The sequence below is a fragment of the Rhodophyticola sp. SM2404 genome (genome assembly GCF_053570515.1).
Genome location: NZ_JBSEDL010000001.1, coordinates 1 through 54946, shown reverse-complemented (window position 1 = coordinate 54946; position 54946 = coordinate 1). Strand labels below are relative to the sequence as shown.

The 54946-nt window shown below is 58.3% G+C and carries 58 protein-coding genes (1 of these 58 cut by a window edge); 22 read left to right on the top strand and 36 right to left on the bottom strand.

Annotated features, from left to right (window positions below):
* Positions 1-391: the 3' portion of a recombination mediator RecR gene (recR, locus tag ACTYEO_RS00290; protein ID WP_449321713.1), read on the top strand. It extends 209 nt beyond the left edge of the window; only the last 391 of its 600 coding nucleotides appear in the window; its start codon lies beyond the left edge, outside the window; it ends in the stop codon at positions 389-391.
* 332 nt (positions 392-723) lie between these two features.
* On the opposite strand, the gene ACTYEO_RS00285 is transcribed toward recR, so the two are convergent.
* Positions 724-1374: a ribonuclease T2 family protein gene (locus ACTYEO_RS00285; protein ID WP_449321712.1), complete on the bottom strand. Its 651-nt coding sequence runs from the start codon at positions 1372-1374 to the stop codon at positions 724-726.
* 129 nt (positions 1375-1503) lie between these two features.
* Between ACTYEO_RS00285 and ACTYEO_RS00280 the strand changes: the two genes are divergently transcribed.
* Positions 1504-2259, top strand: coding sequence for a DUF1013 domain-containing protein (locus ACTYEO_RS00280; protein WP_449321711.1), 756 nt, complete (start codon positions 1504-1506; stop codon positions 2257-2259).
* Positions 2260-2355: 96 nt separating this feature from the next.
* Here ACTYEO_RS00280 and ACTYEO_RS00275 read toward each other — a convergent pair whose 3' ends face one another.
* Genes ACTYEO_RS00275 through clpS form a run of 3 tightly spaced genes read right to left on the bottom strand, consistent with a single transcriptional unit; the run spans position 2356 to position 4590 of the window.
* Positions 2356-3168 carry an SDR family NAD(P)-dependent oxidoreductase gene (locus tag ACTYEO_RS00275; protein WP_449321710.1) on the bottom strand — a complete coding sequence of 271 codons (813 nt, stop codon included), beginning with the start codon at positions 3166-3168 and terminating at the stop codon, positions 2356-2358.
* A gap of 32 nt (positions 3169-3200) precedes the next feature.
* The gene (locus ACTYEO_RS00270) at positions 3201-4217 is read right to left on the bottom strand and encodes a class I SAM-dependent methyltransferase (RefSeq protein ID WP_449321709.1); all 1017 of its coding nucleotides are present in this window, start codon (positions 4215-4217) and stop codon (positions 3201-3203) included.
* Between the two features lie 28 nt (positions 4218-4245).
* On the bottom strand, positions 4246-4590 hold the full coding sequence (gene clpS / locus ACTYEO_RS00265; protein ID WP_449321708.1) for an ATP-dependent Clp protease adapter ClpS: 345 nt from the start codon (positions 4588-4590) through the stop codon (positions 4246-4248).
* 105 nt (positions 4591-4695) lie between these two features.
* Here clpS and ACTYEO_RS00260 point away from each other — a divergent pair, with 105 nt between their 5' ends.
* Together ACTYEO_RS00260 and ACTYEO_RS00255 are read left to right on the top strand one after the other, a co-directional pair.
* A complete protein-coding gene (locus tag ACTYEO_RS00260; protein WP_449321707.1) occupies positions 4696-5406 on the top strand; it encodes an HAD family hydrolase in 711 nt (236 codons plus the stop codon).
* A gap of 6 nt (positions 5407-5412) precedes the next feature.
* Complete coding sequence (locus ACTYEO_RS00255) at positions 5413-6027, top strand: CDP-alcohol phosphatidyltransferase family protein (RefSeq protein ID WP_449321706.1); 615 nt, start codon at positions 5413-5415, stop codon at positions 6025-6027.
* 69 nt (positions 6028-6096) lie between these two features.
* On the opposite strand, the gene ACTYEO_RS00250 is transcribed toward ACTYEO_RS00255, so the two are convergent.
* The 3 genes from ACTYEO_RS00250 to ACTYEO_RS00240 form a co-directional block, all read right to left on the bottom strand.
* Entirely contained in the window at positions 6097-8031 is a 1935-nt protein-coding gene (locus ACTYEO_RS00250) for a PhoX family protein (RefSeq protein ID WP_449321705.1), read from the bottom strand.
* A gap of 150 nt (positions 8032-8181) precedes the next feature.
* A complete protein-coding gene (locus ACTYEO_RS00245) occupies positions 8182-9174 on the bottom strand; it encodes an NAD(P)H-quinone oxidoreductase (protein ID WP_449321704.1) in 993 nt (330 codons plus the stop codon).
* Positions 9175-9198: 24 nt separating this feature from the next.
* On the bottom strand, positions 9199-9900 hold the full coding sequence (locus ACTYEO_RS00240) for a COQ9 family protein (protein WP_449321703.1): 702 nt from the start codon (positions 9898-9900) through the stop codon (positions 9199-9201).
* Positions 9901-10011: 111 nt separating this feature from the next.
* Between ACTYEO_RS00240 and rpsU the strand changes: the two genes are divergently transcribed.
* The gene (gene rpsU, locus ACTYEO_RS00235; RefSeq protein WP_449321702.1) at positions 10012-10218 is read left to right on the top strand and encodes a 30S ribosomal protein S21; all 207 of its coding nucleotides are present in this window, start codon (positions 10012-10014) and stop codon (positions 10216-10218) included.
* A gap of 110 nt (positions 10219-10328) precedes the next feature.
* Here rpsU and ACTYEO_RS00230 read toward each other — a convergent pair whose 3' ends face one another.
* From ACTYEO_RS00230 to ACTYEO_RS00215, 4 genes are all read right to left on the bottom strand, one after another.
* On the bottom strand, positions 10329-10967 hold the full coding sequence (locus ACTYEO_RS00230) for a hypothetical protein (protein WP_449321701.1): 639 nt from the start codon (positions 10965-10967) through the stop codon (positions 10329-10331).
* Positions 10967-11107 (bottom strand): aa3-type cytochrome c oxidase subunit IV, encoded by a 141-nt coding sequence (locus ACTYEO_RS00225; RefSeq protein WP_449321700.1) that lies wholly within the window; start codon positions 11105-11107, stop codon positions 10967-10969. The genes ACTYEO_RS00230 and ACTYEO_RS00225 overlap by 1 nt, the downstream gene beginning before the upstream one ends.
* Positions 11108-11206: 99 nt before the next feature.
* Entirely contained in the window at positions 11207-12244 is a 1038-nt protein-coding gene (locus tag ACTYEO_RS00220; protein ID WP_449321699.1) for an MBL fold metallo-hydrolase, read from the bottom strand.
* A complete protein-coding gene (locus ACTYEO_RS00215) occupies positions 12241-13938 on the bottom strand; it encodes an acyl-CoA dehydrogenase (protein ID WP_449321698.1) in 1698 nt (565 codons plus the stop codon). The genes ACTYEO_RS00220 and ACTYEO_RS00215 overlap by 4 nt, the downstream gene beginning before the upstream one ends.
* A gap of 132 nt (positions 13939-14070) precedes the next feature.
* Between ACTYEO_RS00215 and ACTYEO_RS00210 the strand changes: the two genes are divergently transcribed.
* Positions 14071-15036 carry an L-threonylcarbamoyladenylate synthase gene (locus ACTYEO_RS00210; protein WP_449321697.1) on the top strand — a complete coding sequence of 322 codons (966 nt, stop codon included), beginning with the start codon at positions 14071-14073 and terminating at the stop codon, positions 15034-15036.
* On the opposite strand, the gene ACTYEO_RS00205 is transcribed toward ACTYEO_RS00210, so the two are convergent.
* Positions 15033-15638, bottom strand: coding sequence for a YqgE/AlgH family protein (locus ACTYEO_RS00205; RefSeq protein ID WP_449321696.1), 606 nt, complete (start codon positions 15636-15638; stop codon positions 15033-15035). The genes ACTYEO_RS00210 and ACTYEO_RS00205 overlap by 4 nt on opposite strands.
* Positions 15639-15754: 116 nt before the next feature.
* Here ACTYEO_RS00205 and ACTYEO_RS00200 point away from each other — a divergent pair, with 116 nt between their 5' ends.
* Positions 15755-16567 carry a protein-disulfide reductase DsbD domain-containing protein gene (locus ACTYEO_RS00200; RefSeq protein WP_449321695.1) on the top strand — a complete coding sequence of 271 codons (813 nt, stop codon included), beginning with the start codon at positions 15755-15757 and terminating at the stop codon, positions 16565-16567.
* On the opposite strand, the gene ACTYEO_RS00195 is transcribed toward ACTYEO_RS00200, so the two are convergent.
* The 4 genes from ACTYEO_RS00195 to ACTYEO_RS00180 all read right to left on the bottom strand — a co-directional run bounded on the left by ACTYEO_RS00195 (position 16564) and on the right by ACTYEO_RS00180 (position 22843).
* The gene (locus ACTYEO_RS00195; RefSeq protein WP_449321694.1) at positions 16564-19953 is read right to left on the bottom strand and encodes an efflux RND transporter permease subunit; all 3390 of its coding nucleotides are present in this window, start codon (positions 19951-19953) and stop codon (positions 16564-16566) included. The genes ACTYEO_RS00200 and ACTYEO_RS00195 overlap by 4 nt on opposite strands.
* 3 nt (positions 19954-19956) lie before the next feature.
* Positions 19957-21423 carry an efflux RND transporter periplasmic adaptor subunit gene (locus ACTYEO_RS00190; RefSeq protein WP_449321693.1) on the bottom strand — a complete coding sequence of 489 codons (1467 nt, stop codon included), beginning with the start codon at positions 21421-21423 and terminating at the stop codon, positions 19957-19959.
* Between the two features lie 89 nt (positions 21424-21512).
* Positions 21513-22055 (bottom strand): molybdenum cofactor biosynthesis protein B, encoded by a 543-nt coding sequence (gene moaB, locus ACTYEO_RS00185; RefSeq protein WP_449321692.1) that lies wholly within the window; start codon positions 22053-22055, stop codon positions 21513-21515.
* Positions 22052-22843: a uracil-DNA glycosylase gene (locus tag ACTYEO_RS00180; RefSeq protein WP_449321691.1), complete on the bottom strand. Its 792-nt coding sequence runs from the start codon at positions 22841-22843 to the stop codon at positions 22052-22054. The genes moaB and ACTYEO_RS00180 overlap by 4 nt, the downstream gene beginning before the upstream one ends.
* A gap of 106 nt (positions 22844-22949) precedes the next feature.
* Between ACTYEO_RS00180 and ACTYEO_RS00175 the strand changes: the two genes are divergently transcribed.
* From ACTYEO_RS00175 to ACTYEO_RS00155, 5 genes are read left to right on the top strand one after another with little or no spacing between them, the layout of a single operon-like run.
* Positions 22950-23906 carry an aspartate carbamoyltransferase catalytic subunit gene (locus tag ACTYEO_RS00175; RefSeq protein WP_449321690.1) on the top strand — a complete coding sequence of 319 codons (957 nt, stop codon included), beginning with the start codon at positions 22950-22952 and terminating at the stop codon, positions 23904-23906.
* Entirely contained in the window at positions 23903-24418 is a 516-nt protein-coding gene (locus tag ACTYEO_RS00170; RefSeq protein WP_449321689.1) for a hypothetical protein, read from the top strand. The genes ACTYEO_RS00175 and ACTYEO_RS00170 overlap by 4 nt, the downstream gene beginning before the upstream one ends.
* Positions 24415-25689, top strand: a complete 1275-nt coding sequence (pyrC, locus tag ACTYEO_RS00165) for a dihydroorotase (protein WP_449321688.1) — start codon at positions 24415-24417, stop codon at positions 25687-25689. The genes ACTYEO_RS00170 and pyrC overlap by 4 nt, the downstream gene beginning before the upstream one ends.
* Positions 25689-26297 (top strand): glycerol-3-phosphate 1-O-acyltransferase PlsY, encoded by a 609-nt coding sequence (gene plsY, locus ACTYEO_RS00160; RefSeq protein ID WP_449321687.1) that lies wholly within the window; start codon positions 25689-25691, stop codon positions 26295-26297. The genes pyrC and plsY overlap by 1 nt, the downstream gene beginning before the upstream one ends.
* Before the next feature lie 43 nt (positions 26298-26340).
* Positions 26341-26718 carry a DUF805 domain-containing protein gene (locus tag ACTYEO_RS00155; RefSeq protein WP_449321686.1) on the top strand — a complete coding sequence of 126 codons (378 nt, stop codon included), beginning with the start codon at positions 26341-26343 and terminating at the stop codon, positions 26716-26718.
* Here the strand turns inward: ACTYEO_RS00155 and ACTYEO_RS00150 are convergent.
* Genes ACTYEO_RS00150 through ACTYEO_RS00140 form a run of 3 tightly spaced genes read right to left on the bottom strand, consistent with a single transcriptional unit; the run spans position 26715 to position 29377 of the window.
* The gene (locus tag ACTYEO_RS00150) at positions 26715-28085 is read right to left on the bottom strand and encodes a glutamate--cysteine ligase (protein WP_449321685.1); all 1371 of its coding nucleotides are present in this window, start codon (positions 28083-28085) and stop codon (positions 26715-26717) included. The genes ACTYEO_RS00155 and ACTYEO_RS00150 overlap by 4 nt on opposite strands.
* A 51-nt stretch (positions 28086-28136) precedes the next feature.
* Positions 28137-28658 (bottom strand): hypothetical protein, encoded by a 522-nt coding sequence (locus tag ACTYEO_RS00145; protein WP_449321684.1) that lies wholly within the window; start codon positions 28656-28658, stop codon positions 28137-28139.
* A complete protein-coding gene (locus tag ACTYEO_RS00140; RefSeq protein ID WP_449322203.1) occupies positions 28655-29377 on the bottom strand; it encodes a 16S rRNA (uracil(1498)-N(3))-methyltransferase in 723 nt (240 codons plus the stop codon). The genes ACTYEO_RS00145 and ACTYEO_RS00140 overlap by 4 nt, the downstream gene beginning before the upstream one ends.
* 18 nt (positions 29378-29395) lie before the next feature.
* Between ACTYEO_RS00140 and ubiA the strand changes: the two genes are divergently transcribed.
* The 3 genes from ubiA to ACTYEO_RS00125 all read left to right on the top strand — a co-directional run bounded on the left by ubiA (position 29396) and on the right by ACTYEO_RS00125 (position 32668).
* A complete protein-coding gene (gene ubiA / locus ACTYEO_RS00135) occupies positions 29396-30361 on the top strand; it encodes a 4-hydroxybenzoate octaprenyltransferase (RefSeq protein WP_449321683.1) in 966 nt (321 codons plus the stop codon).
* Positions 30362-30426: 65 nt separating this feature from the next.
* Complete coding sequence (locus ACTYEO_RS00130; protein ID WP_449321682.1) at positions 30427-32358, top strand: OmpA family protein; 1932 nt, start codon at positions 30427-30429, stop codon at positions 32356-32358.
* Positions 32345-32668 carry a hypothetical protein gene (locus ACTYEO_RS00125; protein WP_449321681.1) on the top strand — a complete coding sequence of 108 codons (324 nt, stop codon included), beginning with the start codon at positions 32345-32347 and terminating at the stop codon, positions 32666-32668. The genes ACTYEO_RS00130 and ACTYEO_RS00125 overlap by 14 nt, the downstream gene beginning before the upstream one ends.
* Positions 32669-32690: 22 nt before the next feature.
* On the opposite strand, the gene ACTYEO_RS00120 is transcribed toward ACTYEO_RS00125, so the two are convergent.
* The 8 genes from ACTYEO_RS00120 to ACTYEO_RS00085 form a co-directional block, all read right to left on the bottom strand.
* Positions 32691-33134, bottom strand: coding sequence for a molybdenum cofactor biosynthesis protein MoaE (locus ACTYEO_RS00120; protein WP_449321680.1), 444 nt, complete (start codon positions 33132-33134; stop codon positions 32691-32693).
* Entirely contained in the window at positions 33135-33383 is a 249-nt protein-coding gene (gene moaD / locus ACTYEO_RS00115; RefSeq protein WP_449321679.1) for a molybdopterin converting factor subunit 1, read from the bottom strand. It abuts the gene before it with no gap.
* Positions 33383-34048 carry a CDP-diacylglycerol--glycerol-3-phosphate 3-phosphatidyltransferase gene (pgsA, locus tag ACTYEO_RS00110; protein WP_449321678.1) on the bottom strand — a complete coding sequence of 222 codons (666 nt, stop codon included), beginning with the start codon at positions 34046-34048 and terminating at the stop codon, positions 33383-33385. The genes moaD and pgsA overlap by 1 nt, the downstream gene beginning before the upstream one ends.
* Positions 34049-34066: 18 nt before the next feature.
* A complete protein-coding gene (gene uvrC / locus ACTYEO_RS00105) occupies positions 34067-35935 on the bottom strand; it encodes an excinuclease ABC subunit UvrC (RefSeq protein ID WP_449321677.1) in 1869 nt (622 codons plus the stop codon).
* A gap of 301 nt (positions 35936-36236) precedes the next feature.
* Positions 36237-37016, bottom strand: a complete 780-nt coding sequence (locus tag ACTYEO_RS00100; protein WP_449321676.1) for an SDR family oxidoreductase — start codon at positions 37014-37016, stop codon at positions 36237-36239.
* 19 nt (positions 37017-37035) lie between these two features.
* The gene (locus tag ACTYEO_RS00095; RefSeq protein WP_449321675.1) at positions 37036-37983 is read right to left on the bottom strand and encodes a calcium/sodium antiporter; all 948 of its coding nucleotides are present in this window, start codon (positions 37981-37983) and stop codon (positions 37036-37038) included.
* Between the two features lie 3 nt (positions 37984-37986).
* Positions 37987-38184, bottom strand: a complete 198-nt coding sequence (locus ACTYEO_RS00090) for a hypothetical protein (RefSeq protein ID WP_449321674.1) — start codon at positions 38182-38184, stop codon at positions 37987-37989.
* 3 nt (positions 38185-38187) lie between these two features.
* Positions 38188-38988 (bottom strand): S49 family peptidase, encoded by an 801-nt coding sequence (locus ACTYEO_RS00085; protein ID WP_449321673.1) that lies wholly within the window; start codon positions 38986-38988, stop codon positions 38188-38190.
* A gap of 3 nt (positions 38989-38991) precedes the next feature.
* On the opposite strand from ACTYEO_RS00085, the gene modA reads away from it, so the two are divergent.
* Genes modA through modC form a run of 3 tightly spaced genes read left to right on the top strand, consistent with a single transcriptional unit; the run spans position 38992 to position 41707 of the window.
* On the top strand, positions 38992-39936 hold the full coding sequence (gene modA / locus ACTYEO_RS00080) for a molybdate ABC transporter substrate-binding protein (protein WP_449321672.1): 945 nt from the start codon (positions 38992-38994) through the stop codon (positions 39934-39936).
* Positions 39933-40625 carry a molybdate ABC transporter permease subunit gene (gene modB, locus ACTYEO_RS00075; RefSeq protein ID WP_449321671.1) on the top strand — a complete coding sequence of 231 codons (693 nt, stop codon included), beginning with the start codon at positions 39933-39935 and terminating at the stop codon, positions 40623-40625. The genes modA and modB overlap by 4 nt, the downstream gene beginning before the upstream one ends.
* Positions 40622-41707 carry a molybdenum ABC transporter ATP-binding protein gene (modC, locus tag ACTYEO_RS00070; RefSeq protein WP_449321670.1) on the top strand — a complete coding sequence of 362 codons (1086 nt, stop codon included), beginning with the start codon at positions 40622-40624 and terminating at the stop codon, positions 41705-41707. Before modB ends, modC begins: the two co-directional genes overlap by 4 nt.
* Here modC and ACTYEO_RS00065 read toward each other — a convergent pair.
* A complete protein-coding gene (locus ACTYEO_RS00065; protein WP_449321669.1) occupies positions 41704-42552 on the bottom strand; it encodes a fumarylacetoacetate hydrolase family protein in 849 nt (282 codons plus the stop codon). The two genes, modC and ACTYEO_RS00065, sit on opposite strands and share 4 nt — an antisense overlap.
* A 151-nt stretch (positions 42553-42703) precedes the next feature.
* Here ACTYEO_RS00065 and rbsK point away from each other — a divergent pair, with 151 nt between their 5' ends.
* Both rbsK and arfB read left to right on the top strand, forming a co-directional pair.
* Complete coding sequence (gene rbsK, locus ACTYEO_RS00060; RefSeq protein WP_449321668.1) at positions 42704-43630, top strand: ribokinase; 927 nt, start codon at positions 42704-42706, stop codon at positions 43628-43630.
* A gap of 5 nt (positions 43631-43635) precedes the next feature.
* Positions 43636-44058, top strand: coding sequence for an alternative ribosome rescue aminoacyl-tRNA hydrolase ArfB (gene arfB, locus ACTYEO_RS00055; RefSeq protein WP_449321667.1), 423 nt, complete (start codon positions 43636-43638; stop codon positions 44056-44058).
* 9 nt (positions 44059-44067) lie between these two features.
* Here arfB and pncB read toward each other — a convergent pair whose 3' ends face one another.
* Positions 44068-45360: a nicotinate phosphoribosyltransferase gene (gene pncB, locus ACTYEO_RS00050; RefSeq protein ID WP_449321666.1), complete on the bottom strand. Its 1293-nt coding sequence runs from the start codon at positions 45358-45360 to the stop codon at positions 44068-44070.
* Positions 45361-45428: 68 nt separating this feature from the next.
* On the opposite strand from pncB, the gene ACTYEO_RS00045 reads away from it, so the two are divergent.
* The gene (locus ACTYEO_RS00045; RefSeq protein WP_449321665.1) at positions 45429-46520 is read left to right on the top strand and encodes a THUMP domain-containing class I SAM-dependent RNA methyltransferase; all 1092 of its coding nucleotides are present in this window, start codon (positions 45429-45431) and stop codon (positions 46518-46520) included.
* 9 nt (positions 46521-46529) lie between these two features.
* On the opposite strand, the gene pncA is transcribed toward ACTYEO_RS00045, so the two are convergent.
* A complete protein-coding gene (gene pncA, locus ACTYEO_RS00040) occupies positions 46530-47135 on the bottom strand; it encodes a bifunctional nicotinamidase/pyrazinamidase (protein ID WP_449321664.1) in 606 nt (201 codons plus the stop codon).
* An 84-nt stretch (positions 47136-47219) separates the two neighbouring features.
* On the opposite strand from pncA, the gene trhO reads away from it, so the two are divergent.
* A complete protein-coding gene (gene trhO / locus ACTYEO_RS00035) occupies positions 47220-48125 on the top strand; it encodes an oxygen-dependent tRNA uridine(34) hydroxylase TrhO (protein WP_449321663.1) in 906 nt (301 codons plus the stop codon).
* Positions 48126-48201: 76 nt separating this feature from the next.
* Here the strand turns inward: trhO and ACTYEO_RS00030 are convergent, their stop codons facing one another.
* The 6 genes from ACTYEO_RS00030 to ACTYEO_RS00005 all read right to left on the bottom strand — a co-directional run bounded on the left by ACTYEO_RS00030 (position 48202) and on the right by ACTYEO_RS00005 (position 54649).
* The gene (locus ACTYEO_RS00030) at positions 48202-48981 is read right to left on the bottom strand and encodes an ATP-binding cassette domain-containing protein (RefSeq protein ID WP_449321662.1); all 780 of its coding nucleotides are present in this window, start codon (positions 48979-48981) and stop codon (positions 48202-48204) included.
* Between the two features lie 2 nt (positions 48982-48983).
* Positions 48984-50006, bottom strand: coding sequence for an ABC transporter permease (locus ACTYEO_RS00025; protein ID WP_449321661.1), 1023 nt, complete (start codon positions 50004-50006; stop codon positions 48984-48986).
* Between the two features lie 199 nt (positions 50007-50205).
* Complete coding sequence (locus tag ACTYEO_RS00020; protein WP_449321660.1) at positions 50206-51048, bottom strand: sugar ABC transporter substrate-binding protein; 843 nt, start codon at positions 51046-51048, stop codon at positions 50206-50208.
* 250 nt (positions 51049-51298) lie between these two features.
* Positions 51299-52324, bottom strand: coding sequence for a sterol desaturase family protein (locus tag ACTYEO_RS00015; protein ID WP_449321659.1), 1026 nt, complete (start codon positions 52322-52324; stop codon positions 51299-51301).
* Positions 52325-52607: 283 nt separating this feature from the next.
* On the bottom strand, positions 52608-53615 hold the full coding sequence (locus ACTYEO_RS00010) for a LacI family DNA-binding transcriptional regulator (protein WP_449321658.1): 1008 nt from the start codon (positions 53613-53615) through the stop codon (positions 52608-52610).
* A 59-nt stretch (positions 53616-53674) separates the two neighbouring features.
* Entirely contained in the window at positions 53675-54649 is a 975-nt protein-coding gene (locus ACTYEO_RS00005; protein ID WP_449321657.1) for a 2-dehydropantoate 2-reductase, read from the bottom strand.
* Between the last annotated feature and the right edge of the window lie 297 nt (positions 54650-54946).

Below are 54946 nucleotides of genomic sequence, written 5' to 3'. Positions count from 1 at the left end.
CGGTATCTGTAGCTCGGAAAAGCGAATGAACGGCCAGATCTGCGTGGTCGAGGATGTTGCCGATCTTTGGGCGATGGAGCGCGGGCAAGCCTTTCAGGGGCGCTATCATGTGCTTGGTGGCACGCTTTCTGCCCTTGATGCCATCGGGCCTGATGATCTGCGCATCCCGAAACTGATTGATCGCATCACCTCCGAGACGATCTCGGAAGTTATCCTTGCACTCAACGCCACTGTCGATGGCCAAACCACCGCGCATTATATCGCGGGCGAGTTGGAAACGATGGGAGTTGCGGTCTCGTCGCTGGCGCAAGGCGTGCCCATCGGGGGCGAGCTGGATTACCTTGATGACGGGACCATTTCCGCAGCCCTACGCGCGCGAAAATCCTTCTGATCTTAAGAGGTCAAAGGCCACTCTTTCGACAGGCCTCAAACCGCTAAGACGCACCCCCCTACCACCGTTGCCTTTCATAGGAGAGGCGCGGTTCATTTTCCATTTCCCATCGCCGCTACTCGCCCGATCTACCAAAGCCGAGCTCGGACAAGGTGGATGCTATCAGAGGGTCGAGGCCGCAGGCCAAAACCCTCTAACGCTGTTTGGGACCCACCCAGAACTGGTCCCCCTCAGTGCAAAAGTCCTCGGTCCTGCCCCCAAATTGGACCGAGGACGAACACTGCCCCCAGTATCAATCCAAATTCGGATAGCCGCCCTCACCTTAGCGCCGCCTAGCGCATCGGGCTAAAAAGCGCGTCTTCCAAGCTGCAATCGCGGCGGACATCGCGGCCGCATTCTCTGGGTTCCAGATCGCGCGTCAGACAGATGCGCACTTCCTGCACCCGATCCGAACGGCAGGTCACCGTCAGCATATCGGCCGAGAGCGCCTCATTCTCCTCCAAGAAGGCCTCTTCAATGACACGGGCAGGCAGGCGCACATCTCGCGTCACTTGGCGCAGCAGGTCAGGGCGCGTCACCCTCTCATAGGCCAAGCGCGACAAAGTGAAGTAATCCGCAGCCTCCAAGCCTGAGCAAACCCCGTGCTTGCGCCATTGATGCCAAGCCAACCCGCTGGAGCCCATGATATCGACCATTTCACCCGTCATGCCGCGCGAAGGCGGGCGCTCCGAGCTGGGGCAATAGCTTGGCCAGCCCTCGTCATATTGCGGCCAAAGCCCGTGCAACGTGAAGCCGAAGCCCTGCCCCGCCTCGCATTGCTCGCTTTCGCGCGCATCACCTTCAAGCGCGCACCAAGTCGGTGTCCAGCTCAAGGCCATGACATAGTAATCAAAATCGCCAGCGCGCTCGCCCTCGGCCTTGGCCGTTGAAATGGGCATTGCGACAAGCCCGATCAAAAGTGCTGCCCTTAATGCTCGTATCATTCCCTCTTCCCCTTCGCCCTGCTCTCGCCTATATAGCTGCCAACTTCCCCGAAATCGAGGAACCGCGGAGACCCTCCGCAGCCGTTTTATCGGCACGTCCGAGTTGTATCTTCTTCAAGGAGCCAAGACATGAATAAACCAATCATGGCAAAAGCCACAGCCGTTTGGCTCGTGGATAACACCACGCTTCACTTCAAGCAGATCGGCGAGTTCTGCGGCCTGCATGAATTGGAAGTCCAAGGCATCGCGGATGGGGATGTGGCGCAAGGTGTCAAAGGCTTTGACCCGATTGCCAATAACCAGCTTACCCAAGAAGAAATCACCAAGGCGGAAGAAAACCCCGCTTATCAGCTCAAGCTGAAATTCAACCCTGCCTCCGTTGGCGAAGAAAAGCGCCGTGGCCCGCGCTACACGCCCCTGTCCAAGCGTCAGGATCGCCCTGCATCGATCTTGTGGCTGGTAAAGTTCCACCCAGAACTGACCGACGCGCAAGTCTCGAAACTGGTTGGCACTACCAAGCCGACCATTCAGGCCATCCGCGAGCGGACACATTGGAACATCTCGAATATCCAGCCGATTGATCCTGTTGCCTTGGGCTTGTGTAAGCAATCCGAACTCGACGCGGCTGTGCAAAAAGCAAATGCCAAACGCGCCGCCGAAGGCACCGTCATGAGCGATGATGAACGCCGCAAGCTGGTTTCGACCGAGCAGAGCCTTGCAGGTGACGAAGAGCCGAAAATCCCGACCTCGATCACGGGCCTTGAGACATTCACCCTCTCGGGCAATGAAGACGATGAGGAAGAGAAAGACAGCAAGCCTGTTGATGCGGATAGCCTGTTCAATCTGCCCGCAAGCAGCGATGATGAAGGTGATGACGACCAGTAATCGGTTGCGCACGTCTTCCAAATTAACAAAAAGCCCCGCCCGAATATCCGAGCGGGGCTTTTTGTTTCAAATAGGGGCGGGCTGGCCACTACGCGGTCAATGCGCGGCGCTTGTCACATTATCTAGCAGAGTACGCCCTCCATCAACGGTCAGGATCTCACCCGTGATGAAGCCTGCCCCGTCCGAGGCAAGAAACTGAACCGCACCTGTCACCTCACGGGCGGATGCAATTCGGCCCAAAGGCGTGCATTGCTGGATCTCCTTCCTCAGACCATCGGTCTCAGACAGACTATCCTGAAGGCTGGCCGACATCATCGAGCCGAAGGCCACTGCATTGACGCGGATTTTATGCGGGGCAAGCGCCACGGCCAAACCGCGCGTGGCTTGCTCAAGAGCGGCCTCACTGATCGAATAACCGAGCAATTCAGGATGCGTGCGCTGCGCCGCGATCGAAGATAGATTCACGATCGAGCCGATGCTGCCCTCCGTATTCCCTTCGGCCTCAGCCTGCGAAATCATGCGCTTGGACACGGCTTGCGACAGTCGAAGCGCAGTAAACATGTTTTGGTCCAGCATCGCCTCGACCGTATGATCAGAGGGATCAAGCGCATCAGTCAAAATGATCTGGCGGCTTGCATTGACCAGAATATCAACGCGTTCAAAGGCGTCGATCGTTGCGGAAATCAGGTTGGCGATTGTCAGCTTCTCACGCAGATCACCTGCAAAGAAACGCACATTCTCGGCTTGGTCTTCCTCGCGCGCGCCGCATTCATCGGCAAGCCGCCCCTCGTCACGATCCGCGAACATGACATTCGCGCCGCGCTCGACAAAATGACGCGCAATCGCCAGACCGATGCCATTGGCGGCACCAGTCACAATCGCGGTTTTCCCTTGGATGGATAGAGACATTGGGTTCTCCGTCTGGCCTTGCTTGGTTCAGATCAGCGACGCGCCCGCACGGGCTTGCCTGCTTGGTAGAGTTTGTATCCCTGTATCTCGGCCAGCATCTTGCCCGTGCCGAAATGGTCTTTCAGCGCTGCCTCATAAGGCAAATGACGGTTCGCCACCATGAAAAACTGACCCGAGGGTTTCAACAGCCGCGAGGCGGCCGCGATAAACGCGCGCCCCAAAGCGGGGTCGGCCTCGCGGCCCGTATGGAAGGGCGGGTTGCACACCACAGCGTCATAAAGCTCGCTCGGCTTGAAACTGCGGGCATCATCCCAGAAAAACGCCGCGCGTTCATCCTCGATATTGACGCGGGCCGCCTCCAGCACGCGCCAATCCGCCTCGATCAGATCAAGCGATTGGATGCTTTCCTGTTCGTCCAGCAAATTGGCCGCGATAAAGCCCCAGCCCGCACCAAGATCGGCAACGCGGCCCTTCAAGGCGGGCACCAATGCCACCAGCAGTTCCGATCCAGGGTCCGCATGATCGGCCGAGAACCCGCCCGGAGGGACGATATAGCCACCCTCGATCTCGGCAGGCTCGGCGATCCAGTTGATGATTTGCTCGGGCAACTTTTCGGGGCGCTCAAACCAGAACAATTTGCCATGCGCCTTGGAGAGGACCTCCTCGACTGGCAACAGCTTTTTGATTTCTTTCAGGATCGACTCGATCCCTTCGCCTTTTTGCCCATCGACCAAAATCATCCCGCCGGGTCGGGTCAGAACGACAGCCTCCGCCAATGCATTCAGCGTATCGGCCTTGGATTTAACGATCTGGATCAGGGCCGACGCGATATCGGGCGCATTTGAGGCGTCCATCTCGGCCACAGTTTCGAAACCACGGGCTGTCAGCCGCGCATGATCGGGGAAGAAGCTTTGCACCGCCAATACACGTTCAGCGCCGAAAGCCTCAAGCCGCGCATCGCCACGGGCGCGCATCACCAGCACGCGGCCTGCATCAGGCAAAAGCAAAGCGCCGCTTTCAAGCGCGGTGATCCAACGGTCTGGTGTCATGATAAGGGGTTTCGAGCGACTGAGCCTGTCAGTCCTCTTTCTCCATCGTGCATTGCAGCGGGTGCTGGTTGCGGCGGGCGAAATCCATCACTTGGGCAACCTTGGTTTCGGCAATCTCATAGGAGAAGACGCCGACAACAGCCACCCCCTTCTTGTGAACGGTCAACATGATCTCGACCGATTGCGCATGCGAGATCGCAAAGAAGCGCTCAAGCACATGGACCACGAATTCCATGGGCGTGAAATCATCATTCAGCAGCAGCACCTTATACATCGGCGGCCGCTGCGTTTTCTCTTTTGGCTTTGTGATGAGCTTTGTATCGCCCTCATCATCGGGCTTGTCAGTCATCATCGTCCAGTTTGCGGGTGCCATCACGTCTCCGAAGGGTTCGTGGCCTCTTGATCAGGGTCACTATATAAGCCGATAGATGATTCAGAAAAGAGGGGCATTTCATCACCCCTCAGGAGTGATTGCAGGATGCCGCAAAAGTTGCAAACAATCGGTTTCGATGCGGATGACACTTTGTGGCAAAACGAGCACTTTTTTCGCGTCACACAGGCCCGTTTTGCCGAATTGCTGGCTGATTACACCGATAGCGACCATTTGCATGACCGCCTCCTTGCAGCCGAGCGCCGCAATATCGGGCGCTACGGATTCGGGATCAAGGGTTTCATGCTCTCGATGATCGAGACCGCGATCGAAGTTACCGATCAAAAAGTGCCCGCCAGCGTGATCGGTGAATTGCTCAGCGCAGGTCAGGAGATGCTGGCCCATCCCATCCATCTTCTGCCCTATGCCGAAGATGCCGTCCGCATTCTGGCCGAGACATATCAATTGGTGCTGATCACCAAGGGCGATCTGCTGGATCAGGAGCGTAAACTGGCGCAATCAGGGTTGGGAGATTTCTTTCACGGCGTTGAAATCGTGTCGGAGAAAACGCCCGCCATCTATCACCGCGCCTTTGGCACCCATGGGGACGGGCCGCAAAACGCCATGATGGTCGGCAATTCCATGAAATCCGATGTGGTGCCCGCAATCGAGGCCGGCGCTTGGGGGGTCTATGTGCCTCATGGGCTGATTTGGGAATTGGAGCGCGCCGAGGCCCCCGAAGGTCATGCACGCTACCGTGAATTGCAGGATCTGGGGCAGGTCGTAGACTTGGTATCCGAGATTAGCCAACAGAATTGAGCCAACATGTTCGATGCCGCGATCCTTCCCTTTCAGCGCCGCCTGTTGCAGCCCCCCGCCCATTGGCTGGCGGCGCGCGGCGTCAGTGCAGATCAGATCAGCATTGCAGGGTTCGGGATGGGTATTGCGGCCTGTCTGGCTGTCTGTGCCCAAGCCTTCTGGCTGGCCTTGGTCCTGCTGCTTCTCAACAGATTGGCAGATGGTCTGGACGGAGCAGTCGCGCGGCTGACCGCGCCAACCGATCGTGGGGCGTTTCTGGATATCACCTTGGATTTTCTGTTCTACGCGGCCTTTCCGCTTGGCTTTGCGGTTGCGGCGCCTGAGGTAAACGCCCTGCCCGCAGCCATTCTGATCGCCAGCTTCATTGGCACGGGCGCGTCCTTTCTTGCCTTCTCGATCATCGCGGAGCGGCGGGGGTTAGCGGCAAGTGACTACCCATCTAAAGGAATTTACTATTTGGGCGGCCTCACGGAAGGGGCCGAGACAATCGCGCTATTCGCGGCCTTCTGCCTCTGGCCTGCTGGCTTTCCGATTCTCGCCTATCTCTTTGCAGCCGCCTGCCTTCTGACCACATTCACAAGGCTCTATGCGGGGTGGCAGGCCTTCGGACCTGAGGCCTAGGGCAGGCGCTGAAAAGAAAAGCGCGCGCCCTGTTAGGGCGCGCACCTGATTTTCTACATGCAGTGATGATTAGCCAACGAGGCCTTCATCGTCGCGCTTGATCGCAATGACCGAAGAGCGCGCGAGCGAACCGCCATGATCAGGCCAGTCGCCACCATCATCACCAGGATGCTGGATACCAACAAACATGGTGCGACGATCCGAGGACCAGCACAAACCAGTCACCTCACAGCCCTGAGGGCCTGTCATGAAACGCTCGATCCGGCCAGTGACTGGGTCACCCGCAAGCATCTGGTTGTTCCCCATGCCAGCGAAATCGCCTTCATTGCTGTCATTGCCATCGGTCTGGATCCAGATCAGGCCAGTGGAATCGATGACCATACCGTCAGGCGAGTTGAACAGGTTGCCCTCATTGATATTTGCGGAACCTGCATTGATCCCTTCGGCCACAGTCGGGTTGCCCGCCATGACATAGAGATCCCAAGCGAACTCAGCCGCGCCATGGTCGCCCCCTGCAGGACGCCAGCGCACGATCTGACCGTAGCGGTTGGTATCACGCGGGTTAACCGCATTCACCGTCATCGGGTCGCCGCCCGCATTGGTGCGGACTGTGCCGTCATCATTGATCACGCCACGACGCGAGTTATTGGTCAGGCAGCAATAGGCCTCGGCCGCATTTGGATGCACGGCGATCCATTCAGGACGGTCCATCGTGGTTGCGCCCACTGCAGAAGCAGCCATCCGCGTGAAGATCGAGATGCTGGCGGCATCCATGCCAGTGGTGGCAGGGGTCAAAGGCAGCCAGCGACCCGACATATCATCGTCGAAAACCGCAACTGACAGCTCGCCCTCAACCAACAGCGTCGAGGTATCGCCACCAGGCACATAGGCATCGCGGCTCAGCCAGCGATACATAAACTCGCCCCGCTCATCATCGCCCATATAGACAGCGACACGGCCATCAGCGGCGATGGCATAGGCGGCGTTCTCATGTTTGAAGCGGCCCAAAGCGGTATGCTTGATCGGCGTGCTTTCAGGATTGGCAGGGTCGATTTCCACGATATAGCCCGCGCGATGCGGCTCGTTGGGGTTGGTCGCCACGTCGAAACGCGCATCGAAGCCATGGTAGTTGTAGCGCCCTGGCTCAACCGAAGTCCGAACGCCATAGCGGCGGAAACCGTCAAGCACCTCAGGGTCAGCAGAGACTTCCGAGGCCGCACCGAAATAGCCGTTGAAGTTTTCTTCGCAGGTCAGATAGGTGCCCCAAGGTGTGCGGCCAGACCCACAATTGTTGAATGTGCCAAGCGAGGACATCCCAGTTGGATCAGCTTCCGTCTTGAGCAGGTCATGCCCTGCTGCAGGACCAGAGAAGGTCATTGGGGTGTTGTGGTGGATACGGCGGTTATAAGGGCTGTCGACAACAACGGCCCAACCATCGGCACCTTCTGCCACTTCCATAACACTGACGCCCTGAAAGTTTTGCAGCATCCGCACATCATCAGCCGAAGTTGGCATGCCATCTTCGGTATGGGGGAGGTTGATGTCAGGGTTCACATATTCGCTGTTCACAACGATGACTTCAGAACCGTCTACATTGAACAGTTCCATGCCATCGGTGTTTTCACCGAATACACGCTCAGACGCCTCGAGAGGAACACCCGTCGCAGGGTCAAAGGCACCCTCGGCATCGGAGAAAAGCGGGTCGCCCCAACGTACAAGCGTTTTCCAGCTATAGCCCTCGGGCACATGGATGGTGTTATCCGTTTGCGTGGCGATCGGGGTGAAAGGGAAACGCGAGGCGGGCTGTGCGAGGGCGGAGCTGCCCTTCAGCATGCCAGCGCCCATAACAGCGGCGCCCGAACCAAAGGCCAGAACACCGCCCAAGAAGCCACGGCGTGACAAGGCGCGCTCTACGACATCATCGAAATCATTATGCTCAGAGCGCGGGAAATTCACTTCATCCCACTCATCTGCGGACATCTTGTGCTGTTCTACGTCTTTCATTTTTTGCTCTCCTGAGACTGGTCAATTGCCAAAATCCAGAGCGCGGGAAAGAATCGGGCCGCGCTCCTGCGAGAGAATCGCTAGCCAGCATAGGTCACAGCTTTGTGCCGATAATGTAACGAAACGGTAATGCGGAATAAGGCGCGGCGGTCAGCCGCCGACCTTGAGCACGATCTTCCCGATATGGGCCGAGCTTTCCATGCGGCTATGGGCGGCTGCGGCCTCGTTCAAGGCAAATTCACTATCCATGACGGGGCCAATCCGCCCTGCATCCAGCAATGGCCAGACATGGGTGGCCAATTCGTCAGCTATCGCGGCCTTTGCGGCATCTGATTGCGGGCGCAGGGTCGAGCCCGTCAATGTCAGCCGTCGCATCATCATCTGGGCGAAGTTCAAAGCAACCTTGGGGCCTTGCAAGAACGCAATCTGGACCAAGCGACCATCATCGGCCAAAGCCGAGACATTGCGCGGCAGGTAATCTCCGCCGACCATATCAAGGATCAAATTGGCCCCGCCTTCGGCCCGCAGGATCTCAACAAAATCCTGTTCGCGGTAATTGATGGCTCTCTCAGCGCCAAGCGCTGTGCAAGCGGCACATTTTTCATCCGAGCCAGCGGTTGCAAAAACCCGCGCACCAAAGTGATGGGCCAATTGGATCGCAGTCGTGCCAATGCCAGAGGACCCACCATGCACCAAGAACCGCTCGCCCGCGCGCAGGCCACCGCGCATGAAGACATTGCTCCAAACGGTGAAATAGGTCTCGCAAAGGGCGGCGGCTTGATCCATCGGCATCGCCACGGGGATCGGCAGCGCATGATCCTGATGGGTCACGGCATATTCGGCATAGCCCCCACCTGGCAGCAGGGCACAAACCGCATCCCCAATTTTCCATTTGCTGACACCAGCACCCACAGCCACGACAATGCCCGAAGCCTCTAGCCCAGGCAGATCGGAGGCACCTGCAGGCGGCGCATAGCTGCCAGCGCGCTGCAAGGCATCGGGGCGATTGACGCCCGCATAATGCACCTCGATCAGGATTTGCTCTGCCGAGGGCACCGGCCGCGCCCGCTCCACTGGGACCAAAACTTCGGGGCCACCCGCTTCACTGATCTCGATGGCTTTCATGGTCGCGGTCTGGGGCATGATGCGTCTTTCCTATTGGCGGGCCTATTTCTCGGAAGGCTCCTGCTGCGGGGACCAATACCCCGGCAAATCTGTTGGCCGCATCTTGGCAGGGGCTTTGACCTTGCTCAACAGCCAGTTCGGCCCCGCAAGCAGAGGTTTGAGCAGCTTGCTGTCATTGACCTGCTTTTTGACCTTCTCGAATTGCATCACATTCTCGATCCGACGATCAAGGAACGCCCATGTTGCCTCATGCTCCAGCGATTGGTCCCCCAGCCAATAAAGCACCGTTGAGGAATAGACCCCCGCAAGGGTCGCGCGTTTTGTGTACCAATTGAAATCCTCAGACGGATCGCCAAGCGCATCCCAAATCGCATCACAGGTGCCCCAAACGGCTTTTGCGCCATCAGCGGCATGGATCGGCAAGGCAAAGAGCGTGCTGCCACGGCGCACAGCCTCCTTATCAGCCTCGGCAATTTCAAGGCGCGTGCGCAGCGCAAAAACGATTCTGTCGCGAAAGCGCATATCCGAGAGATTGGCCTGCTTGATCTGCGCAACCATCTGCGCGTCACCGCGCTGATGAAAGGCAAGCGCAAGATCGACACCGCCCCGTGGGAACAACACCTTGGCGGTCGCCTGGTCTGCGCCCGCGTCAGCAGCAGCGGCTATAAGGGTCGCGTTGGACCAGCCGTCAAATGGCACATGCATAAGGGCTGCATCCAGAATTTGGTCTTTCAGCTCGGTCATGAGAACCTCCGATGTCTTGCGTCCAGCTTCGCTTTACAAGCTAGCGCAGCTTTGCTATGTGGCCACTTCCTGCAATTCTGCAACTCAAACCTAGAAAGGTGGTGACACCACATGCAGGTAAGTGTTCGCGACAATAATGTCGATCAAGCGCTCCGCGCACTGAAGAAAAAACTTCAGCGCGAAGGCGTTTTTCGTGAAATGAAGCTCAAGCAGCATTACGAAAAACCCTCCGTTAAGAAAGCACGCGAGAAGGCCGAAGCGATTCGTCGTTCCCGTAAGCTGGCACGGAAGAAATTGCAGCGCGAAGGTCTTCTCTGAAGTCCATTCGACATGCGAGCTTTGCGGCCTAGCCGCAGACAAAGATGCCCCCGCGCCGATGGCCCGGGGGTTTTTTGTTGTCTTGATGGCTGGGAAAAAGGCCGCTGCCTCTATTGCGAGATGCTCTCGAGTATTGCGGCCTGATTGGCCATGCGGGCCTGCCTTTGAAGCAATTCGAGATTGTCATCGGAATCATCATCAAACACTTGGCTGGTCCGCACGCCCGGCAATTCGGCGAAATTTTCCATTGTACGCAAAGGGAACCAGCTGACCGACATGCTTTCAAACCCAGGAGTTTGCGACAAAACGGTCGAGATCGCCCGTGAGCATTGCGCATTTGGCACCGCGCCAAAGGCCTGAACACGTTGCGACAGCGAGGCTGCAACCTCAGGGGAAACGTCAATTTCCTGAACAACCACGTGGTATGTCTCGCGCGCGTGGTAATCCATGTAAAAATCAAAAAGCTGCGGGGACATGCCAAAGATCACGTCATTCCGCTCAGGGGCTTGTGGGTGATACCAGCTGCCCGCAGGGTCGAAAATCAGGCGTTGTGCGCCATCGATCATCAGTGCCGAATGCCCGCCAGAGCCCGTTGAATTGCTGACCATTGTCATCAGCGTCACGCGAGATGGCCCCGGCGCACGATAGGCGGCGGCAGCGATTTGTTCATCAGGGGCCCAAACAGGATCAGCCGCGCAGCCCGCAAGGGCCACCGCAGCAAAAACCCCTAACAAAACCCGACGCAGCATTACCGTGCGAACAGAGCCATAAAGATCACGACGCCAATCGCGAAAAGGCCAACATTTGTGGACCACTTCATGAAACCGTCAAAGGTCTTTTCTTGCTCGGTGGTATCCATTTCACCGTGCTTATGTTCTTTATCAGCCATTCTCATCTCCAAGGTCTGGTCGATTTTTCTCTGGCTGAGTCGATAACGAATTTCCAAGCCCGTGTCACGCCCACCCAAGCGATGCAAAGCGCCGCAGTGCTAGAGGGAGGCCTGCGCATCGCCCAATTGCCAAACCCAAGCGCCATCAACCCGCATTTCGCGCGTAACCTCCCCCAAAGCCAGCAAATGATTGAGATGGGCCATCGCCTCGACCAAGGCCAAACCATAAGTGCCTTCATCCACCTCACGTTTGAACAAGGGCGGGAAGCATTCCACGGCTGTGCGCGGGGCGGCCAGATGCGCGCGCAACCTCTCAAGCGCGCCATGATGGTTCTGGATCATTTGATCAAGCCGATCCGGCAGCCCCGTAAAAGGCAGCTTATGTCCGGGCAAAACCAATTGATCCTCACGGGCATGGGGCACAAATCGGTGGCAGGATTGCAGCCATTCACCGACGGGGTCCGCCATCGGCTCGGTCGGATAAACCCCGAGATTGGCCGAGATCGACGGCAAAAGCTGATCACCGCCAATAACCAACGGCGCATCCTCGGCCCAGAAGGTCGCGTGATCGGGGGCATGCCCGTCCCCCAAACGCACAATCCAGTGTCGCCCGCCCATCTCGATGCGGTCACCCTCAGTGATACGGGTAAACCCAACAGGCATCGGGTGGACGATATCGGCGAAATTGAAGGGGCGCTCGGCCAAGCGTTTGTCCAGAATCTCAGCGCTCATCCCCGAGGCGCGCCAGAAGGCAACGGCTTGATCCGATGGGGCGGCCTCTTCATCCAGCGTTAACATGCGCGCAAACAGCCACGCCGTTCTGGTCGATACAAGCTCGGCCCCGCGGTCCTGAAACCAGCCCACGAGCCCCACATGATCGGGGTGATGATGGGTCAGGATCACGCGGGTGACGGGCGCGCCTTCAAGCGGGCCTGCCAGCAAGGCCTCCCATGCGGCAAGGCATTTGCGGGTCTTCATGCCCGTATCAATGATCGTCCAGCCGTCAGCCTCGCGCAGCGCATAGACATTCACATGATCAAGCGCCATGGGCAGCGGCAGGCGCAGCCACAAGATACCATCGGCCACTTCAATGGCTTCACCAATGGCGGGCGGGGTCTCATGCGGATACCGGATCACGCTGCGAAATCTTCTGGTGAGAGAGCGTAGAGATCATCCGCGCCATTGCCTGCCTCAACCAGCCAGCCTGCAACCTTGGGCAGATGCCGCGCGACAAAGACCTGCGCCAAGCGGCTATGCATACTGCCCTCCCCCTGCGCAAGCGATGCCCGCAGGTGGTAATGCGCGCCAAGAGCAGTGGCAAAAGCCATGCAATAGGGCACAGCACCCGCAAAGCGGTCATTCATCTGAAGCGAGACCAACCGCTCGGTCGCGCTGCGCAAGGCGTGGGCGGCCTCCGCCAGAGGGGCGTTTTCGGCATTGCGGGCCGTCTCTTCGATCTCGTCGATCAGGCTTATGGCTGCGTCACCGCCATCCATCATCTTGCGCCCGACCAGATCCATCGCCTGAATACCATTGGTGCCTTCATAGATCGCTGTCACGCGCACATCCCGCAAGAATTGGGCAGCGCCCGTTTCCTCGACAAATCCCATACCGCCATGCACCTGAACGCCTTCATTTGACACCGCGATACCCGTTTCGGTGCCATAGGCTTTGCAGATCGGGGTGAGGAATGCAGCGCGCGCCTTCATAGCCGCGTCATCCGTAGCACGGGCCAGATCAATAGACACAGCCAGATCAAGCGCGATTGCGCGGGCGGCAAAGACCTGTGCTTTCATGCCTGCAAGCATCCTGCGCACATCGGCATGATCAAGGATTGTGCCTGTGCCCCCCTCCACCAAGCCGCGCCCCTGCTTACGCTCGGAGGCAAAGGCCAGCGCGTGTTGATAAGCGGCCTCGGCCACCGAGAGGCCCTGCACCCCCACACCAAGCCGCGCGTTATTCATCATAGTGAACATCGCAGCCATGCCCTTATGCGGCTCGCCAATCATCCAGCCTGTCGCGCCATCATATTGCATCACGCAAGTGGGCGATCCGTGCAGGCCCAATTTATGCTCAAGGCTGACCACTTTGAGCGTATTGGCGACGCCCGCATTGCCCTGCGCATCAGGCAGGCGCTTTGGCACAAGAAACAGCGAAATGCCTTTGGTCCCTGCGGGCGCATCTGGCAAGCGCGCGAGCACCAGATGGCAGACATTCTCGGAGAAATCATTATCCCCCCAAGAGATGTAAATCTTCTGGCCCGAAATCGCATAAGTGCCATCGCCGTTATCCTCGGCCTTCGAGGTCAGCGCGCCGACATCCGATCCTGCCTGAGGCTCGGTCAGATTCATCGTTCCGCACCATTCGCCCGAAACCAATTTGGGAAGATAGAGTTCCTTGATCTCATCACTGGCATGATGTTCCAGCGCTTCGATCTGGCCTTGGGTCATCAAAGGGTTCAACTGCAAGGACAGGCAGGCCGAGCCGATCATTTCATTTACCGCAGTGGCCACGCTTTGCGGCAAGCCCAATCCGCCAAATTCAGGCGAGGCCGTGATGGCGACATAGCCACCCTCAGCAATCGCACGATACCCTTCCCCAAACCCCGGAGAAGTACGCACAACGCCGTTTTCCAGCTTGGCTGGATGCAGGTCACCAATGCGTTGCAATGGGCTAAGCACTTCTTCACACATCTTGCCCGCCTCGGACAGGATGGCATGCACTGTCTCGGGCGAGGCTTCGGCGAATAATTCGGTCTCGGCCACGCGGTTCATGCCCACCACATGATCCAGCATAAATTCAATTTCAGACAGAGGGGCGCGATAAGGCATTGGGTCATTCTCCCGTTGCACGGCGAGGCGCAGGCTTGGCAGGCCTTGCGCAAGCCGCTATGTGCTTGATCTGTTTCAGGGCCTAGGTAGAAAGCCCTTCCCCCGCCCTTCAACCCATACGTTACGTCACCGATGCCTCATGAGCGACCAGTAATCTTGCACAACACCGCCGAGGATATCACTCGCGCGGCCAAGATGTTGCGCGGTGGTGATCTGGTCGCGATGCCGACCGAGACGGTTTACGGCTTAGCCGCAGATGCCTGCAACGACACCGCCTGCGCCCGCATTTTCGAGGCAAAGGGCCGCCCCCATTTCAACCCCTTAATCGTTCATTTACCAGACATGGACGCGGTCGAGCGCATTGCCGTTATGAATGAAACGGCCCATGCCTTGGCCAAAGCCTTCTGGCCAGGCCCACTGACCTTGGTTCTTCCTTTGCGCGATGACCATGGCCTTTCCCCTCTCGTCAGTGCGGGGTTGGATACTGTCGCAATCCGCATGCCAGCCCATCCCGTGGCACAGGCGCTTTTGCGTGAATTCGGCCACCCGCTTGCGGCACCTTCAGCCAATCCATCGGGGCGGATCAGCCCGACCACCGCCGCGCATGTGCAAGAGGGGCTCGGGTCAAAGCTTGCCGCCATTCTGGATGGGGGGGCCTGCACTGTCGGTCTGGAATCGGCGATCCTTGCCCCTGACCCGCACGGCACCCGCCTCTTGCGCGAAGGTGGCATTGCGCGCGAGGGGATCGAGCGCCTCACAGGGCCTTTGGCCACCGATACCACACCTGGGAAAGTTCAGGCCCCTGGTCAGCTATCCAGCCATTACGCGCCCCGTGTCGCGGTGCAATTGAACAGCGATCTGTCTGACGCCAGCGTGGTGCGGGTGGCATTCGGGGCCAAGGGTTCGGCCGATTTCACCTTATCCGAGAGCTCGGATTTGATTGAGGCTGCCGCCAATCTTTTCGCTATGCTGCATGCTGCGGATGCTTTGGCGCATAAGGCGAAGCGAGACAAAATCGCGTTTGCGCCCGTGCCCGAGACAGGGCTTGGCCGCGCGATCAATGACCGCCTGAGACGCGCGGCAGCGCCACGCGCTTAGGCACGACCACCGGTTGCGGAAAGCATGCGCGGGTCAATGCCAAAGCTTTCAACCGCCGCCTGCCATTTCACCTCCTGCGCCGTTCCAAAGACCAGTTCAGGCGTCGCATCGCAGGTCAGCCAAGCATTCTGCGCCAGTTCGGCCTCAAGCTGGCCAGCCCCCCAACCAGAATAGCCAAGCATAACCAGTGCCTGTTTGGGGCCTGTCCCAAGGGCGATATCTTCTAAAACATCAACGGTCGAGGTCATGGAAAACTGCTCATTCACCTCGATGGACCCACCACCCTTATCGCGATCAGCAGCCCCTTGTAGGCGGCGATACTCGCCCGAATGCAGCACAAAACCGCGGCCCGGCTCAACGGGGCCACCATAAAAGATGCCCATATCATCAACAGGATTGGCACAGGAGATATTCAACTGCCCTAGAATATCGGAAAAACTCACCTCTGAGAGCGGCTTGTTTACGACCAGACCCATCGTGCCATCTTCGTTATGGGCGAGAATATAGATCACGCTCGCTGCAAAGCGCGGGTCGCCCATGCTTGGCATCGCGATCAAGAGCTTGCCTGTCAGATCGCTGGATTGAATATTCAAGCGCGTCATGGCCAATACTCTGCGCAGGTCCTGCAGTTGTTGCAAGGGTCACGCTTGAGTGACAATGACGGGGAGTCTCTGAAACGTGACTTTTCATTTACCGCCGTGATGGCTAGCTGAATGCCATGATAAGACAAAGCCTCCTTTCCCTCACCGCCGCCCTTGCCCTCTCAGACCCCGCTTTTGCGGAATGGCAGACGCAATCGCAGGACGAGATCGTATCGATCCGCATGCTGGAAGGGTGGCGGATGGAAAACGGGCATCATATGGCCGCGCTTGAGATAACGCTGGCCGATGGCTGGAAGACCTATTGGCGCGCGCCCGGTGAAAGTGGCATCCCGCCCGTTCTAAGCTTTTCGGGTGCCAGCGGTATTGATGGCATGGCGATCCATTGGCCTGCGCCGCAGGTGTTCACGATCAACGGGATGCGCTCGATCGGCTATGATGGTCGGGTGATCCTGCCGCTGGAATTGCTGGTCGATGAAACTGGCGAAATCCAGATGGATGGCGAGGTTGAGCTTGGCGTTTGCCAAGATGTCTGCGTTCCCGTCACGATTGATCTTGAAGCTCTTCTGCCCCCCGCTGGGGTCCGCCCTGACCCACAGATCGTGGCCGCCCTGTCTGATCGCCCGATGACTGCGCATGAGGCGGGTGCCTCTTCGGCGCAATGCGCCATCACGCCGATCTCGGATGGTATGCGCGTCGAGGTGACGCTTGAGATGCCATCCCTTGGGCAGGCTGAGGCCATGGTGGTGGAATTACCGATGCCTGGCGTCTGGGTCTCTGAGGCTGAACTGACACGCGATGGCGCACGCATCACAGCCAGTGCCGATATCGTGCCCCCCAATTCCCGCCCCTTCGCGCTGGATCGATCCAGCCTGCGCTTCACGGTGATCGGAAGCCAAGGCGCGGTCGAGCTGCAGGGCTGCTCGGGTTAGGGCATCTCGCGGCGGGCGGAGAAACTGCGCCTGACAAGCCCAATGCCCCATCCCGCCAGAATGATCAGCGCGCTGCCAAGCACGAAGACGCCAAAGACGGCGCCACCTGAACTTGGCAAACGAACAGCCAAAGGCCCGAATGCGGCCCCTGTCAGGAGATAGCTGCCCAATGTGGCCGCCCAGAAAAGGGCCAGCGCCACAGCGATACCGCCCAAACCTGCGGCCACTTCAGGGATGCGCCGTGCGCCACCAAAGACGCGACGCAGCGCACGGATCTGCGTCGAGATATCTTGCTGTGCCGCCAGAAGGGACGGCACAAGCAACAGAACGATCAACATGCCAAAGCCCAAACCATAGACCAGCGTGATCACCGTTGGTTTGAGGAATTGCGCTTGCGAAGACGTCTCGTACAGAAGCGGCGCAAGGCCCAAAACGGTGGTAAGCGTGGTCAACAGTACGGGCCGCAGGCGATCCACGGTGCCGTTGATGATGGCCTCGGTCCAGCCTTGCTCCTTGCCGTGTTCATCAATGGTCGACACCAAAACGATCGAGTCGTTGATGATAATCCCCGTCATGCCGATCAAGCCCACAACCGTGAACATCGACATCGGCACATCCCAAAGCGCGTGGCCCCAGATCGTTCCGACCAATCCGAAGGGGATGATCGCAAGAACCACCGCGGGTCGTGTCCAACTGGAAAAGACCCAAGCCAACACAAGGTAAATACCCACAAGACACAGGATAAAGCCCGTTGCCGCATCGCTAAGGAATGCCTGTTCCTGCTCGGCCAAGCCCGACAGGCGGGTTGTGACGCCATAGTTTTGCTCGATCTCTGGCAGGATCACCTCGCGCAATTGGGTCATGATTTCTTCGGCGCGGGCTGGGTCATCCTCGGACAGATCGCCCGTGACCGAGACAACGCGCTGGCCATTTTCGCGAATGATGGTCGAAAATCCGGTGCGGCTCTCGACTGTCACGATGTCAGAGAGCGGCACATATTCCCCGCTGCCAGATCGCAGAAGCATCCGGTCCAGAAAATCGGCGGTCAATTCTTCCTCGGGCAGTTCCACACGGATCGCAGCCGTGCGCACGCCTTCGGCATAGGTGGCAGCCTCGATCCCGCCTAAACGGTTGCGCAACACGCGCCCAAGGCTTTCGATCTCGAAGCCGAGTGCCTCACCTTGAGGCGTCAAGGTCAGGCTCAGCTCTTCGCGGTCATAGGCAAGGTTATCCTCCAAGCCCGACACCTCAGAAAAAGGCAGAAGGGCGGATTTGATCGCTTCGGCAACCTGTTTGAGAACGTCACTGCCCGCGCCTGTGATCTGCACATCAATCGCGTCACCACCCGGCCCGCCACGCCAGCCGCGAAAACTGATCTCTTCGGTTTGCGGAAGCTGGCGGACCTCATCCTGAAGATCCGCGACAAAGGCAAAGGAGGAATAGGGGCGCAGATCAGCATCAATCAATTCGATCGCCAAGGAGCCCAGAAGATCGGCATCCTTGTTTTCGGCAGCGGCCAGCCGCGCGCCTGTGTTGCCGCCAACCTCGGCCAAGGCATAATCAATTGGGCTTTGTCCGTATTCCTCTTCATAGCGCTCGGCCACGGCCTGTGCCGCGCGCTGCATCTCGCGCATCATCGCCACACTGTCTTCGCGGGTGGCGCCATCTAGCATCGCGAAATTCCCCGAGACCGAGGACAGTTCAGGCGCATTGAAAAACCGCCATGTCACATCGCCTCGGATAAAGCTGGCGGCCTGCGTGGCCAGAAGCAGGATCATCGCCGCCATCACAGGATAACGCGCGACGATCACCCAACGCATCGCGGGGCGGAACACGGTCTCGCGGACCCATTCAAACCCGCGATTGACCTGCCGAGACGGCCAATCATACCAATGCGCCTTGGCAGTATGCGCCACGGCATGGGCCATATGATTGGGCAAAATCAGGAAACATTCCACAAGGCTCGCGGCCAGCACCACGATCACCGTGAAGGGGATATCGGCAATCAAATCCCCGAACCGCCCCCCAATCGAGACCAAACCACCAAAGGCAAGAATGGTGGTCAGCGTCGCGGCAAAAACAGGGGCGGCCATGCGTCGGGCCGCGTTTTCAGCCGCCACAACGGGATGTTCGCCCAATTGGCGCGCCCTGAAATCGGCATGCTCACCCACCACAATCGCATCATCCACCACAATCCCAAGCGTAATGATCAAGGCAAAAAGCGAGATCATATTGATCGTAAGACCTGCCACATACATCAAGGCAATGGCCGCCAGCATCGCCACGGGAATGCCTGCTGCAACCCAAAGGGCGGTGCGCGCGTTCAGGAACAAAAACAGCAGCAAAACCACAAGCCCGAGGCCTACCAGACCATTGTCGAGCAGGATATCCAAACGGGCCGAAATGAACTGAGCGCGTGTTCGGATCAGATCAATGGAAACCCCTTGCGGCAAGGTCAGCTGCATCTCATCCGCGACATCCTGAACAAGGGCCTGGATGGCGATGGCATCGCCTCGGTCCGAGCGATCAACGCGGATCGACATTGCGGGGTTATCGCCCACGAAATAGGCGCGCTCCCGATCAACGCCCGAGACATCAATACGGGCGACATCGCCAATGGTCAGCGTGGTTCCATCCGCATTTCGGGACAGGGCGATATTGGCGATATCCTCGGCGCTGCGCCGCGCGGTGCCTGTGCGGATACGGGCATTGGCGGCATCCACCTCGCCTGCGGGGGCCGTATCGGAACCCGCCGCGATTGCCGATGCGATATCCGCCATCGAAATATCATTGCGGATCAGATTGGCGGTCGGCACCTCGACGATGGTTTCAGGGGCGGCAACGCCGCGGATCGTGCTACGCGTGACGCCGCGATCAAACAGGCGTGCCACAAATTCATCCGCGAAACGGCCAAGCTGTTCGGGGGCCACGGGCCCTGTGATCACCACATCCGTGACGCGGTCACGCCAGACGCCGCGCCGCACGACGGGCTCATCCGCATCCTCGGGCAGGTCCGTGATGCTATCGACCGCTGTTTGCACGTCATCTGCGGCGCGCGCCATATCCCAGCCGGGCTCGAATTCCAGATCAATACTGGCCTGCCCCTCGCGCGAGGTGGCCGCCGAATCCGTGACCCCCTCAACTGCGAGCAAGGTCGGCTCCATGACCGCGACAATCGCGCGGTCAACATCCTCGGCCCCTGCGCCTTCCCATCGCACATTCACCGAGACGCTATCGATGATCACATCGGGAAAGAACTGCGCCCGCATATTCGGGATCGCCAGTAACCCCGACACCACCAGTGCAAGAAGAAGCAAATTCGCCGCCGTCTTATGGCGCGTGAAATAGGACAGAACGCCTTTGGCTGAGGGGGGCAACTCACGCATCGGTCAGCTTCCCATCCGCTCTTCGATGCGGTTCACCATTCGTGCTGGCACCTCATCTTGGTTCAACTGATCCAGCATGCGCGCCTTCACATCGTCGGGAATGAAACCGTTGCCCTCAACAAAGGCGATCAGCCGCGCGCGGCGTTCGGGATCGAGTGCGATACGCTCGGGCTCCTGCGGTTGAGCATCTTCATCCTCGCCCGAGGGGCGGAGCGGCTCAATACGGATGCCTGCACCCAGAACGGGGGTGCGGCCTGCCACAATTTCGCGCCCGTAAATCTCGGGCGCGCGAATGATGACCTCATCCCCCTGACGGCGCAAAAGGCTCACCGCGACCTCTTCAAGGCGATCTTCCTCACCAAGCACCAGAACCTGATTATTACTGCTCAAGGCGGTTGCTGGCAAAACGGCCACGCCGCGCAACGGGGTTTCTTCCACCGCAACGGTCACGAAATCCCCCACACGGAACCCACGGGTTTCTAGCAATTGCGCGAAAAGAAGGCGCCCTGATTGCCCCTCGGCCACCGCACCGCTTTCGCGCACAAGACGCGCAGGCACCGAAAGGTCGAGACCGAAAACATCAAGCTGCACGGAGACAGGCACATCGGGCAGGCGGCCTTCGTCGGACAAAAGCCGCGCATATTGCGCGGTCGAGACACGGAAGGCTACTTCCAGCGCCTGCGGGTCCAGCAATTGCGCGATCTGTTCATTGGCATTAACCAAACGGCCCTGCACCACATTCACATCCGTCAACACACCCGCGAACTCGGCGCGCAGCTCGGTATCGGCCAAGCGCCGCTCGGCATCAGCCAGTGAGATCATCCGCCGCTCGATCGAGAGGCGGGTTTGATCAACGCTTGTTTCGGCCTGCGCCAAAGCCTGCCTGCGCGATAGAACGGCCTGATCGGCTGAGGCTGCTGCCAATTCAGCGGTCTCAGCGGCGGCGGCGCTGCCCACGCCACGCGCAACCAGATCTTGCTGCCGTTCAAAAGCGCGGCGGCGCAAATCAGCCTGCGTTGCGGCGGCAGCCACATCTTCACGCGCAAGGATCAAGGCGCGCTCGGCATCGGCGAAATTGGCCTCGGCCTCCCGCAGATCGGCGGCGGCGGTATCACGAAGCGATTGCGCCTCGGCAGGATCAATGCGCAGCAAAAGCTGGCCTGCCTCAACCGCGCCGCCATCTTCGAACCCCTCCGCCAATTCGATCACCGTTCCGCCCGCAGGGGCGCGCAATTCCAATGTCCGCCTGCTGCGGATTTCGCCAAAAGCTGTCAGAACGGGAGTAGCTTCTGTGGGGGCCACAGGCAGCACTTCCGCGCTGAAGACACGCTCACGCGCGGGGCGTGAGCCGCCCTCCTCGGACCAGCTTGCCTGCAAGGCTGTCCAGACCGATCCGCCCGCCAAACCTAAAAGGCCGATGGTGATCGATAAAAGAAACATTCCCAAAAGGGCACGGTTCAAAAAACGCATATCTGTCTGCCTTGCGCGATAGGATATTCAATTGAAGGTAGTGTTGGATCAAAAAAGGTCCACGTCCACTGCTTACACGCAGCCGTGCGTTATTTCCGTCGGTGATGTTCGTCGAGACGTGGTAAAATCTCGACGAAATTGCAGGGCCTGTGCCGATAGTCGAGCTGCCATTTCAAAATCTCATCCCACGCATCCTTGCACGCCCCCGATGATCCGGGCAGCGCAAAAAGATAGGTTCCACTGGCAACACCCCCCGTTGCGCGCGATTGCACGGCGCTGGTGCCGATCTTTTGCATCGACACCATAGTGAAGACTGTGCCGAAGGCCTCGATCTCTTTTTCATAGACGTCGCGATGCGCCTCAACGGTGACATCGCGGCCCGTCAGCCCTGTGCCACCCGTGGTCAGGATCACGTCAATCTCGGGGTTGGCGCACCAGTGCCGCAAACGCTCGGCGATCTGGGCGCGCTCATCTGGCAAAATATCGCGTTCGGCCAGAATATGGCCTGCCTCGGTCAGGCGGGCTTCAAGCACATCGCCCGATTTATCCTCGGCCAGAGTTCGGGTGTCAGACACGGCCAGCACCGCGATGCGCACAGGAATGAAATCGCGCGTGTCGTCAATGCGGCTCATGATTTCGCAAGCTCCGCTTTGACCGAAAGCAAATCTGCCCAAGCCTCACGTTTGGTGAGAGGGTCTTTCATCAGGGCCAAGGGGTGCAGCATGGGCATAGCGGGGCGCCCCCATGCCTCTTGCCACTGGCCGCGCATACGCGCAATTCCACGCCGCCCCAGAACGCCTTGGCAGGCAATATTGCCCATCAGCACCACAAGCTTTGGATCGGCCAATTCAACATGGCGCTTCACGAAGGGCAAAAGCATCGCAAGTTCCTGCGGCGCAGGTTCGCGGTTTTGCGGCAAACGCCATGGCAAAAAATTGGTAAGATAAATCGCGTGTTCCGCATCAGGGCTGGCGCGGTCCAGACCAATGGCTGCAAACATCCGATCCAGCAGAGCCCCCGCTGGCCCCACAAAAGGCGTGCCAATGGTGTCTTCCTCACGGGTCGAAGCCTCGCCAATGATCATCACGCGGGCCTCTGGCTTGCCATCGGCAAAAACAAGGCTGCGCGCGCCCTTTTTCAGATCACAATACTCAAAGGCAGCCATGGCGGCCTGCAAGCCCGCGATATCCTGCGCGCCTTGCGCCATGTCACGGGCGACAGCCACGGGATCAACCTCATCCGCGACAGCGGGTGCTGCGACTGGCGTTTGTGTCTGCCCTGCAACCGCCACAGGCTTTGGGGCCGCAACAGGCAAGTCATATCGGTCGAGCGGATCATCCCCCAACGCTTCATCAGCGCCAAGTTCGATCTGCCACGCCAATTGCGCTAAGGCATCATGATATTCGAGGGCGACTCCCATGCACCGAAGCTAGTGCCGCACACTGATAAGGTAAATGCCAATCCTTCCGCTTGCCCCATTGGCCCGACCCGTCCTATAAGCAGGCCGATCAGCCGCGAGGGGGCCCATGTCGTTTCGTCAAAAACACCTTCTGGGCATCGAGCATCTCGCCCCCGATGAAATCACTGCGATTCTTGATCTGGCCGACCAATATGTCGAGCTGGAACGGGGTGAGGAAAAACATGCAGATGCGCTGCGTGGGCTGACCCAGATCAATATGTTCTTCGAGAATTCCACCCGCACCCAAGCAAGCTTTGAGATTGCGGGCAAACGCCTTGGTGCGGATGTCATGAATATGGCGATGCAGACCAGCTCGGTCAAAAAGGGCGAAACGCTGATTGATACCGCCCTGACGCTGAATGCGATGCATCCTGACCTTCTGGTGGTGCGTCACCCCCATTCGGGCGCGGTGAACCTGCTGGCCGAGAAAGTGAATTGCGCGGTTCTGAACGCGGGCGACGGGCGGCATGAACACCCGACCCAAGCCTTGCTGGATGCGCTGACCATCCGGCGCGCCAAGGGCCGCTTGCATCGCCTCAATATCGCGATCTGCGGGGATATTGCCCATTCCCGCGTGGCGCGCTCCAACATCATGCTTCTGGGCAAGATGGAAAACCGCGTCAAACTGATTGGCCCGCCCACACTTATTCCCGCAGGCGTTCAGGATTGGGGTGTCGAGGTCTATGGAGATATGACCGAGGGGCTCAAGGATTGTGACGTGGTGATGATGCTGCGCCTTCAAAAAGAGCGGATGGATGGCGGCTTCATCCCGTCCGAGCGTGAATATTTCCACCGCTTCGGTCTGGATGCCGAGAAACTTAGTAACGCCAAAGAGGATGCCATTGTGATGCATCCCGGCCCGATGAATCGCGGTGTCGAGATTGATGGCACCATCGCAGATGATATCAACCGCAGCGTGATCCAAGAACAGGTCGAAATGGGTGTTGCCGTGCGCATGGCCGCGATGGACCTTCTAGCCCGAAACCTGCGCGCCTCCCGCAAGCCAGCAGGGGTGATGGTGTGAACGGCTCACTCCTCATTTTCAGCCTGCAAGGCCCCCCTGATCTACGCCATACCCATTTGACACGGCTTGAAGGCGAAGCTCCCGATCTACCGCCCTTGGCGCAATGGCTTGGGCTTGGGGCGCTTGATACCGACCAGATCGAGCTTTTCCCCATATCGGATTTGGGCGCGATGTCCCTTTCGGTCTATCTGCAATCTGCCTTTGACCCCGAGCCTGCCGCCCTTGAGGCCTCCGCCCCCTATATAGACGCGGCCCAAGGCTCGGTTCTCATTATTCCCGAAGCGGCCATGACTGGCACGCTGGCCCCGAATAATTCCATCGAACGGATCGCGGGCCTGCCCTTGCTGCGCGCGGATCACTCCGCCGATCTGCCCAAGGCAGACCTCTCCACACCCGCCGCGACACCAGAGGCGCTGCCCGACCAGCCCGCGCCCACATTGCGGCGCATCTTCATGGTGGTGCTGGCCGCCCTGCTTTCGCTTCTTCTTGTTCTAGTCTGGTATCTGACATGACAAACGCCCTGTATCGCAATGCCCGCCTGATTGACCCCGAAGCGGGCACCGAAACCCTCGGATGGGTGCGCATTGAAGACGGGCAGATCGCCGAAATCGGCGAAGGCGATCGTGCAGGTGGTGTGGATTGCGGCGGGCTGTGCCTTGCGCCAGGCTTGGTCGATATCGGCGTGAAGGTCGGCGAACCGGGCGAGCGGCACAAGGAAAGCTTTCGCACAGCAGGGGCCGCCGCGGCGGCAGGCGGGGTGACCACAATTGTCACCCGTCCTGATACCACCACCCCGATCGACACGCCTGAGGTGTTGGAATTTGTCCGCCGCCGTGCACAAGAAACCGCACCCGTTCATTTCCGCCCGATGGCTGCCCTGACCAAAGCCCGCGACGGGCATGAGATGACCGAGATCGGCTTTATGCTTGATGCAGGGGCCGTGGCCTTTACCGATGGCGATCATGTCACGATGAATACCAAAGTGCTGAGCCGCTGCATGACCTATGCGCGCTCGCTCGGTGCCTTGATCGTGGGCCACCCGCAGGAGCCGCTGCTCTCTGATGGTGCGGCTGTCACCGGCGGCAAATTTGCCTCGCTCAGGGGTTTGCCCTCGGTCTCGCCCATGGCCGAGCGGATGGGGCTAGAGCGTGATCTTGCCTTGGTCGAGATGACAGGCGTGGCCTATCATGCCGATCAGATTTCCACCGCCGCCTCCCTGCCCGCTTTGACGCGCGCAAAACAGGCGGGCTTGGATGTGACCGCAGGCGTGTCGATCCATCATTTGACGCTAAACGAGCTGGATGTTGGGGATTACCGTACCTTCTTCAAGATCAAGCCGCCACTGCGCTCGGAAGAGGATCGGCTGGCCATGATCGAGGCTGTTCGCGAGGGTGTGATCGATGTGATCTGCTCCATGCACACCCCACAGGATGAAGAAAGCAAACGCCTGCCCTATGAAGCCGCTGCGAGCGGTGCGGTGGGTCTGGAGACTTTGCTGCCTGCCGCTTTGCGCCTGTTCCATTCGGGGCAATTGAGCCTGCCCGAGTTGTTCCGCGCCATGGCGCTCAACCCTGCAAAACGCTTTGGCCTTGCGGGCGGGCGCTTGGCGGAGGGTGCGCCTGCCGATCTGGTCATGTTCAACCCCGACACGCCCTTTGTGCTCGACCGCTTCAAGCTGCGCTCGAAATCCAAGAACACGCCTTTTGATGGCGCAAGGATGCAAGGCCGCGTGGAAATGACAGTCGTCGGCGGGCAGCCCGTTTACCAGCGGAGCTCGTCCTAATGCCAATCATTGAAGCCGCCCCTGCCATTTTGGCCTTGGTCGCACTTGGCGGCTACCTTTTGGGGTCAGTGCCCTTCGGGCTGGTGATGGCGCGTCTCTTCGGGCTTGGTGATATCCGTCAGATCGGGTCGGGCAATATCGGGGCGACCAATGTTTTGCGCACAGGCAATAAGCTGGCCGCCTTTCTGACGCTTATCCTTGATGCAGGTAAAGGCGGGATCGCCGTGCTGGCGGCCCGCGCGCTGGTGGGCGAGGACGCGGCCCAATTGGCGGGGTTTGCAGCTTTCTTGGGCCATTGCTTCCCCGTATTTTTGGGCTTCAAAGGCGGCAAAGGCGTGGCCACCTTCCTTGGCACATTGCTGGCGCTGTTCTGGCCCGCGGGCGTCGCGGCCTGCCTGACATGGGCGGCCATGGCAGGGGCTTTCCGTATCTCATCCCTTGCCGCTTTGGTCGCCGCGATCAGCGCGCCGATCTGGATCAGCGTTTTGGGCATGCCTCAGGCCAGCCTCGTATCTGTTTTGTTAGCAGTGTTGATTTTCATTCGCCACCGCGCGAACATCACAAGGCTGCTGGCGGGGCAAGAACCAAGGATCGGCAAAAGATCCTGACCCGCATAGCAGGCATAAACCTGTAATGCCTTAGGGGGGCAAAATGGATTTTCAAACGGCCATACGAACAGTACTTAAAGACAAATATGCCACTTTCTCAGGACGCGCCGCGCGGTCCGAATATTGGTGGTTCGCGTTATTCTGCTTTATCGTCAGCCTCATCCTGAACGTGCTTGATATAATGCTCTTCGGGAATGACAGCTTGATGTCTATTGATTTGATTTTCTCACTTGCTGTTCTCGTTCCATCCATCGCTGTCGGCGTGCGCCGTTTGCATGATTTGGGCCGCTCGGGCTGGTGGCTTTTGATCATTCTGATCCCGTTGATCGGGGTTTTGGTCTTGCTGTATTTCTTCGTCCAAAAAGGCACTGACGGGCCAAATGAACATGGGCCCGACCCGCTTGCGCCGATTGGCGGCTAGTATTTGTAGCCTTCATAAACTCGGGTCAGGTCACCGCCCCATTCGCCGTGATATTTCGCAAGAAGCTCATCGGCTGGGGTTTGGCCTGACTCGATGCTTTCCTTGAGCGCATTGAGGAAATGCGTCTCGTCTGGAATAAGACCACCCGCACCCAGCTTGGCGCGCGCCTTGAGGCCAGCCTCGGAGATCGCAACCAGTTCGCGCGCCAGATCATGCATCTTGATGCCACCAACCTCGGCCTGAAGACCATCGACTGATGCGGCCACGCGGAGTGCCTCGCGCGTCTCGGCATCCCAACCCTTGGCGATGTCCCAAGCGGCATCCAAGGCCGTCTGATCATAGGTCAAACCGACCCAGAAAGCAGGCAAGGCACAAAGCCTGCGCCAAGGCCCACCATCCGCGCCGCGCATCTCGATATATTTCTTCACCCGTGCTTCGGGGAAGGCCGTGGTCAGATGATCGGCCCAGTCAGACAAGGTCGGCTTTTCACCCGGCAAAGCGGGCAGCTCACCTTTCAGGAAATCACGGAAAGACTGGCCGAGCGCGTCGATATATTCGCCATTGCGATAGACAAAATACATCGGCACATCGAGCGCATATTGCACCCAAGCCTCAAAGCCGAAACCGTCCTCGAACACGAAGGGCAGCATGCCTGTGCGCGATGCATCCAGATCGCGCCAGACGCGGCTGCGCCAGCTTTTATGGCCATTAGGCTTTCCATCAATGAACGGCGAGTTCGCGAAAAGCGCGGTTGCCACAGGCTGAAGCGCCAAGGCCACACGCATTTTCTGAACCATGTCCGCCTCGGAGGAGAAATCGAGGTTCACCTGCACGGTGCAGGTCCGGTACATCATGGTTTTACCCATTGTCCCGACCTTATCCATGTAGCCGGTCATCAGGCGATAGCGCCCTTTGGGCATCATCGGCATTTGCTCATGCGTCCAGATCGGCGCGGCCCCAAGGCCGATAAACTCCACCCCGATTTGATCTGCGACTTCGCGTACTTCGCGCAGATGCTCGTTCACCTCGTCGCAGGTCTGGTGGATCGTCTCTAGCGGTGCGCCCGACAGTTCCAACTGCCCACCAGGCTCAAGGCTGACATTGGCACCATCCTTGACCAGCCCGATGATTTTTCCTGCCTCCTCGACAGGCTGCCAGCCGAATTTTTCGCGCAAACCCTCCAGTACGGCCTTGATCGAACGAGGTCCGTCATAGGGCAGCGGCGTCAGTGTATCGCGGGCATAGCCAAATTTCTCATGCTCTGTTCCGATGCGCCAATCTTCGCGCGGCTTGCAGCCCGAGGAGAGGTATTCGGCAAGTTGCTCATGCCGCTCAATGGGGCCGCCACCAGATTGAGGAATAGACATATACGACGGCTCCTGAAGAAATCATGCAAGGCAACGACTGACCCGAGCGCTCTAGCGTGTCAAGGCCACGCGCGCCTCTCGGGTCCAAACCGTTGTTGTGCCCGGCTTTTGATTTTCCGCCGCCGCAAGCGCTTGCGCAGCAGATACCTCGGGCATGGCAGTGAACAGATCAAAGAGACGCTCGGCCCCTTTGGCCGAGGCGGGAATAACCAGAACGCCCTCGGAATGGTTGAGCATCCAATACCCCTTTCCATCCCGCGCGCGTTTGAAGCTGACTTCCGAGATATCATCGGCTGACACAGCCCCCCCGTAGAAAGGGCCCATATAGGTCAAACGCCCTTCCACCAGCCCGACAATTCCAGGCCCGTCGCCCTCCCCCTTGAACCGCGCGCGGCGGATCGAGGTGAACAGGCTCACCGCGCCCAAAGCCGCCACGATCCAGCCAAAGCCCGCAACAACAGGTCCGGGGCGCAGGATCAACCACACCCCAAGCAAGATCACTCCCGCCGAGATCAATGGCTCCCGCCAGCGCGACAAGGTCGCTGCCACTTCTGGGCGCAAAAATCCGCTCACCAGTCACCTCGTATTGATTGGAACAGGGTCATCGCGGCAACAGCCGCCGTATCAGCGCGCAAGATACGAGGCCCGAGGCTTACAGGCGTCACAAAGGGCAAATCGCGCAATCGGATGCGCTCGGCCTCAGAGAAGCCACCTTCGGGGCCAATCAGGATCGCCCATTTCTCAGAGGGTGGTGCCGCCTCAATCGCGGCGCGCGCGCCCACAAGGGATTCGTCGGCAAAGACCAAATGCCTGTCAGACGGCCAATCCCCGAGCATCCGATCAAGCTTTTGCAACTCCGAGACCTCGGGCACAAAAGTGCCGCCACATTGCTCGGCGGCCTCAATAGCATGGGCTTGCAAACGGTCTTGGCGGATACGCTCGGAATTGGTGAATTCGGTCTGGACAGGCATGATCTTGGCCGCGCCCATCTCGGCTGCTTTTTCCACGATAAAATCGGTGCGGGCCTTTTTGATCGGCGCAAAGAGCAGCCACAGATCGGGCGGAAGCTGCAAGGGCTTGCTTTGCTCAAGGCAGCGCAAAACTCCGCCCCGCTTTCCAGCCTCAACCACCTCTGACAACCATTCACCATCCACCCCGTTAAACAAGGCAATATGCGCGCCCACACCCTGCCGCATGACCCCGAACAGGTAATGCGCCTGCTCCCGCGACAGAGCAACGGTTTGCGCCTGCCCAAGAGGCTGGTCTACATAGAGCCTGATCTTAGCATTCATCGACATGAGGCGGACCATATGAGCGAGCGGCACGGAACGCCAGAGGGGCAAGTGGCGGATGCCTATCAGGGCAATTGGGTCGATACCCGCGCCCCCGCATGGACGCGGCCCTATCTGCGCCTGTCGCGCGCCGATCGCCCGATTGGCACATGGCTTTTGCTTTTGCCCTGCTGGTGGGGCGTGATGCTGGCTGCAGCCGCAGACCCTATGGGGCTGGACCTGTTCGATCTGTGGATCGTGATCGGATGCGCCTTTGGTGCCTTTTTGATGCGGGGGGCGGGCTGCACGTGGAATGATATCACCGACCGTGATTTCGACGGCGCGGTGGCCCGTACCCGTTCGCGCCCGATCCCTTCAGGGCAGGTCACGGTAAAGCAATCGCTTGGCTGGCTGGTTGTGCAATGCCTGATCGCCTTTGCGATCTTGCTCAGCTTCAATCTGAACGCGATCCTGCTTGGCATTCTGGCGCTTGTGCCCGTGGCCATTTACCCTTTTGCCAAACGCTTCACATGGTGGCCGCAGGTGTTTCTCGGGCTGGCCTTTAACTGGGGTGCGCTTTTGGCATGGACCACCCATAGCGGCAGCCTGCAATGGCCCGCCGTTTTGCTCTATCTCAGTGGCATTTCATGGACCCTGTTCTATGACACGATCTATGCCCATCAGGACAAGGAAGATGATGCCCTGATCGGCGTGAAATCAACCGCGCGGCTCTTTGGTGAGAACTCGAAACCATGGCTGCAAGGCTTTATGGTGGGCGCGGTTATGCTTGCGGCGATGGCATGCATTTCCAGTTTGGGAACGCAGGAAAACCCCCTTATCCTACTGATCGCATTGGCGGGGTGCATGGGGTTTGGCGGGCATATGGCATGGCAGATGAGCCAGCTGGATATTGATGACCCCGATACCTGCCTGAAGCTTTTCCGCTCAAACCGCGATGCAGGCCTGATCCTTGCGCTGTTTTTCGCCGTCTGCGCATGGCTTTGATTGAACGCAGCACATCAAAGGGTTAAGCCAATCGCCACGCGACCTAGCACAAGACCGGACCGACCATGAGCAAAGCCTCGACCCTCGCCTCTTTACTCGCCTTTATCTTGGCCGCAGCTCTCAGCGTGGCCGTGGCCGTGGCAGGCGCTTTGACGATCGAGGATAGGTCCACTGAAGCGGTCGAGTTTTCCATGCGCGAGGCGGGGCTTGATTGGGTCGAGGTCACAGCCAACGGGTTGGAGCTGACCTTGACCGGCACTGCCCCCGATGAGGCCGCGCGCTTCCGTGCGCTTAGCCGTGCAGGCGCTGTCGTGGATGCAGACCGTTTGATTGACCTGTTGGAAGTCGTTGACCCCGCAGGTATCGAAGCCCCTGATTTCGTGCTCGAGATGCTGCGCAATGGCGATGGTATCTCACTGATCGGCCTGATCCCCGCTGATCTCGATGGCAATACAGTGGCAGATAGCATCTCTGACATCACCCAAGGCGTAGAGGTGGTGAATATGGTCGAAACCGTGGCCTACCCCGTGCCCGATGGATGGACGGCCTCCTTGGGGTTCGGTCTGGCGGCTTTGCGGCAATTGCCGCGCGCCAAAATCTCGGTTTTTCAGGGAAGTGTTCTGGTTGAAGCCGTCTCGGACAGCCCTGAACAACGCGCCTTGTTCTTGCGCCGCCTAGAGGCCGCCCAACCTGACGGGATAGACGTAACCCTTGATATCTCGGCGCCGCGCCCCGTCATCACCCCCTTCACGCTGCGCTTTGTGCGCGACGCCGAAAGCGGGTATTTCGAAGCCTGTTCCGCCGATACAGGAATGGCCCGTTTGCGCATTCTGCAAGCGGCCGAGGCGGCAGGAATGACTGAGGGTGGCGATTGTGAGATCGGGATTGGCGCGCCCTCCCCGCAATGGGCCGATGCGGTTGAAACGGCGCTGGCCGCCCTGACGGCACTTGGCCAAGGCAGCATTACTTTCTCGGATGCGGATGTGACCCTGATCGCGGCAGAAGGCACTGCGCAATCGGTCTATGACCGTGTCGTTGGCGAGCTGGATGCAGACCTGCCCGATGTCTTCTCGCTGCATTCCGTCTTGCCTGAAACCCCAGAAGGCGGCGAGCCGGAAGGCCCCCCGAATTTCACCGCAACGCGCAGCCCCGAGGGGCTTGTGCAATTGCGGGGCCGCTTGCCCAATGACCGTTTTGAAGAGGCGGTCCTCGCCTTTGCCAATGCGCTGTTTGGCAGCGACAATACCTATCTTGCCACCCGTGTGGATGAAGCCCTTCCCGAAGGATGGCCCCTGCGCGTTCTGGCAGGGCTCGAAGGGTTGTCGCACCTCAATAATGGCAGCTTGACGGTTGAGCCGAACACCGTTGTTTTGCGCGGCGCATCGGGGTCGCAAACCGCCGTGCGGGATTTGACGCGGCTTTTGTCGGACAAATTGGGCGAGGCCGAGGATTTCCAGATCGATGTGCGCTATGACGAATTGCTCGACCCTGAAGTAAACATCCCCGAACCCGAAGAATGTGTCGCGCGCATCTCGGGCATTCTGGAGGATCAGAAAATCACCTTTGACCCCGGTTCGATTGAGATCAATGACGCGGCGGGCCGCGTGCTCGACAGGATCGCGGAAGTCCTGCCCGAATGCAGGCATGTCCGCATGGAAATCGGGGGCCATACCGACAGTCAGGGCCGCGAGGAAATGAACCTCTCGCTCAGCCAAGCACGGGCCGATGCGGTCTTGAATGGTCTTTTGGCGCGCCAAGTTCTGATCTCGAACCTGTCAGCACAAGGCTATGGTGAGACCCAGCCGATCGCCGAGAACGACAGCGAGGAAGGCCGCGAAACAAACCGTCGCATCGAATTCAGGTTGCTTGCGAGCGGTGCGCCGTCTACCGAAGAAGACAACACGACAGCGGATGCAGATAGCGGAGCCGAGGCCGACGCGAGCGAAGACGCAACGGCTGATGATACTCCCGCAGAGGACGACAATGAACAGAACTGAGTTTATCATCGCAATTGCCATCATCTTGTTTGTGGCCTTTGTGTTTGGATGGTTTGCGAATTGGGTCGTGCATCGGCTGAGCCGTGTCTCCAGCGCGGATATTGGCGAGATGGACCAGATGGCCAAGGCGCTGCACGAATCCGAGGATCTGCGCGATCAGGCGATCACCTATATCGAGCAACGCGAAGCAGAGCTGACAAATCAACTCGCTCAGACCGAGGCGGAGTTGCGCGCGGCCATGGAAGGCCTGCGCGAAGCGCGCCATGAGGCGGAAGAATTGCGCGGCTATATCGAACGGATGAACGGCTAAAGCCGAGAGCAGGCTGTGCCTCTTACCAGCGCTTGAGGGCGGTTTCATCCTCGGCTTTGGCTTCGACCCAATCAGCGCTTTGAGCTGTAATTTCCTTCTTCCAGAAGGGTGCGCGGCTTTTCAGGAAATCCATCAGGAATTCGGCAGCGGCGAATGCATCCATGCGGTGCCGTGCGGCTGTACACACCATCATAATCGGATCGCCCGCGCGCAATTCGCCAAAGCGGTGCAGGATAAAGACATCGGCCAAGGACCAACGTTCCGCTGCCTCCTGCGCGATCTTAACAAGCGCTTTTTCCGTCATTCCCGGATAATGCTCGATCAGCATTGCATCGAGATCACCTTGGGCCAGATCACGGACAATCCCCGAAAAACTGACAACGGCCCCTGCCCCGTCACAACGCGCGGCAAAGCGGTTCAGCTCCGCCCCCATATCAAAAAGCTCTGACTGGACGCGAATTTCCATTTAACCGCCTGTCATCGGGGGAAAAAAGGCGACCTCACGCGCATCGCTCAAAGGCGCATCAAACTCGACCAGTTCCTGATCCACCGCCGCGCGGATGGAGGTGAGGTCAGAAAAAGCAAAGTCATGCGCTTCCGAGAGGGTTTTGATCTCTTCGATCAATTCCGCCACTGTCGCGGCCTTGCTCTCGATCTGCTCATGGCCCGTGCCGATACGCTCGCGCAGCCATGCGAAATAGCGCAGCTCGACCATCAGGCATCCTCTCGCAAGAAGGGCAGGGCCTTAACAAAATAATCCCAGCCCGTGACGAAGGTCAGAAGGCCCGCAACCCAAAGGAAGATCAGCCCAACATGATAAGAAGCCCACGACGCGTTATCGACCAAGATCAGGCCAAGCTCATCGGGGATAGCGCCGCTTAGAATACCATCGACGATCTCGGGTGACATTCCATAGGTCCACATGTCCAAATAATGCTCGGCAATGCCCCAGCAAAACAGGAGCGAGATGGCGATCATCTGGACGGTGGTTTTCCATTTCGCCAGTTTCGTAACCTTCAGCGTGCCTGCCGCTGCCCCCAAAAACTCCCGCAGGCCCGAGACGAAAACCTCACGAAACAGGATCAGCGTCACAGGCAGAAGGATCAAGAGAGACAGCCCGAACAGGCCCAACAAAACAGCAAAGGCGATAATGACCATCGCCTTATCCGCGATCGGATCAAGCATCGCACCGAATTTGGTGACCTGCCCCCATTTGCGCGCAAGATAGCCATCGACGTAATCCGTCAGGGCGGCCGCGATAAACAGGATCAGCGCTGCCCAATCCGCCATTGGCCTTGGCAAAATCAAAAACACCACACCCAATGCGGGGGCCGCAAGAAGGCGCAGGACGGTCAGGATATTTGGCAAGTTCCATGTCATGCAAAAAGGCTTAACGCGTTAGCCGCGCTCATGGAAGAAGGCATAGATGGTTTCGGCCATCGCATCCGAAATTCCGTCAACAGCCTTGAGGTCTGCAAGACCCGCGCGCCCTACCGCCTTGGCACTGCCAAAATGCGAAAGAAGCGCACGTTTGCGGGATGCGCCCACGCCTGGCACATCATCAAGCGGCGTGGCCGAAACGGCCTTGGCGCGTTTTTGCCGATGCGCCCCAATGGCAAAGCGATGCGCCTCATCGCGGAGCCGTTGGACGAAATACAGCACGGGATCATTATGGCGCAGGGCAAAGGGGCGCTCACCCGGCCTGTGGAATTCTTCCTTGCCCGCATCACGGTCAATGCCCTTGGCCACACCGATGAACGGCACGTCATCAACGCCAAGCTCGGCCATAATCTCGGAGACCGCGCTGATCTGGCCTGCACCACCATCGATCAAAAGAAGATCAGGCCAAGCCTCGGATTGACGCTCGGGGTCTTCCTTCAACAGGCGTTGGAAGCGCCGCGTCAGAACTTCTTTCATCATGCCAAAATCATCGCCCGGTGTCAGATCGGTGCCCTTGATATTGAACTTGCGATACTGGCTTTTCAAAAAGCCCTCGGTCCCCGCAACGATCATGCCGCCAACAGCATTAGTGCCCTGAATATGCGAGTTGTCATAAACCTCGATCCGCTTGGGCGGGCCATCAAGCTCGAAGGCCTCGGCCAGACCGCCCAAAAGACGGGCTTGCGAGGCGCTCTCGGCCATTTTGCGGGCAAGGCTTTCACGTGCATTGCGCAAAGCCCCCTCGACAAGTTCGGCCTTCTCACCGCGTTGGGGCACCAAAATCTCGACCTTCCCGCCGCGCTTCTCGGCAAGAGCTACGGTCATCAGGTCTTCGTTCTCAATCCCGTTGGACAGGATCAATTGCCGTGGCGGTTCCTTATTGTCGTAGAACTGCCCAATGAAAGCCTCCAAAACCTCATCCGCACTCTCCGAGCCACCGAGACGCGGGTAATAATCACGATTACCCCAATTCTGGTTGGCGCGAATGAAGAAGACCTGCACACAGGCCTGCCCGCCTTCCATATGCAGGGCGATGACATCCGCCTCGCGGACAGTGCGCGGGTTGATGCCTTGGGCCGATTGCACATTGGTCAGCGCGCGAATGCGGTCGCGCATGGCAGCCGCACGCTCAAACTCCATCGCCTCCGAGGCTTTTGTCATTTCCGCCGCAAGCGTTTCCTGAATTTCGGTCGTATCCCCTTTGAGGAAGCGCGTCGCATCCTTGACCGTCTCGCGGTAATCCTCCGGCGAGATATAGCCAACGCAAGGGGCCGAGCAGCGCTTGATCTGATAGAGCAGGCAAGGCCGCGTGCGGCTTTCAAACATCGCGTCCGAGCAGTTGCGCAGCAAGAACACCTTTTGCAATTGGTTCAGCGTGCGGTTGACCGCGCCGGCACTGGCGAAGGGGCCGAAATAACTGCCTTTTTCCTTCTTTGCGCCGCGATGCTTCTTGAGCTGGGGAAAGGCATGTTCATCCGAGACAAGAATATTCGGGAAGGATTTGTCATCGCGCAGCAAAACGTTATAGCGCGGCTTGAGTTGCTTGATGAGGTTTTGCTCCAACAACAGCGCCTCGGTCTCGGTCCGCGTTGTCAGAAACATCATCGAGGTGGTCTCGGATATCATCCGCGCGATCCGCGGTGAATGACCCGTTGGTTTGGCATAATTGGAAACGCGCTTTTTCAGATTGCGCGCCTTGCCCACATATAGAACGCGCGACTGCTCATCGAGCATTCGGTACACGCCTGGTGAGTTGTCCAAAACCTTGAGGTAGGATTGGATCACCTTATGCCCTTTTGGGGCTATTTTTGCGGCCTCTTCTACCATGATTTCCGTACTCGGATGATTCCTTATCTGGCTGCAATGTCGAACCGGCTTTATCAAGAGAAAAACAGTCCACGGTTTCTGTGGATAACCTTCCGGATAACTCTTGGCTAACGAGAATTTTCCTTTGTTTTTGGCTAACTTCTGTGAATCGCCTAATTTTTAGGCATCATTTTAACCCACTGTTTTCAAAAGAAATTTCTTCATGTTCTTTTGATATGCATCGCCGAGTCTTTTAGTTGTTACCAAACCGTTACGATAGCATCCACGGTGGACAATTGCGATTTTGGGGTCTGAAACCGCTCTATTCCACATCTAAAACGTCTGGTGTTTCCCATGCCAGATGCTGCCCGCCATCGACTGCAATCATCTGCCCTGTTACGGATTTTGCATTGAGCAAATAGAGCAAGGCCGCGCAGATATCATCTGGGTCCGCACCGCGCGCCAGAATGGTGGCGGCGCGCTGCTTGGCAAAATCGGCCTCGGATTGCCGTCCGCCCCGCAAAGTGGGGCCAGGCCCGATGGCATTTACCCGCACGTTTGCCCCCAAAGCCTGTGCCGCTGTCTGGGTAAAGGTCCAAAGGGCGGCTTTGGCCAAGGTATAGCTCATAAACTCAGGGGTGAGTTTGCGCACACGTTGATCAATAAGGTTAACAACAAGCGCCTGCGCCACAGGTTCGCCTTGTGCATCCTTCACAGGGGCGGGCGCTTGGGCGGCGAAGGCTTGGGTCAGCACGACAGGGGCGCGCAGGTTTGAGTCCATATGTCTGTCCCAACTCTCGCGGGTCAGTTCCCCCATCACGTCATGCTCAAAAATCGAGGCGCTGTTCACAAGCACCGACAAAGGTTGCCCCAGCGCATCCGCGGCACGCCCCACAAGCGCTTCCATCTCATCCTCAATCAGGAGGTCTGCACGCAGGCTGACAGCCTTTTGGCCCGCTTCATGGATCATACGCACCGTTTCCTGCGCGCCGACCTCCGAGCTCGCAAAATGCACGGCGACGTCAAAACCTTGTTCACTCAAGGCTACAGCCATTGCACGGCCAAGGCGGCCTCCGGCCCCCGTTACGAGCGCTGCGGGCATAGCAATCTCCCCTTTTGGGTTACACCAATAGGGCGACAATGTAGTTCACATAAAGCGCCGACAAGGCCAAGCCGACAAGGCGGCCCATATTCCATGACAAGAACACGAAGGGCGCAATCACCAGCGACGCCGCCAGCATGACCCAAAGATCGAATTTCAGGAATTCGGGATCAACAGGGATCGGCCCGACAAGACCTGCCACACCGATGATACCCAGAAGGTTGAACATGTTGGAGCCGATGACATTGCCAAGCGCCACCTCCGCCTGACGGCGCAGGGCTGCCATAACCGTGGTGGCCAATTCGGGCAGCGAAGTACCAACAGCCACCAAGGTCAGCCCGATGATCGAGTCGCTTACGCCGAAATCTGCGGCAATCTCCGTGGCGCTTTGCACCAGAAATTCCGCACCAAGGGGCAGGCCCACAAGACCCAGCACAAGGAAGAGGATGATCTTCCACCAAGGCATATCCAGATCGGCCTCTTCCAGATCATCAACCGCATCTGCGGAATTGGCCATATGGCTGCGCGCTTCCATGCCCTGCTGAACAAGGATGACGATCAGAACGGTCAACAGGATCAGCGCTTGCCACCACGTAAATGACCCAAGGAACGCAAGGCCGATAAACAGGGCCGATGCCCCGATCATCAGCACATAGCTTTTCTTCACATCACAGCCTGACGTGTGAAGCCCTGATATGATCGCGGGAATACCCAGCACCAAAAGGATATTGGCGGTATTGGAGCCCACAACATTGCCCAAAGCCAGACCAGGCACGCCCTCATAAATGGCAGAAATGGTGATCAGCAGCTCGGGCGCAGAGGTGCCAAAGGCAACCACCGTCAGGCTGACAATCAATGCCGGTATCCCAAGCCTCAAGCTGAGATTAACGGCGCCCCGCACCAATACATCCCCTGCAAGCAGCAGAATGATGAGCCCGAGGCCCGCCATCAGGAACTCAAAGCCCATATGCTACGATTGCCCCCCTGAGCAGTTGCGGCAAGAACCGCCCGTGACGTCGTATTTTCCGCAGGTCTTGCAGCGGGTGGGTTTGGGCAGATCAGCGCGCTTCGTTCTGCGGGGCAAACGCGCACCACCTGGCCAACGCAAACGCCCGAATAGCGCAAGGATCAGCATGCCGATCAGGAAGAAGGTGATGACTTTGACCATAATCTAGAGCCCGTATCGCGACCAAACGGCCCGATCCTCGAGCATGCCAATAAAGCCACCTGTCATCTGCGCGCCAAAGCGCTGCAAAAACCCGCGTTTCTGCCCATAGGTCGCGAAACGGGTTTTATCGCCGTAAATCTCTTTCATCTTACCGTGAAGATGTGCTGTGCCATCTGCCAAGCCAAGCTCGACCCCTTTGGCACCGACCCAGAATTCACCGCTGAACAGGTCATCATTCTCGGCCAAGCGATCGCCGCGCCGCGTCTTTACCCAATCAATGAACCCTTCATGGATTTGCGATTGGATGGATTTGAGCCGCTCTACATCTTCTTTCCGCTCGGGGCGGAACGGGTCGAGCATGGATTTATCCTTGCCGGCCGTATGCACGCGCCGCTCAATGCCATAGCGCGAGATGAAATCATCCAATCCGAAACTGGCCGAGATCACGCCGATCGAGCCGACAATCGAATTCGGGTCCAACCAGATATGATCCGCAGCGCAGGCCAGCCAATATCCGCCCGAAGCCGCTACATCCTCGACAAAGGCGTGGACGGGCACCTCTTTTTCTTCCGACAATCTGCGGATCCGCGCTGCAATCAGCGATGATTGCGCAGGCGAGCCGCCGGGAGAGTTGATAATCAAGGCGACCGCTTTGGGTTTGCCCTTGCGAAAAGCCTTTTCAATCATCCCCGCCAGACCGGCATCATTCAAAGATGGCCCACGCCCACCCGAAGAGATCACGCCAGACAAGCGGATCACGGCAACAAGCGGTTCAGATTTCATAAATGGGATAAAGCGCTTCATCCCGTGGATGTAGCCTTCGCGCTGCCCTCAAACAAGGACCATGGGTGGGAAACTCTGTTCGTTGTGACCTTGAGGCGCGATTATCAGGTCCAGCCCATAGGTTTGAACGGGGTGCACGCCGTGACATTGCCCTTGCAATGGTCGCCCGCGCATTGCGATATGTCTGGTGTGAAACACAACAGACCCTTCTCCAAGATGCGCCGCCTGATTGCGATCTTCGTGCTTGCATTGGGCCTTGCAACGCAAGGCAGCCGCGCGCAGGCCGAAACGCTTGTGATCTTTGCCGCCGCCAGCCTTGGAGGGGCCTTGGACAGCGTGCTGGAGGGCTGGGATGGCGCACCAGTGGTCGTGTCCTATGCCAGCAGCGCCCTTCTTGCCCGCCAGATCGAAGCGCGCGCACCTGCCGATCTGTTCATCTCGGCCAATGAAGACTGGATGACCTATCTGACCGAGCGTGGCCTGACCCGCACAGACAGCACTCAAACCCTGCTTGGCAACCGTCTCGTGCTGGCCGCCCCGAGCGGCACTGCGCAATCGGGGGCCGATCTGATGGCAAGCCTTGCCGCTTTGCCTGAGGATACGCGGATCGCGACAGGGCTGATCCAATCGGTTCCCGCTGGCATCTATGCGCGCCAAACCCTTGATCATCTTGGCCTGTTGGAGGGCTACCTTCCCCGCCTCGTCCAGACGGAAAATGTGCGCGTGGCCCTTGCCCTTGTCGCGCGCGGCGAAGTCGCCCGCGCCTTCGTTTATCAAAGTGACGCTTTGGCCGAACCCGCCGTATCAACCGAGGCGACCGTGCCCAGCGCGTTGCATGATCCAATCCGCTATCCCATCTCGATCCTTGCGACCAGCACCCATCCCGAGGTTGAGGAATTGCTGGCCTTTCTCACCGCACCCGAGGCTATGACGCGCTTTGCAACCTTCGGTTTCGAGGCCCCCGAATGAGCCTTGGACCCACAGAATGGTCCATTATCGGCCTGTCGCTAAAGGTCGCTTTGGTGGCCGTAATCGGCAGCCTACCCTTTGGCATTCTTGCAGCCTATGCGCTGGCAAGGGGGCGGTTCTGGGGGCGTGAGGCATTGAACCTCTTGGTGCATCTGCCACTAGTTCTACCCCCCGTTGTAACGGGCTATCTTCTACTGGTGCTTTTCGGCGCGACAGGCCCATTGGGCCGCTTTTTTGAAGCCAGCTTGGGCCTCAGCTTTGCCTTCCGCTGGACGGGCGCGGCGCTTGCAGCCGCGATCATGGCCTTCCCGCTCATGGTCCGCGCGATACGCCTAGCGCTTGAGGCCGTGGACCCCAATCTGGAGGAAGCGGCAAATACGCTCGGGGCTTCGCGTTTGCGCGTTTTCCTGACAATCACCTTACCGCTCATGGCACCGGGCATTCTGGCAGGCATAATCCTTGCCTTTGCCAAAGCGCTCGGGGAATTCGGCGCAACCATCACCTTTGTCTCAAACATCCCCGGCCAGACGCAAACCCTGCCAACCGCGATCTATGCCGCCCTGCAAGTTCCCGGGCAGGAGGGCGCGGCCCTGTCTCTGATCTTGATCTCGGTTGTCTTGGCCGCAGCCGCGCTAATCGCCTCCGAGGTCCTTGCACGCGCCATGCGCAAACGGATGGGGGGATCATGAGCCTTTCGATCTCCCTCCAACACAACTTCAACGATTTCGAGCTGAACCTTGATGCCGAGTTGAACGCGGGCGTCACCGCGATTTTCGGAGCCTCTGGTGCGGGCAAGACCTCGGTGCTGCGCTGTGTTGCGGGGCTGCTGACACCTGATGCGGGGCGTATTGCGATGGGTGAGCGCGTGATGCTCGACAGCGCGCAAGGCATCAACCTGCCCCCCCATGCGCGCCGCATTGGCTATGTCTTTCAGGAACCCCGCCTCTTCCCGCATCTCAGCGTTGAGCAGAACCTGCGCTATGGCATGCAGGCTGACACCTCAACGCATCTTGGCTTTGACGCTTTGGTCGATCTGCTGGGGCTAAGGCCCCTGCTCAGCCGCCGCCCTGCAACCCTGTCTGGTGGCGAGGGTCAGCGCGTAGCCCTTGGGCGGGCGCTGCTGTCCGCGCCCGGCCTGCTCTTGATGGATGAGCCCCTTTCAGCACTTGATCAAAACCGCAAGGAAGACCTCCTGCCCTATTTCGAACGGCTACGCGACCAAACCAATCTGCCGATTCTCTATGTCAGCCATTCATTGGCCGAGGTGACACGGCTGGCCGATCAAGTGATCTTGATGGAAAAGGGCCGTGCCGCCGCCATTGGCCCTGTGGCCGAGGTTTTGTCGGATGGAGATACGCAAGCCGCCGTGACCCGAGATGTGGCGGGCGGGTTGCTCAAGGTCACGATCATCGCCCATGACGAAGCGGATGCCTTAACCGAAGCCCATATCGGCAGCCAGCCTGTGTATCTTCCTGGTCGGGTTGGCGCGATTGGCGATCATCTGCGCCTGCGCATTGATGCGCGCGATGTTACTTTGATGCTGGATCGCCCCGAGAAGATCAGCGCCCTCAATATTCTACCCGCAACCATCCTTGATCTGCGCCAAGGCCCAAGCTCAGGCGTTTTGGTCCAGCTCGAGCATCAGGGCCAACGCTTCACCGCAAGGCTGACCCGCCGTTCGGTTCGGGAATTGGGCCTGAGCAAGGGCATGGAAGTTTACGCCCTGCTCAAATCCATGTCTGTGACGCAAGACCGCGTGGCCTCTGCTTAGCCGTTCCACGCGATTGTGCGTTGGCGTTGCTGGCCAAGGCCCTCAATCCCCAATTCCATGACTTGCCCTGCGCGCAAAAAGGTCTGCGGCGTTTGCCCCATCCCCACACCGGGCGGGGTGCCCGTGGCGATGATATCGCCGGGCTGAAGGCTCATGAACTGGCTGATGTAGTGAACCAGATGCGCAACCCCAAACACCATCGTGCGGGTCGTACCATCTTGATATTTCTGACCATCCACCGATAGCCACAGGCCAAGATCCTGCGGGTCCGCCACTTCATCGCGCGTGACCATCCAAGGGCCAATCGGGCCAAAGGTATCCGCAGATTTCCCCTTCACCCATTGGCCAGCCCGCTCGATCTGGAAAGCGCGCTCGGAGATGTCATTGACCACGCAATACCCCGCCACGTGGTCCATCGCGTCCTCAGGCTCGAGATAGCGGGCCTCCTTGCCAATCACGATCCCCAGCTCAACCTCCCAATCGGTCTTCTCTGAGCCGCGAGGAATGCGGATATCATCATTGGGCCCGCAAATGGATGAGGTCGCTTTCATGAACAAGATCGGCTCGGGCGGCAGGTCCATTCCTGCCTCAGCCGCGTGATCGGCATAGTTCAACCCTACACAAATCAGCTTGCCCACATGGCCCACACAAGCGCCGATGCGCGGCTCCCCCTCAACCAATGGCAATGTCGCGGGATCAATCTCTTCAAGGCGCGCCAACCCCTCAGGCGTCAGCGTTTCTTCTGCAATATCGTCCACCGCGCCTGATAGGTCGCGGATTTGCCCATTTGCATCAAGAAGCGCGGGCCGTTCCTGCCCCATCTCTCCATAGCGCAACAGTTTCATTACCCGTCCTCCCTGATGGCAATATTTCTTGTCGGGTATAAACAGCCAAGCCAGCAGCAGTTGCAAGCCCGCCCCCCTGAGGGCCATTGCCGCGCGGGCGCGCTCTGCCTAGTCTGGAGCCACTGCCAAATCACGCCGAAGGAACCCCATCATGCAGAACGATATCATTATCCTTGGCGTGTTCATGGCCGACACAACCTATCGCGCGCCGCGTTTGCCCAAGATGGGCGAGACCTTGCGCGGTGACGGGTTTTCCCTCGGACCTGGTGGCAAGGGCTCAAACCAAGCGGTGGCTGCAGCCAAAACAGGCGGCAAGGTGGGTTTTATCACGCGAATTGGCGCAGATACATTCGGTCAAATGGCGCAAGATATCTGGCGTGATGCGGGTGTAACCTCGCTGGCGATCACAGATGCCACGCAGCCGACAGGCGCGGCCTGTGTTTTCATTGATAGCAGCAGCGGGGATAACGCGATCATCATCGCACCTGGATCGGCGGGGGCGCTCTCGGCCGATGATATGGCCAGCTACTCGGCCGAGATCGGCAAGGCAAAGGTTTTCCTGACACAATTGGAACACCCTCTGGAGGCCGCCGAAGCAGGCCTGCGCATCGCGCGCGAGGCGGGGGTGACCACCATCCTCAACCCCGCGCCCGCCGCTGAATTGACCGATCAGATGCTGGCGCTTTGCGATTGGATCACGCCCAATGAATCCGAGGCCGAATTGCTGACAGGCATTGCGGTCACCGACCTCTCCAGCGCGACAGCCGCCGCCGAAGCTCTGCTGGCGCGCGGGGTTAGTGGCGTGATCGTGACCTTGGGGGGGATGGGGGCCTTGCTCCATGATGGGGCAGCCGCCACCCATATCCCCGCGATAAAAGCAGGTGAGGTGGCCGAGACGACAGGCGCGGGCGACGCTTTCAATGGGGGTCTCGCCACAGCGCTGGCGGCGGGTATGCAACTGCCTGAGGCGCTGCGCTTTGCCACCGCAACCGCTGCCATCTCGGTCACACGCGCGGGCGCTGCGGCCTCAATGCCAATGCAGGCCGAGGTTGAAGCCCTGCTGGCGGCACAAGGATAACCCAGATGCCCCTGACCATTTCAAACGGCATCACCATCGAGGATTGGGAACTGACCGAGCAATTCACCCGCTCCTCCGGTCCCGGCGGGCAGAATGTAAACAAGGTCTCGACAGCCGTTGAATTGCGGTTCGAGGCCGCGCGCTCACCCAATCTGCCAGACCCCGTAAAGCGCCGTCTGCAACGGATCGCGGGCAGCAAATGGACCAAAGAAGGCGCGCTTCTGATCCGTGTGGAAGACACGCGCAGCCAAGCCCATAACCGCGAGATCGCCCGCGAGCGACTGGCCGAACTGATCAAACGCGCGCTTGTCACCCCGAAAAAACGCCGCCCTACGCGCCCCACCAAAGGGTCAATCGAGCGGCGGATAAAGGCGAAGAAGGTCCGAAGTGAGGTAAAGGCGGGACGGGGACGCGTCGAGGATGAGTGAGGGCGGTCCTTAAACCACCACCTCCATGCGTTCCTGTTCCCCCACGCCAAAGACGCGCTTGTAGCGGTCGATCTCGTCCTTAGGGCCCATGGCTTTTTCAGGGTTATCCGACAGCTTGACCGTGGGGCGGCCATTGGCCGAGACGGCTTTGCACACCACCGAGAAGGGTGCCAGCGCGTCATCCTGCACCAGCCCGCGGAAATCATTGGTCAGGAGGGTGCCCCAGCCAAAGCTCACCCGAACACGGCCCGAGAATTGGCTATGCAATTCCTCGATCTTGTCGACATCCAAACCATCCGAAAAAATCACCAGCTTCTGGCGTGGGTCCTCGCCTCGGGCAGTCCACCATGCAATCGCGGCCTCGGCCCCTTCGGCGGGGTTACCTGAATCGATGCGGATGCCTGTCCATTTCGTCAGCCAGTCAGGGGCCTTCTCAAGAAAGCCTGCGGTGCCATAGGTATCGGGCAGAATGATGCGCAGATTGCCGTCATGTTCCTCATGCCAATCGGCCAGAACATCATAGGGAGAGGCCGCAAGCGCCGCATCCCCTTCGGCCAAGGCGGCATAGACCATTGGCAATTCATGGGCATTGGTGCCGATCGCCTCGATATCGCGTTTCATCGCGATCAGGCAGTTGGAAGTGCCGACAAATTTCTCACCCAAGCCTTCCATCATCGCCTGCACGGCCCAATCCTGCCACAGATAGGAATGGCGGCGGCGGGTGCCGAAATCAGCGATGCGCAGCTTGTCGATCTGGCGCAACCGCTCGATTTTTTCCCATAGCTTGGTCATGGCGCGGGCATAGAGCACCTGCAGCTCGAACCGCCCCATATCCTTGAGCACCGCGCGGCCACGCAATTCCATTAGCACCGACAAAGCAGGAATTTCCCAGAGCATAACCTCGGGCCAAGCACCCTCGAAGGTCAGCTCATATTGGTCACCTTTGCGCTCAAGATGGTAAGGGGGCAGGCGCAGCTTCTCGAACCATTCCATGAAATCGGAGCGGAACATCTGCCGCTTGCCGTAAAAAGTATTGCCGCGCAGCCAAGTGGATTCCCCCCGCGTCAGGCGCAATGTGCGGATATGGTCCAATTGTTCGCGCAATTCGCCCTCATCAATCAAATGCGCCAAGGGAATACGCGTGGTGCGGTTGATCAGGGAAAAGGTCACATTCGTATCGGGGTTGTTGCGGAACACCGATTGGCACATCAGGAGTTTATAGAAATCCGTGTCGATCAAGGAACGGACGATCGGATCGATCTTCCATTTGTGGTTATAGACGCGGGTGGCGATATCGACCATGGATGGGGTCCCTCGGGGTGATTGCGTGCTGCGGTTAGACCAAAGGCAGCACGGGAAAGGCAAGAGCAATGGAGATATTCCTGCAAACGGTGCCCGGTTTAGAGGCCGGTTTGGCACGTGAGGCCGAGGAACTGGCGCTCAAGGCCCCCCGTATCGTGCCGGGGGGTGTGATCTGCGAGGGCGAATTGGAGGATGTCTGGCGCGCAAATCTATGGCTGCGCGGCGCAAGCAGGGTCTTGGCGCGCATTGCCGAGTTCCGCGCGATGCATCTGGCCCAACTCGATAAGCGCGCCCATAAGGTGGATTGGCAGGCGTTCTTGCGCGTGGATCAGCCCGTTCGGGTTGAGGCCGTGTGCCGTAAATCCAAAATCTACCACCAGAAAGCCGCGACCGAGCGGGTCGAGCGGGCTATTGCCGATGCAGGGCTCAGTGTCTCACCCGAGGCCGCGATTGTGGTCAAGCTGCGCATTGAGGATGACCTGTGCACCATCAGTCTCGATACCAGCGGCGAGAGCCTGCACAAGCGCGGACATAAGGAATTCATCGGCAAGGCCCCAATGCGTGAAACCCTCGCCTTTGCCTTTCTTCGGCAATGCGGCTTTGACGGCACCCAAACCGTGGTCGACCCGATGTGCGGGTCAGGCACCTTTGTGCTGGAGGCCGCTGATATGGCCGCAGGCCTCGCGCCTGGTCGCACGCGGAGCTTCGCCTTTGAGCAATTGGCAGGTTTTGAGGCTGAGGATTGGGCTGCGATGAAATCCCGAGCCACGCCCACAGCGCCGCAAGCGCAGTTTTACGGCTTTGACCGTGATGATGGCGCGATCCGTGGCGCACGTGGCAATGCCGAGCGTGCAGGCCTGTCAGACTGGGTGAGCTTCGAGCGCCAAGCGATCAGCGACCTGACCCCGCCTGCGGGTCCGCCCGGTTTGGTGATGGTCAATCCGCCCTATGGCGCGCGGATCGGGAACCGCAAATTGCTGTTCGGTCTATACGGCGCGCTTGGCGCAACCTTGAAGGCTCAGTTCAAGGGCTGGAAAGTGGGGCTGGTGACCTCGGATGGTGGATTGGCGAAAGCCACAGGTCTGGATTGGGAGCCCGCAACCCCGCCCGTGGCCTTTGGCGGGCTCAATGTCACGCTGTGGCAAAGCCGAATTTCTTGAATAGACCGCCTAGCTCAAGTTGACCCCAGCCTCGGCCATTCCATCCCGAGCGGCATAAAGTGAGCCGTCAAAATCAATCGCGCGGCACAGATCAAGCCTGACCTCGACCGCAAAGCCCAAACGTGCTGCATCCACCGCCGAGAAATTCACGCAGAAATCCGTGGCCAGCCCCACCATGGTGAGCTGCGTGATACCGCGCGATTTGAGATACCCCTCCAGACCCGTCGCCGTGGTTTGATCATTCTCGAAAAAGGCGGAATAGCTATCAATCGCGCGGTTATAGCCTTTGCGAATGATAAGATCGGCGCGGTCTACATCCAGATCATCATGGAACTCTGCGCCTTTGCTGCCTTGAATACAATGATCGGGCCAAAGCACTTGTGGGCCATAGGGCATTTCGATCAGGTCCATCGGGCTTTTACCCTCATGCTGGCTGGCAAAGCTGGAATGATCGGCGGGATGCCAATCCTGCGTCAGGATCACGGCGGGAAAATCATCCATCAAAGCATTGATGCCCGCCACAATTTGATCGCCTTCGGGAACCGCCAAAGCGCCACCGGGGCAGAAATCATTTTGAACGTCGATAATGATAAGGGCATGGGTCGCGTCACGCATCGGGGGACCTTTGGCAAAGACAAGTGGGTTGCCGACCAACCTATCTCTTGAGCAGCCGCATGCAACGGCGTAATCCCTAGACCCATGATTACTGTTGCAGCCCTATATCATTTCACCCGCTTCGAGGACCCTGACGCCCTGCGCCCCGCCTTGCGCGCGCTGTGTGAGGCCAGCGATGTGCGCGGCTCTCTCCTTCTGGCGCGGGAAGGTATCAATGGCACGATTGCAGGCCCGCGCGCAGGCATTGATGCTGTTCTGGCCCATATCCGCGCCCTGCCTGGTTGTGCCGATCTGGAATGGAAAGAAAGCCCCGCCGCCGAAATGCCTTTCGGGCGGCTGAAAGTGCGCCTGAAAAAAGAGATCGTGACGATGGGGCAACCTGATATCGACCCGACCAGCACCGTGGGCACCTATATCGACCCCACGGAATGGAACGAGTTGATCAGCGCCCCCGATGTCGCCGTGATTGATACGCGCAATGATTACGAGGTCTCGATCGGGACCTTCACAGGCGCGGTCGACCCTGAAACAGCCAGCTTCCGTGATTTTCCGAAATGGTGGGATAAAAACAAAGACCGCTTTCATAACAAGCGCATTGCGATGTTTTGCACAGGCGGTATCCGCTGCGAGAAATCCACCGCCTTCCTGAAAGGGCAAGGCGTCGAGGATGTGTTCCACCTCAAAGGCGGTATCCTGAAATATCTTGAAAATGTGCCGCCCGAGGAAAGCCTTTGGGAAGGCGAATGCTTCGTGTTTGATGAACGCGTCTCGGTCGGGCATGGGCTCAAGCAAGGGCCATATGGGCTGTGCCGCGCCTGCCGTCGCCCGATTACCGATGAGGATCGCAACCGCCCCGAATTCGAGGCGGGCGTCTCCTGCCATATCTGCATCAGCGAACATAGCGACGCGGACCGCGAAAGGTTCCGTGAACGCCAACGCCAGATCGAGTTATCCGCCGCACGCGGCGAGCGTCATCTTTTCGGCGGCTAGACTGGGACGATACCAATAAAAAGGGCCCGATCTCGGTTTTGAGATCGGGCCTTTTTCTATTCCTGAGCAATCAGCCTTAGATCGCGGCAAGCTCTCCTGCCAGATCGGCAAGCTCGACCCCACCTGCCATAAGATGACGGATGTCTTCGCCGGCCAACTCGGCCTTGGTGCCACTGCCGATCACTTCGCCCAAAGCGAGGAAGGTGAAGCGGTCTGCAACCAGTTTGGAATGCACCTCGTTATGCGTGATGAAGATGATCGCGATATCGCCGCGCTGGCGCACGCGCATCATGGTCTTCAGCACTTCCATTTGCTGCTTCTGGCCCAGTGCCGATGTCGGCTCATCAAGGATCAGAACTTTCGCGCCGAAATAGATCGCACGCGCAATGGCCAAAGTCTGGCGCTGTCCACCCGACATGGTGCCCACGGCCTGAGACGGATCGGAAATATCGATCCCGATTTTGACCATCTCATCATGCGTGATCTGGTCCATCTCATCCATCCGCATGGCACCGAAAAGCTTCGGTCCGCGCACAAGCTCGCGCCCCATGAAGAAGTTACGCGTCACACTCATCAGCGGGTTTACAGCAAGGTCCTGATACACAGTACCAATACCTGCATTCGCTGCATCACGAGGCGAACGGAACTTACTTGCAGTCCCATCCACATAGATCGAACCGCTTGTGGGTTCATGAACGCCTGACAGGATCTTGATCAGGGTCGATTTACCCGCACCGTTGTCACCCAACAAAGCGTGGATCTCACCTTTGTGGATTTCCAGATCAATGCCGTTAAGTGCGGTGAAGGGGCCAAACTTTTTGGTCAGACCTTCGGTTTTGATAATCGGTGTCGACATGATTACAGCCCTCCCGTGATGCGCTTGCGAACGCTTTCATTCAAGAACACGGCTGTCAGCAGAACCACACCAACGAAGACGCGGTAGTAGCTGCCGTCAATCGCGGGAATGAAGAACACCGCATTGGCCACAAGGCCGAAAGTGACCGCGCCGAAGACCACACCGATAACCGAGCCAAACCCCCCTGTCATCAAGGTGCCGCCCACAACCGCAATCGCGATCGCTTCGAGTTCCTTGAGGTTACCCTTCGCCGCGTCTGCGGTGTTGGTGTCATAGACCTGACAGGCTGCAAACAGGGTTGCGCAGAATGCAGTGAACATAAAGAGCGCGATCCGCACCTTGTTCACAGGAACACCGTTTGCACGAGCGCTGGCTTCGTTATCGCCAGTGGCGAAAATCCAGTTGCCTGCCTGGCTGCGCGACAGCACATAATAGGCGACGATCACAATGATGATCCACCACATGAAACGCGCATCAAAGCCTGTGACCCACTGGTTGCCCGCACGGTTGATATTGCCACCAAGCGAATACCAGATGTCGAAGAACCAAGTGAACACCTCTCCACCCATCAGATCGGCGAACCAGCTGGTTTCGCGGAAATTCGGCAGACCCGAAATTTGCGTGGACTGGTTGATCACACGGTAGCAAACCTCTGTCAGTCCGCGCAGGAAGAACAGGAATGCGAGTGTCACAATAAAGCTGGAGAGGCGGGATCGTACGATGATCGTGCCAATCAGCCAACCAATCGACAGCGTCATGAGAAGGGTGATGAAAAACGCCATGAAGGGGGTTGCTTCACCCAGACCGAATGGCAGGCCCCATTTCAACATCATTGCCATCGACATGCCTGCGAACCCGATCATGGATCCGATGGACAGGTCGAAATCGCCCGCGATCATCAGCAGACAGGCGCCTGTCGCAATGATCCCGAACTGGGAGATGATGGATATGTTGTTCTTGAGACCCAGCGCATTGAACGCATTGCCGTTCGAAGCAAACGCAATGGCAATAATCACAAATAACATAACAAGAAACGACCCCATTTCGGGCCGACGCTTTAACTGAGCGAACAGACCGCCTTTTTGCAGTCTGTCAGACTCGGAACGATCGGCGCTCGTATCTTGGGCTGCCATTGTTCCCTCCTTGAATTTTTGGATTTTTTGGGGAGTAGAGGGCGCAAGTTTTTCCCGCGCCCTCGTAGTTCTTGCAGTGTCGCTCGCAGAATTAGCGGTTTACGCCTGCCTGCTCAGCAACGCCTGCAGCGTTGGACGCGTCAACAAAACCAGGACCCGATGGGATGTTTGCACCTGGCAGAAGACCTGCATAGTTGTTGTAGAGGTGCAGAACAGTAACGGGCATGTAACCCTGCAGATACTGCTGCTGGTCGATCGTGAAGGACACGGTGCCCTCTTGGATCAGGTTGATCACCTCAGGTGAGAGGTCGAAGCAGGACAGGTGGATACCTTCTGCGCCAACTTCAGCGATTGCTGTTGCAGCAGCGGCACAAACATGTGGGCCTACAGCCAGAACACCATCGATCGAAGGATCAGCAGTCAGAGCGGCCGCTGTACGTGTTTCGATCTGTGCAACGTCGTTCGATACGTCGATCTGGTTCAGCTCGGCGCCCATGGCGTCGAAGTAACCCGAGCAACGGTCAACAAGCGCAGTGTTGAACGCTTCCTGGTTGAGGCAGAGACCGTTGGTCACGCCTTCGGACATCGCACGTGTGCCGGCTGCGAAGCCTGCGTCACGCTCGGGCTGACCGACATGCATCAGAGCGCCGAGATCCGCGGAGGACTCGAGGCCGGAGTTCATTGTGATAACCGGAATGCCTGCTTCAACAGCAGCGCGGATCGCGCCACCCAAAGCGTCTGCATCAGGCAGGGAAACGATCAAGCCATCAGGCTGGGTCGCTGTCGCTGCTTCGATCAACTGGGACATGTCGGACATGTCGCCCGATGGAGCGAAGTTATATTCGAACGCCGCGCCGACATCTTCAGCTGCGTCACGGCCACCTTTTTCAACAACCGGCCAGAACGGGTCGGTGCCTTGGGTGTGCGTGATCATGACATAACGCTCTCCACCATGTCCGTCGGCGTAAGCCATTCCGGAAAGCAGTGCGGCCGCTGCCACTGTAGTTACAAAAGTCTTCATAGTATCCTCCCATTGGATTGCACTTGCGTGCTCTTTATCCGCCATTTGGCGGAATCTCTTCCCACGGCCATTAGGACCAATTCCTGACTGCGGGGTAAAGCGAAAACTGCGGCTTTTTTTGGAAAGACCAACTGATTTTCGCACTGTTTTAAGGCCAAGTTACTCATAGCACGGCCTCTTTGGCCGCTTGCTCATTGGCGCGTTGTTTTTTCGCGCGATGGCGCTCCTGCATAAGGGCGTCGCCTTCTTTGGACCCGTCATGCCAAGTCCCGAAGAGCGAATCGAAGGGAACCAGACCGTCACCGTAATTCACCTCGAAATACTTGTGATGCAGGTAATGCGCATAAGCATGGGTATCCAAACCGCGTTCGCCACCAAGCTCGATCTTGTCAAAGCCCACATGCCCCGTCACCGCGCCATAGCCCGCCTTATGCAGCTGGAACAGCATGATCATCGGGTGCGAGGGCAAGATCAAATGCCACAGCGCAACACCGAAATAGAGGAGATGCTCAACCGGATGCATGCTCAGCGAAGACCATGGGCTGGGGTTGACCGAATTATGATGCACCGAATGCACATGCTTGTAGAGGAACGGCATATGGATCAACCGATGGATGCAATAGAAATGCGCTTCGTGAATCACAGGCACAAGCAAGAACAAAACCGCCAGCCAGATCGGGTTCTCGGCCCATGACATCCAAGGCGCATAGCCGTTGGCAAAGGCCCAGAGCATGCAAGCCTGCACCGCCGTCCAGATCGTCACGCCGAAAGCAAAAGTCCTCAGGATGTTGTCGCGGTTCTGGCTTTTGAACCAGAAGACATCCGAGGGCGCATCCGATGGAAATTTGGCGTTATATTTGAAACGCGCGCCCTGTTGGCGCTGCATATAGAGGCGAAACTCGAACACGCCGAAAAACAGAAACACGCCGATTGCATTGACGGCGTAAAGCCACAGCACCCAGCCCAATTGGAAGCTCTGCATCACCTCCACTGACGGGATGACCCAAAGCCAATAGGCAAGCGTTATGGCTGCAATGAGGAGGTTCCAAGGCGCGATATATTCAGGCAGCCATTTTAGAACTGCACCCAGCTTGGGAGGGAACGCATAGATCGGCGCAAGGCCAGAGACCGGCTTGTTAGGCGCCCAGTCCCCACGTTTATTCCGTTTCCCGTAATCCAGATCGTTCATCGTCCCTCGTGTCAGCTGCGCGCCCCCTCCTTGAGGCACCCCGACACTTTCGTGCCGATCAGCTGACTTCCATCCTCCCTAATGTGTCCCATGGTATATCCAAGCCAAAAACAAGAGGCAGTGGAAATCTTGATCAAATATGATCAAAATTGAGACCAGCAGGATCATCGAAGATAATCGACTAACCCGTTTCCTGAAATTTACCCTGCGGATTCAAGAGATCAGCCCCACTCGCCGAATTTCAACGCATTCGCACAAGTTTTGCACATCTGATCAAATTTGATCAAATGTTCTCGGGGGTGATTGTCACGAAGCGAATCGGGCTCTGTTCTACGGGCACGGCCAAAAGCCCGAGCCGTGACAAAACCATATCAATAGATCGGCGCGCTTGCGCTTCTGGCATCTGGTCCAGAACGACTGACATTGACCCATCCCGCAGGGCAGCTTCGGTGTTCTCGGTCAACTCATGCCCGACAAAGGAGACATGTTCGCCACGCGGATGCTTCCGAAGGACGCTCAGCACAGCTCCATTCGCGCCACCGACATTGTAAATACCCACAAGGTCGGGCCATTTGCTCAAGGCCTCATATGTCCGATCAGAAATCAGACCTACATCATCAAAGCCGTAGAGCACATGGGCGAAGTCTTTTCCCTCGGGCTTCATCTGCGCGAAATAGTCTGAAAACCCCCAAATTCTGTCACGATGCACCTGATACATATGGCTATGGGTCAGCGCTACAACCGTGCCCTTCAATGTCTGGATCTTGGACAGCAACAAGGCCGCCATTCTCCCAGCGCCATAATTATCGATGCCTACAAAATCACTCTCGATCCCGCCGACACGGGTCACAATCTGAACCACATGCTGCCCCGAGGCCTGCGCCTCCGAGATTGCGCGGCGGATCGCAGGGTGATCTGGCACGGCGAGGATCAACCCCGCGCGGCGCGGTTGGCGGCGTAAAATGCGATCGGCGATTTCTTGCGGCTTCAACTCATCCATAAAGGTCCGCTGCACCTGAATCGAACTGTCCAGCGTGGCTGATATCCGCTCGAAAGCACGCGCAAGCCTTGTGTAGAACGTCATCTCACGGCGCACCAAGATCACTTCGATACGGACAATGCCGCGATGCTCATCAGGGATAAGGCGCGGGTAATTCAGCGCACGCGCCGCAAGGATGACCTTTTCTGTGGTCGCGGGGCGCACACCGCCACGTGCATTCAAGACCCGCTCAACGGTGGCCGTGCCCACCCCCGCCAATTTGGCGATATCTACGAATGTCACCTTTGACACGATGCGCGACCCCTAAATCCCTTTGGAACATGTACAGCCCAAGGGCGCATTCTTCCAGATCAGCCCTGCGCGGACCGCAAATTGGCATCCAACAGGCGCGCAAGGCCATAGACGCCTTCCATGACGGGCGTGGCCTCTCCCAGATGGCGGCCCAATTCCACAAGCCCGCCAAGGATCGGGTCAAGCTCAATCGGGCGGCCTGCCTCGACATCCTGTAGCATCGAGGTGCGAAACGCACCGAGCCTACGGGTCAGCGCGATCCGCTCCTCAGGATCGTCAAAGCCTGTGAGCCCGATTTGTGTACCCAAGGCCGACATCTCCCGCATCATTGAAATCGCCATCCCCCTCGCGCCGTCATCATCAAGGAAATCAGACATTCCTGCGCGGCTGAGCGCCGTAAGCGGGTTCATACAGGAATTACCCCAAAGCTTGTTCCAAACCTCACGATGGATATGATCGCTGACCGCAGCAGGAATGCCGCCCGCGGTTAAAGCATCCGAGACCATTTGCGCATTTTGTTCAGTACCTGCATCGCCCAACCATATGCGATCGGCTTTGACCAAACGGATATGGGCGGGCTTGGGCACATGGCTGGCCGCATGCACGACACAGCCGACAACACGGTCCACGGGCAGCACCCGCGATAAGGCGCCATCGGGGTCGATCGCTTCGATCCGTGTGCCTTTTGCCCGTCCGCCAAAATTCTCGAAAAACCAAAATGGCAGGCCATTAATTGCCGGAACAATCACTGTCTCGGGTCCAATTGCGGCCTCAAGCACAGGTGCCATTGCAGGCAAATCATGCGCTTTGAGCCCCAGCAACAGGATATCAGCGCCGCGCAACTCGCTTGGGTCGGTTGTTGCCCGCACAGGGAAATAGTTTTGGCTTGTCCCATCATCGAGGCAAAGCCCCTGCCGTTGCAAAGCATCCAAAGACGCGCCCCGTGCCAGAACAGTGGCCTCTGCTCCGGCTTTAATAAACCCAGAGGTCATCCAACCACCAATCGCTCCTGCTCCGATAACCGCTACGCGCATACAGGTCTTCTCCCGTTTCGTCTCCGCTCGGGTATAGCAACCCACGACAGCCCGTCATAGGGGCCAGTGAGACCTCAGAAGCTCTGAGGTGGCCCTAGGTTTTCGACCACTTTGCAGCCCTGTAAAGTTTAATCAGGGTTTCAATTAGGCTGCTAATCTCATTGGTTCAGTTTTTCTTCCATAGCGCTTCCACGGGTTGGTGGAACGCAAAAAACCGCCTACGAGAGGCGGTGTGTAAGCATTTGATATAATGTTATAAATTTTGGTTGCGGGGGCAGGATTTGAACCTGCGGCCTT

Bases quoted from the DNA above. Each gene is read 5' to 3' on its own strand.
- ACTYEO_RS00285 (WP_449321712.1), bottom strand. From the start codon at position 1,374: ATGATACGAGCATTAAGGGCAGCACTTTTGATCGGGCTTGTCGCAATG.
- ACTYEO_RS00280 (WP_449321711.1), top strand. From the start codon at position 1,504: ATGAATAAACCAATCATGGCAAAAGCCACAGCCGTTTGGCTCGTGGAT.
- ACTYEO_RS00275 (WP_449321710.1), bottom strand. From the start codon at position 3,168: ATGTCTCTATCCATCCAAGGGAAAACCGCGATTGTGACTGGTGCCGCC.
- ACTYEO_RS00270 (WP_449321709.1), bottom strand. From the start codon at position 4,217: ATGACACCAGACCGTTGGATCACCGCGCTTGAAAGCGGCGCTTTGCTT.
- clpS (WP_449321708.1), bottom strand. From the start codon at position 4,590: ATGGCACCCGCAAACTGGACGATGATGACTGACAAGCCCGATGATGAG.
- ACTYEO_RS00260 (WP_449321707.1), top strand. From the start codon at position 4,696: ATGCCGCAAAAGTTGCAAACAATCGGTTTCGATGCGGATGACACTTTG.
- ACTYEO_RS00255 (WP_449321706.1), top strand. From the start codon at position 5,413: ATGTTCGATGCCGCGATCCTTCCCTTTCAGCGCCGCCTGTTGCAGCCC.
- ACTYEO_RS00250 (WP_449321705.1), bottom strand. From the start codon at position 8,031: ATGAAAGACGTAGAACAGCACAAGATGTCCGCAGATGAGTGGGATGAA.
- ACTYEO_RS00245 (WP_449321704.1), bottom strand. From the start codon at position 9,174: ATGCCCCAGACCGCGACCATGAAAGCCATCGAGATCAGTGAAGCGGGT.
- ACTYEO_RS00240 (WP_449321703.1), bottom strand. From the start codon at position 9,900: ATGACCGAGCTGAAAGACCAAATTCTGGATGCAGCCCTTATGCATGTG.
- rpsU (WP_449321702.1), top strand. From the start codon at position 10,012: ATGCAGGTAAGTGTTCGCGACAATAATGTCGATCAAGCGCTCCGCGCA.
- ACTYEO_RS00230 (WP_449321701.1), bottom strand. From the start codon at position 10,967: ATGCTGCGTCGGGTTTTGTTAGGGGTTTTTGCTGCGGTGGCCCTTGCG.
- ACTYEO_RS00225 (WP_449321700.1), bottom strand. From the start codon at position 11,107: ATGGCTGATAAAGAACATAAGCACGGTGAAATGGATACCACCGAGCAA.
- ACTYEO_RS00215 (WP_449321698.1), bottom strand. From the start codon at position 13,938: ATGCCTTATCGCGCCCCTCTGTCTGAAATTGAATTTATGCTGGATCAT.
- ACTYEO_RS00210 (WP_449321697.1), top strand. From the start codon at position 14,071: ATGCCTCATGAGCGACCAGTAATCTTGCACAACACCGCCGAGGATATC.
- ACTYEO_RS00205 (WP_449321696.1), bottom strand. From the start codon at position 15,638: ATGACGCGCTTGAATATTCAATCCAGCGATCTGACAGGCAAGCTCTTG.
- ACTYEO_RS00200 (WP_449321695.1), top strand. From the start codon at position 15,755: ATGATAAGACAAAGCCTCCTTTCCCTCACCGCCGCCCTTGCCCTCTCA.
- ACTYEO_RS00195 (WP_449321694.1), bottom strand. From the start codon at position 19,953: ATGCGTGAGTTGCCCCCCTCAGCCAAAGGCGTTCTGTCCTATTTCACG.
- ACTYEO_RS00190 (WP_449321693.1), bottom strand. From the start codon at position 21,423: ATGCGTTTTTTGAACCGTGCCCTTTTGGGAATGTTTCTTTTATCGATC.
- moaB (WP_449321692.1), bottom strand. From the start codon at position 22,055: ATGAGCCGCATTGACGACACGCGCGATTTCATTCCTGTGCGCATCGCG.
- ACTYEO_RS00180 (WP_449321691.1), bottom strand. From the start codon at position 22,843: ATGGGAGTCGCCCTCGAATATCATGATGCCTTAGCGCAATTGGCGTGG.
- ACTYEO_RS00175 (WP_449321690.1), top strand. From the start codon at position 22,950: ATGTCGTTTCGTCAAAAACACCTTCTGGGCATCGAGCATCTCGCCCCC.
- pyrC (WP_449321688.1), top strand. From the start codon at position 24,415: ATGACAAACGCCCTGTATCGCAATGCCCGCCTGATTGACCCCGAAGCG.
- plsY (WP_449321687.1), top strand. From the start codon at position 25,689: ATGCCAATCATTGAAGCCGCCCCTGCCATTTTGGCCTTGGTCGCACTT.
- ACTYEO_RS00155 (WP_449321686.1), top strand. From the start codon at position 26,341: ATGGATTTTCAAACGGCCATACGAACAGTACTTAAAGACAAATATGCC.
- ACTYEO_RS00150 (WP_449321685.1), bottom strand. From the start codon at position 28,085: ATGTCTATTCCTCAATCTGGTGGCGGCCCCATTGAGCGGCATGAGCAA.
- ACTYEO_RS00140 (WP_449322203.1), bottom strand. From the start codon at position 29,377: ATGAATGCTAAGATCAGGCTCTATGTAGACCAGCCTCTTGGGCAGGCG.
- ubiA (WP_449321683.1), top strand. From the start codon at position 29,396: ATGAGCGAGCGGCACGGAACGCCAGAGGGGCAAGTGGCGGATGCCTAT.
- ACTYEO_RS00130 (WP_449321682.1), top strand. From the start codon at position 30,427: ATGAGCAAAGCCTCGACCCTCGCCTCTTTACTCGCCTTTATCTTGGCC.
- ACTYEO_RS00125 (WP_449321681.1), top strand. From the start codon at position 32,345: ATGAACAGAACTGAGTTTATCATCGCAATTGCCATCATCTTGTTTGTG.
- ACTYEO_RS00120 (WP_449321680.1), bottom strand. From the start codon at position 33,134: ATGGAAATTCGCGTCCAGTCAGAGCTTTTTGATATGGGGGCGGAGCTG.
- moaD (WP_449321679.1), bottom strand. From the start codon at position 33,383: ATGGTCGAGCTGCGCTATTTCGCATGGCTGCGCGAGCGTATCGGCACG.
- pgsA (WP_449321678.1), bottom strand. From the start codon at position 34,048: ATGACATGGAACTTGCCAAATATCCTGACCGTCCTGCGCCTTCTTGCG.
- uvrC (WP_449321677.1), bottom strand. From the start codon at position 35,935: ATGGTAGAAGAGGCCGCAAAAATAGCCCCAAAAGGGCATAAGGTGATC.
- ACTYEO_RS00100 (WP_449321676.1), bottom strand. From the start codon at position 37,016: ATGCCCGCAGCGCTCGTAACGGGGGCCGGAGGCCGCCTTGGCCGTGCA.
- ACTYEO_RS00095 (WP_449321675.1), bottom strand. From the start codon at position 37,983: ATGGGCTTTGAGTTCCTGATGGCGGGCCTCGGGCTCATCATTCTGCTG.
- ACTYEO_RS00090 (WP_449321674.1), bottom strand. From the start codon at position 38,184: ATGGTCAAAGTCATCACCTTCTTCCTGATCGGCATGCTGATCCTTGCG.
- ACTYEO_RS00085 (WP_449321673.1), bottom strand. From the start codon at position 38,988: ATGAAGCGCTTTATCCCATTTATGAAATCTGAACCGCTTGTTGCCGTG.
- modB (WP_449321671.1), top strand. From the start codon at position 39,933: ATGAGCCTTGGACCCACAGAATGGTCCATTATCGGCCTGTCGCTAAAG.
- modC (WP_449321670.1), top strand. From the start codon at position 40,622: ATGAGCCTTTCGATCTCCCTCCAACACAACTTCAACGATTTCGAGCTG.
- ACTYEO_RS00065 (WP_449321669.1), bottom strand. From the start codon at position 42,552: ATGAAACTGTTGCGCTATGGAGAGATGGGGCAGGAACGGCCCGCGCTT.
- rbsK (WP_449321668.1), top strand. From the start codon at position 42,704: ATGCAGAACGATATCATTATCCTTGGCGTGTTCATGGCCGACACAACC.
- arfB (WP_449321667.1), top strand. From the start codon at position 43,636: ATGCCCCTGACCATTTCAAACGGCATCACCATCGAGGATTGGGAACTG.
- pncB (WP_449321666.1), bottom strand. From the start codon at position 45,360: ATGGTCGATATCGCCACCCGCGTCTATAACCACAAATGGAAGATCGAT.
- ACTYEO_RS00045 (WP_449321665.1), top strand. From the start codon at position 45,429: ATGGAGATATTCCTGCAAACGGTGCCCGGTTTAGAGGCCGGTTTGGCA.
- pncA (WP_449321664.1), bottom strand. From the start codon at position 47,135: ATGCGTGACGCGACCCATGCCCTTATCATTATCGACGTTCAAAATGAT.
- trhO (WP_449321663.1), top strand. From the start codon at position 47,220: ATGATTACTGTTGCAGCCCTATATCATTTCACCCGCTTCGAGGACCCT.
- ACTYEO_RS00030 (WP_449321662.1), bottom strand. From the start codon at position 48,981: ATGTCGACACCGATTATCAAAACCGAAGGTCTGACCAAAAAGTTTGGC.
- ACTYEO_RS00025 (WP_449321661.1), bottom strand. From the start codon at position 50,006: ATGTTATTTGTGATTATTGCCATTGCGTTTGCTTCGAACGGCAATGCG.
- ACTYEO_RS00020 (WP_449321660.1), bottom strand. From the start codon at position 51,048: ATGATCACGCACACCCAAGGCACCGACCCGTTCTGGCCGGTTGTTGAA.
- ACTYEO_RS00015 (WP_449321659.1), bottom strand. From the start codon at position 52,324: ATGAACGATCTGGATTACGGGAAACGGAATAAACGTGGGGACTGGGCG.
- ACTYEO_RS00005 (WP_449321657.1), bottom strand. From the start codon at position 54,649: ATGCGCGTAGCGGTTATCGGAGCAGGAGCGATTGGTGGTTGGATGACC.